Source organism: Kitasatospora sp. A2-31, assembly GCF_022288725.1.
In the GTDB taxonomy this organism is placed as follows: Bacteria; Actinomycetota; Actinomycetes; order Streptomycetales; family Streptomycetaceae; genus Kitasatospora.
On record NZ_JAKNTA010000001.1, the window covers coordinates 1,012,221 to 1,069,891 of the forward strand.

Below are 57,671 nucleotides of genomic sequence, written 5' to 3' on the forward strand. Positions count from 1 at the left end.
TCTGCAGGTACCGTCACTTGCGCTTCTTCCCTGCTGAAAGAGGTTTACAACCCGAAGGCCGTCATCCCTCACGCGGCGTCGCTGCATCAGGCTTTCGCCCATTGTGCAATATTCCCCACTGCTGCCTCCCGTAGGAGTCTGGGCCGTGTCTCAGTCCCAGTGTGGCCGGTCGCCCTCTCAGGCCGGCTACCCGTCGTCGCCTTGGTAGGCCATTACCCCACCAACAAGCTGATAGGCCGCGGGCTCATCCTGCACCGCCGGAGCTTTCCACCAACCCCCATGCGGAGGAAGGTCATATCCGGTATTAGACCCCGTTTCCAGGGCTTGTCCCAGAGTGCAGGGCAGATTGCCCACGTGTTACTCACCCGTTCGCCACTGATCCACCCCGAAGGGCTTCACCGTTCGACTTGCATGTGTTAAGCACGCCGCCAGCGTTCGTCCTGAGCCAGGATCAAACTCTCCGTGAATGCTTGCCCGACTGTGCTCGATGAAGAGCTGCAGGCGACACACTCGCGTTGAGCGGCACGGCAACCACCGGAATAGGGCGGCCCCGCGCACTGCGTCCTCGCTGTGTTATTTCAAAAGGAATCTCCAACCCCAGAGAATCTGAGGCCGGGGATGTCAACATATCTGGCGTTGACTTTTGGCACGCTGTTGAGTTCTCAAGGAACGGACGCTTCCTTCAGGCGGCTTTCACACCGGCCCTCCGGGCGCTTCGTTCTTTCGTGTTTCCAGCTTATCAGATGATTTCCGCTCCGTTTTCCGGAGTTTCATTCATCCGATTCGCTTCGGCCTTTCGGCGCTCCCGAACTCTAGCAGAGTTTCTCGGGCCGTTTTCCCGCTCACCACTCGAAATTCGATTCGAGGGCTTCCGCAGGGGCCGTCCCGTGGGGCAACCCGGAGAACATTACGCACCGGGTTGCCCCACGTCAAATCACACCTCGACGACGACCGGCACGATCATCGGGCGGCGGCGGTAGTTGTCCGCCACCCACTTGCCGATGGTGCGGCGGACCAGCTGCTGCACCTGGCGGACCTCCAGGACGCCGTCGCTCGCGGAGCGGTCCAGCGCCTCCTGGAGCTTGGCCGCCACCGGGACGAACGCGTTGTCGTCGATGCCGGATCCGCGGGCCTGGATGGTCGGGCCGCCCACGATCTTGCCGTTGGTCGAGTCGACCGCCACGAAGACCGAGATGAAGCCCTCCTCGCCGAGGATCCTGCGGTCCTTGAGCGAGGCCTCGGTGATGTCGCCGACCGAGGAGCCGTCGACGTAGACGTAGCCGGCCTGCACCTTGCCGACGATGCGGGCGACGCCGCCCTCCAGGTCGACGCAGACGCCGTCCTCGGCGATGACCACGCGGTTGCGCGGCACGCCGGTGAGGATGCCCAGATCGGCGGCGGCCCGCAGGTGACGCCACTCGCCGTGCACCGGCATCAGGTTGCGCGGCTTGCAGATGTTGAAGAAGTACAGGAGCTCGCCGGCCGAGGCGTGGCCGGAGACGTGCACCTTGGCGTTGCCCTTGTGCACGACCTTGGCACCCCAGCGGGTCAGGCCGTTGATCACCCGGTAGACGGCGTTCTCGTTGCCGGGGATCAGCGAGGAGGCCAGGACGACGGTGTCGCCCTCGACGATGCGGATCTGGTGGTCGCGGTTGGCCATCCGGGACAGCGCGGCCATCGGCTCGCCCTGCGAGCCGGTGCAGATCAGCACGACCTCCTTGTCCGGGAGGTCGTCCAGCTGCTTGACGTCGACGATCAGGTTGCCGGGCACCTTCAGGTAGCCGAGATCGCGGGCGATGCCCATGTTGCGCACCATCGAGCGGCCGACGAAGGCGACCTTGCGCTTGTACTCGTGCGCGGCGTCCAGCACCTGCTGGATGCGGTGCACGTGGCTGGCGAAGGAGGCCACGATGATGCGCCGGTCGGCGTTGGCGAAGACGTTCCGCAGCGCGGCGGAGATGTCCCGCTCGTGCGGGATGAAGCCGGGGACCTCGGCGTTGGTCGAGTCCACCAGCAGCAGGTCCATGCCCTCCTCAGCCAGCTTGGCGAAGGTGGGGAGGTCGGTCAGACGGCCGTCGAGCGGCAGCTGGTCCATCTTGAAGTCGCCGGTGGCGACGACCATGCCGGCGGGAGTGCGCACGGCCACGGCCAGGGCGTCCGGGATGGAGTGGTTGACCGCGATGAACTCGCAGTCGAAGGGGCCGATCCGCTCGCGGTCGCCCTCGGCGACCTCCAGGACGTAGGGGCGGATGCGGTGCTCGGCGAGCTTGGCCTCGATCAGGGCGAGGGTGAGCTTCGAGCCGATCAGCGGGATGTCCGGGTTCTCCCGGAGCAGGTACGGGACGGCGCCGATGTGGTCCTCGTGGCCGTGGGTCAGGACGATGCCGTCGACCTTGTCGAGGCGGTCCCGGATGTAGGTGAAGTCCGGGAGGATCAGGTCGACGCCGGGCTGCTCGTCCTCGGGGAAGAGGACGCCGCAGTCCACGATGAGGATGCGGTCCCCGTACTCGAAGACCGTCATGTTGCGGCCGATCTCGCCGAGGCCGCCGAGCGGAGTGATACGGAGGGCGCCCTCCTTCAGGGCCGGAGGCGCGCCGAGTTCGGGATGCGGGTGGCTCAAAAGACTCTCCTCACGACGCACGCCATATGCCCGGGGTCCTCCCCCGCGAGACATATGGCGTGCGTACTCAGTGTCGGTTTCCTACTGGGTCGGTGCTCTCGCGCCTTCGTCCGGTTCAGCGGCAGACCTCCGGGAGGTCCGGCGAGCCGGGGCGCGCACGTCTGTGTCTGCTACAGGTTTACCCCGCCTGCGGCGAGATCCTTCTTCAATTGCGCGATCTCCTCGGGCGTCGCGCCGACCAGCGGAAGCCGCAGCGGTCCGGCGGGCAGGCCCTGGAGCTCCAGCGCGGCCTTGGTGAGGATCACGCCCTGGGTGCGGAAGATACCGGTGAAGACCGGGAGCAGGCTCTGGTGGATCGCCGTGGCCTTGGACACATCGCCGGCGAGGTAGGCCTCGATCATGGTGCGCAGTTCGCCGGCCACCACGTGCCCGACCACGCTGACCACACCGACGGCTCCGACGGACAGCAGCGGCAGGTTGAGGATGTCGTCGCCGGAGTACCAGGCCAGGTCGGAGCGGGCGATCGCCCAGGCGGCGGCGCCGAGGTCGCCCTTGGCGTCCTTGTTGGCGACGATCCGCGGGTGCTCGCCGAGCCGGACCAGCGTCTCGTGGCTCAGTGCCACGCCGCTGCGACCGGGGATGTCGTAGAGCATGACCGGCAGTTCGGTGGCGTCGGCGATGTGCGTGGTGTGCCGGTACAGGCCCTCCTGCGGGGGCTTGCTGTAGTAGGGGGTGACGACGAGCAGGCCGTGGGCTCCGGCGGCCTCGGCCTGGCGGGCCAGCTCGGTGCTGTGGTGCGTGTCGTTGGTGCCGACGCCGGCCACCACGTGGGCGCGGTCCCCCACCGCCTCCACCACGGCACGGACGAGGTCGGCCTTCTCGGCGTCGCTGGTGGTCGGGGACTCGCCGGTGGTGCCGTTGACGACGAGGCCGTCGTTGCCGGAGTCGACGAGATGTGCGGCGAGGCGCTGGGCGCCGTCGAGGTCGAGCCCGCCGTCAGCGGTGAACGGCGTCACCATCGCGGTCAGGACCCGGCCGAAGGGCGTCTGGGGGGTGGAGGTCGGAGCCATGCGTCCAAAGCTACTCGTAGGCGGTGGGGCGGTACCCAGGCCGGTCCAGGGTTCGGACAGGTGTAGCGCACGGGCGGCGGAAACGTGGGATTCCGGTGCTGCATGCTCGGGGGTTCATGCAGCACCGGAATCCGTGTCACGAGCGTAGGGAGCGGCCAGAAAAGCCGCAATCCAGACATGCCAGGCAAGCCGCCCATATGCCTGTCGGCCCAGGTCAGGGCGCGACTCGGCCGTGCTTCTCGAAGGCCGCATGGGTGAGCGGCATGAGCCGGGCCCACTGCTCCTCCATCTGCTCGGCGACCATCTCGATCTCGCGCTGGGGGAAGGAAGGCACGGCGGCGTTCTCCTTCTTGGTCCGCAGCGACAGGAAGTGCATCAGGGAGCGGGCGTTGCAGGTCGCGTACATGGAGGAGAAGAGGCCGACCGGCAGCACTGCGCGGGCCACCTCGCGGGCGACGCCGGCGTCCAGCATCTCCCGGTAGCGCCCGTACGCCTCGCGGTAGGCCGTCTCCATGGCCCCGGTGACGGTCTCGTGCTGCTCGGGGGTGCCCTCGACGAACTCGTAGCGGCCCGGGCGGCCCTCCTGGACCAGCTTGCGGTCCTCTCCGGGCACGTAGAACACCGGCTGCAGCTCGCGGTAGCGACCGGACTCCTCGTTGTAGGAGTTGTGGACGACGATGCCGTCGGCGAGGAAGTTGTGCCAGGGCCCCTCGACGGCGAGGTCGTACGTCATCTCTTCGCCGTCCTCGGCGATCCCGGTCACCAGGTCGGCCTTGGCCAGGGCCACCTTGCCGCCGCGCTTCGCCAGGGCCTGTTCGTCGGCGCTCTTCGCCGCGTGGCAGTCCTGGCAGGCGGGCGCGAGGTTCTTCTCGTCGAGCGCCTTGCCCAGGTCGAGCGCGACCGGGACGACGTGGTCGAGCTCCAGTGCCTCGCGGGGGAAGCTGCGGGAGCACAGGTAGCAGACGTCCAGCTCGTCGATGAGCCGATTCCGCTGCATCGAGGTCCAGACCCCGATGCCCCGTCGCAGGCTCGGCGGCACCAGGGCCTCGGAGGGGCGGGCCGCGGTACCGCCGGTCATCACCGCGTCCCCGACGGCCAGCTCCCCCGCCTTGCGCCAGCCGTCCGGGGTGAGGATCGCGTGGTCCCTGCTGCAGCGCAGTTGCTTTCCGCCGGCTGTGGTGAGCTTGATGAGCTTCTTGACGCCGGACTCCATGACGTCGACGATCTTCGCCCGCCCGGCGAGGAGGGTGCGCTCGTCGAAGCACCGCACGTGGTTGCGCCGGACCGACTCCAGCTTGCGCGTGCGCTTTCCGGGGTTCTGCTCCCGGAACTCCGCGACGGCCGCCTCGGCCGCCTCACGGGAGTCGTGCAGGCCCAGGTGGTGGGTCTCACCCTTGAACTTGACTTGCGCCCGCCATTTCTCGGACTTCTTGTGCCAGGTCACCCCGCCTTTCGGGGCCGCTACCCGGTCCTCGATGCCGACGTGCCACTGCTGGTGCAGCTCCGCGATGGTCCGACGCTTGAGGGAGCCGTCCTTGCCCTGCAGCGTGATCTCGGTGTCCCCGGCGAGGCACCAGCCGCTGCGGTGGCGGTGGAACTCGCGGAAGACGAAGATCGGCGCACTGATGAAGAAGGTCATCGAGTTGTGCTCGAACGGCGTGCCGTGGCGGTCCCGCATCAGGTAGTTGATCAGGCCCTTGGACTTCTCCGGGTCCTGCTGGAGCGCCTCCAGGGACTGTTCCCCCGCCGTGGAGACCCGGGCCGCCCAGATCACGTCCGAGTCGGCCGCAGCGCTGCGGACGAGCTCCACGGTGACGTCGCTTCGGAACTGGGGGGCCGTCGGTTCGTCGCTCACGCGCTGCTCCTCGCAGGGTTGTCGATGGTGGTGCGGGTGGTGCCGGTGGTACCGGTCGTGCGGTGCAGCCGGATCGCGTGCTGCATGGTCTTGCGGGCCCGGGGGGTGTCGCCGGCGTCCGCGTAGGCGACCGCGAGGCGGAAGAAGGCCCGCCAGTCGCCGGGGGCCGCCTCGGCCTCGGCCTTGCGGCGGGCGAACACGGCGTCGGCGGAGTCCCGGTCGATCCGCCCGCCGGCGGTGCGCTTCAGCTCGTCCACCGGCAGGCCGCCCTCGGCCTCCAGCTCACGGGCCAGCCGCTCGCTGTCGCGCCCGAAGCGGACGGTCTGGCGCAGGAACCAGACGCCGATCACCGGGATGACGAAGGCGCAGAGCCCCATGCCGATGCCGAGCGGCTTGCCGGTGGCGATGAGCTGGACGCCCTCGCCCACGCAGATCAGCGCCACCAGCAGCAGCACGCCGGCGAGGACGAAGAAGCCGGTTCGGGAGGTCACGTCGTACTCCAGGGGGCCGGCACGGTCACAGGTCCAGGAAGTTCTCGAGGCCCAGGGTGAGCCCGGGGGTCTCCACGACCTTGCGCACGCCGAGCAGGATGCCCGGCATGAAGCTGCTGTGGTGCAGCGAGTCGTGCCGGATGGTGAGGGTCTCGCCGGTGTCGCCGAACATCACCTGCTGGTGCGCGAGCAGGCCGCGCAGCCGGACGGCGTGCACCGGCACCCCGTCCACGTCGGCGCCGCGGGCGCCGGGGAGGCTGTGCGTCGTCGGGTCCTGCTGGCGCGGGCGGCCGGCCTCGGCGCGGGCGGCGGCGATCAGCTGCGCGGTGCGGGTGGCGGTGCCGCTGGGCGCGTCGGCCTTGCGGTCGTGGTGCAGCTCGACCACCTCGACCGACTCGAAGTACCTGGCGGCGGTCTGCGCGAACTTCATGCCGAGCACGGCGCCGATGGAGAAGTTCGGGGCGATCAGCAGGCCCAGCCCGGGCGCCTCGTCCAGCCAGCCGCGGACGGTGGCGAACCGCTCCTCGGTCCAGCCGGTGGTGCCGGTGACCACGTGGATGCCGTGGTGCAGGCAGTAGTCGAGGTTGGGCATCACCGAGTCGGGGTGGGTCAGCTCGACGGCGACCTGCACCCCGGCCTCGGTGAGCTCCTCCGGCTTCGACTCCCGGCCCAGGGTGGCGACCAGCTCCAGGTCGGGCGCGGCCTCGACGGCCTTGACCGCCTCGGAGCCGATCCGGCCCTTGGCGCCGATCACGGCGACACGCAGCGTCATGGTGAGTGTTCCCTTCAGGCCAGCAGGTCGGCGAGCCTGGCGGCCCGCTTGTCGGTGATCGGGCCGATCAGCGCCAGCGACGGCCGGTGGGCGCCCAGCACGTCGCGGGCCACTTCGTGGACGTCCTCCAGGGTGACGGCCGCTATCTTCGCGAGCATGTCGTCGACCGAGAGGTGGTGGCCGTAGCTCAGCTCGGCCTTTCCGATGCGGTTCATCAGCGAGCCGGTGTCCTCCATGCCGAGCACGGTGGAGCCGGAGATCTGGCCGATCGCCCGCTGGAGCTCCTCCTCGGTGATGCCGTCTGCGACCACCTTGGCGAGCTCCTCGCGGCAGATCCGCAGGACCTCCTCGACGCGCTTGGGCTGGCAGCCCGCGTAGATGCCGAAGAGGCCGCTGTCCGCGTAGGAGGAGGAGTAGGAGTACACCGAGTAGGCCAGGCCGCGCTTCTCCCGGACCTCCTGGAAGAGCCGCGAGCTCATGCCGCCGCCGAGGGCCGCGTTGAGCACGCCCATCGCCCAGCGGCGCTCGTCGTGCCGGGGCACGCCGGGCACGCCGAGGACTAGGTGGGCCTGCTCGGTGCCGCGGTTGAGCACCTCGACCTTGCCGGACGTGCGCAGCGCCTTGATGCCGCGCCGGGCCTCGGCGGGGCCGGCGTCCGACCTGGCCAGCAGCGGGGCGAAGGCCCGCTCGACCTGCCGGACGACCTTGCGGTGGTCCAGGTTGCCGGCCGCGGCGACGACCAGGTGCTCGGGGCGGTAGCGGCGGTGGAAGAACCCGGCGATCTGGTCCCGGGTGAGCGCCTTGATGGTCTCCTGGGTGCCGAGGATCGGGCGGCCCAGCGGGCCGCTGCCGAAGATCACCTTGGCGAAGAGGTCGTGCACCACGTCGCCCGGGTCGTCCTCGGCCATCGCCATCTCCTCGAGGATGACGCCGCGCTCGGCCTCCACGTCCTCGGGTCGGATCAGCGAACCGGTGAGCATGTCGCAGACCACGTCGATGGCGAGCGGCAGGTCGGTGTCGAGCACCCGCGCGTAGTAGCAGGTGTTCTCCTTCGCGGTGAAGGCGTTCATCTCGCCGCCGACCGCGTCCAGGGCGGCCGAGATGTCCAGCGCGCTGCGCCGCTCGGTGCCCTTGAAGAGCAGGTGCTCCAGGTAGTGGGTGGCCCCGTTCAGCTGCGGGGTCTCGTCCCGCGAGCCGACGCCGACCCAGATGCCGAAGGTCGCGGAGCGCACCGTCGGAAGGGTCTCGGTCACGACCCGCAGGCCGCCGGGGAGGACGGTGCGGCGCACCGTGCCGGCGCCGTCCGCGCCCTTGAGCAGGGTCCGGGTGGTGCCGGGGCGCTGCTTCGCCGCCGAGGCCTGGGCCACGGGGGTACCTCCGTAGAAAGCATGGGTGAACAACCGGGTGCGGCCCGCACGCCGACGGGGGCGTGCGGGCCGCGACCGGGCTCTAGGAATGGGGGCTAGCGGCGCTTCACTCGGAAGCGGCCTCGCCGCCCTCCTCGCCCTCGATGACGGGGATCAGGGAGAGCTTGCCGCGCGGGTCGATCTCGGCGATCTCGACCTGGACCTTGGCGCCGACGCCGAGCACGTCCTCGACGTTCTCGACGCGCTTGCCACCGGCCAGCTTGCGGATCTGCGAGATGTGCAGCAGGCCGTCCTTGCCCGGCATGAGCGAGACGAACGCGCCGAACGTCGTGGTCTTGACCACGGTGCCCAGGTAGCGCTCGCCGACCTCCGGCATGGTCGGGTTGGCGATCTGGTTGATCGTCGTACGGGCAGCCTCCGCCGAGGGGCCGTCGACCGCACCGATGTAGATGGTGCCGTCGTCCTCGATGGTGATGTCCGCGCCGGTGTCCTCCTGGATCTGGTTGATCATCTTGCCCTTGGGGCCGATGACCTCACCGATCTTGTCCACCGGGATCTTGATGGTGATGATGCGCGGCGCGTTCGGCGACATCTCGTCGGGCGCGTCGATGGCCTCGTTCATCACGTCGAGGATGTGCAGGCGGGCGTCGCGGGCCTGCTTCAGCGCGGCGGCCAGCACCGACGCCGGGATGCCGTTGAGCTTGGTGTCCAGCTGCAGCGCGGTGATGAAGTTGCGGGTACCGGCGACCTTGAAGTCCATGTCGCCGTACGCGTCCTCGGCGCCCAGGATGTCGGTCAGCGCGACGTAGTGGGTCTCGCCGTCGATCTCCTGCGAGATCAGGCCCATGGCGATGCCGGCGACGGCGGCCTTCAGCGGCACACCGGCGTTCAGCAGCGACATGGTGGAGGCGCAGACCGACCCCATCGAGGTGGAGCCGTTGGAGCCGAGCGCCTCGGAGACCTGGCGGATCGCGTAGGGGAACTCCTCGCGGGTCGGCAGCACGGGCAGGATGGCCCGCTCGGCCAGCGCGCCGTGGCCGATCTCGCGGCGCTTGGGCGAGCCCACGCGGCCGGTCTCGCCGACCGAGTACGGCGGGAAGTTGTAGTTGTGCATGTAGCGGCGACGCGTCTCCGGGGAGAGCGTGTCGAGCTGCTGCTCCATGCGCAGCATGTTCAGCGTGGTGACGCCCAGGATCTGGGTCTCGCCGCGCTCGAACAGGGCGGAGCCGTGGACGCGCGGGATGGCCTCGACCTCGGCGGCCAGGGTGCGGATGTCGGTGACGCCGCGGCCGTCGATGCGGACCTTGTCCTTGATGACGCGCTCGCGGACGATCTTCTTGGTCAGCGCGTTGTAGGCGGCGCTGATCTCCTTCTCGCGGCCCTCGAACTCCGGCAGCAGCTTCTCGGCGGCCAGCGCCTTGACGCGGTCGAGCTCGTTGTTGCGCTCCTGCTTGCCCGCGATGGTGAGGGCCTGGGAGAGCTCGTCCTTGACGGCGGCGGTCAGCGCGGCCAGCACGTCGTCCTGGTAGTCCAGGAAGACCGGGAACTCGCCGGTCGGCTTGGCGGCCTGGGCGGCCAGCTGGGCCTGGGCGGCGCAGAGCACCTTGATGAACGGCTTGGCGGCCTCCAGACCGGCGGCGACGACCTCCTCGGTCGGGGCCTCGGCGCCGTCGGCGACCAGCTTGATCGTCTTGTCGGTGGCCTCGGCCTCGACCATCATGATCGCGACGTCGCCGTCCGGCAGGACGCGACCGGCGACGACCATGTCGAAGACGGCCGACTCCAGCTCGCTGTGGGTCGGGAAGGCGACCCACTGGCCCTTGATGAGGGCGACGCGGACGCCACCGATGGGGCCGGAGAACGGCAGGCCGGCCAGCTGGGTGGAGGCGGAGGCGGCGTTGATGGCCACCACGTCGTACAGGTGGTCCGGGTTGAGGGCCATCACGGTGACGACGACCTGGACCTCGTTGCGCAGGCCCTTGACGAAGGACGGGCGCAGCGGGCGGTCGATCAGGCGGCAGGTGAGGATGGCGTCCTCGGAGGGCCGGCCCTCACGACGGAAGAACGAGCCGGGGATGCGGCCCGCGGCGTACATCCGCTCCTCGACGTCGACGGTCAGCGGGAAGAAGTCGAAGTGCTCCTTCGGCTGCTTGGACGCGCTGGTGGCCGACAGGACCATGGTGTCGTCGTCCAGGTAGGCGACGGCGGAGCCGCCGGCCTGGCGGGCCAGACGGCCGGTCTCGAAGCGGATGGTACGGGTGCCGAAGGAACCGTTGTCGATCACGGCCTCGGCGTAGAACACGTTCTCTTCCACCTGGAAGATCTCCTCTTTCGTACGTCTCCGGGAGAGCGCCCCCGCGCACAGCCGGTCGGTGGCCCTGGACCCTCTTGCGCAGAGGGAGGCAGTCGGGCCGGTCTTCGATCGAAGCCTCCGGCGGGCCCCGCTCGTCTGCGGGGCTTCCGGCGGCCACTACCGAGGACCGGCGCCTCTCGGCTGCCGGGCCTGGACGGGCGGTCCGCGTCTGGGCGCTCTCTCGGATGCGGGCGGCTTCCGTTTGAAGCCTTCGTCCCGCGGGGGGTCTGGGTCTTTCGCCTGGGTGGCGCGGTGTCGCGCCATCACCCGGCATGCCCACAACCCTACGGTGCAATCCTCGGCCACCTGGGGAGGTGCGCGCGAGTTGTTATGCGCGGTCGTCTGTCCGGTGCTCCGCGGGCACCGGCCGCGGCATACGCGCGAGGGGCGGCCCCCCGGTGTGGGGAGCCGCCCCGAGCGGCGGTCTTAGCGGGCGCCACCGGCGGCACCGCGGCGGATGCCCAGGCGGTCGACGAGCGTACGGAAGCGCTCGATGTCCTTCTTGGCCAGGTACTGCAGCAGGCGGCGACGCTGGCCGACCAGGATCAGCAGGCCACGGCGCGAGTGGTGGTCGTGCTTGTGGGCCTTCAGGTGCTCGGTCAGGTCCGAGATGCGACGGGAGAGCATGGCCACCTGGACCTCGGGGGAGCCGGTGTCGCCCTCCTTGGTGCCGAACTCGGCGATGATCTGCTTCTTGACGTCAGAGGCGAGTGCCACTGCAACTCCTTCGGGGTGATACCGAGCGGTCCTGGTCTACGGCACAGGACTCTGCGAGAACTCGGTGTCGCGGCTGAGTGCGGCCTGCGGTCTGCGACCCACGGGGGCGGACACACGGCTGCACTCGAAGAGCAAGCGTACCAGTGCCGCCCCGCGGCCCGTCGGCGGCCCGGTCAGCCGGTGGCGCCGCGGACCAGGGTGTAGACGTCGAGCACGGCGAGCGCCAGCGGGACGAGGGCGATCAGGGTGAGGCTGTCGACCAGGTCCAGGATGCGCCCCCAGAAGGGGGAGACGCCCAGCCGGGGCACCACCAGGGCGATCGCGGTGAGCACCGCGGCGCCGAAGGCGATCGAGGTGCCCAGCCAGATGGTCCGCAGGTCGACCTCGGTGGCGCTGGCGGCCTTGAGGATGAACAGCGGGGTGTGCAGGGAGAGGCCGACGATCAGCAGCGACAGGCCGATCAGGCCGGCGATGGTGAGGCTGAAGACCTGCGCGGTGTAGCGGAACAGCCGGGCGCGCAGCATGGTGGCGATGCCCAGGGTGAGCGCGAGCAGCTCCGGGAAGAGCGCGTCGGTGAAGCCGAGCACGGCGCAGGCGCCGACGATCACCGCGGCGCAGCCGCCGACCAGGCCGACGAGGACCTCGTGGCCGCGGCGGGCCTGGTGGGCGATCCGCTCGTACTGGACGGCCTCGGCGCGGCCGGCCTCCTCGTCGTAGTCACGGCTGCGGGTGCGGGTCTGGCCGGGGGCGCTGAAGCCGACGGGCAGCCGGGCGAAGCGGGCGGAGAGACCGGGCAGGAAGCCGATCACGGCGACGGCGGCGACGCCGGTGACGGCGGCGATGTGGCCGACCGGGGTGCCGGGCAGCAGGACGGCGGCGAAGCTGGCGAGGGCGCCGGCGGCGGCGACGAAGGCGGCGGCGACGAACAGCGAGTCCCGTTCGGGCAGCAGGCCGACCAGCAGCACGGCGACGACGAGGACGGCGACGCAGCCGGTGAGGAACTGCAGCCGGCCCGGGCCGTCCCAGGCGTGGGCGGGCGCGATGACGCCGCTGCCGCCGATCATGGCGTGCGGGAGGGCGCCGAGGCCGAGGGCGAGTGCGGCCCAGGCGTCCTGGTAGACCCGGGCGCGGACGCCGGCCAGGGCGGTGAGCACCACGGCGGTGACGCCGGAGAGCACGCCGGGCAGGCCGTGCATGTCGTGGCGCAGGTCGGAGAACCAGAGCGCGAAGCCGAGCAGGGTGAGCAGCACGCCGGCACCGATGAGGCCGAAGGCCCGCATCAGCTCGGGGCTCCAGAACCGGCGGTCGGCCTCGACGGCGGTGGCGATGGCGTCGGCGACGTCGTCGTAGACGGCCGGCGGGAGCGACTCGGCGAACGGGCGCAGGCTGAGCAGGTCACCGTCGCGGACCTGCTGGGCGGCGAGCGGCAGGCCGCTGTCGAGCACGGTGCCGTCGCGCCGGACGAGGTGGAAGCCGGTCGGCGCGCCGTCGGGCTGGGTCTGGCCGGACAGGCGCAGCACCTCGGGGTAGACGTCCGCGAGCGGGACGTCCTCGGGCAGGGCGACGTCGATCCGGCTGTCCGGTGCGACGACGGTGACCCGGCAGAAGCCGGTGGTGGCGGACGTGGTCATGCTGACACCTCGCCGGCGTTCATCGCGCACCCCTCGATCGCTCGACGCACTGGGCGCTCCCCCTTGTTGACGGTGCCGCCCTGCGGGCGGCGGTCGGTCTCCTGCTGCACTGCGCGGGCGCCGGGCCGGGGAACTCGTCCGATCCGGCCTTGAGTTGGCGCGGCGTTACCCTACCCGCTCCGTTCCCGGGTCCGGTCGAGCAGGGGCCGGTGGGGTGCCGCCGGTGGGTCGCCGGGGGCGACCAGTAGGATCGGCCCCTGCGCAAGGCGACGGGGGCAAGGAGCCGCGCTCCTCCCCGGGGCGCCTGCGGTCGGCGGAGCGGGGGCGGCGTCACACGGGGCGCCCTCACCCGTACGTATCCAGTTGCGTGAGGGCTGATGCCGAAGTGAACGAGCTGTCCGTTCGAGGCTGCGGGGTGGGAGCATGAGCGTGATCACGGTCAAGCGCCCGGCGCGGGCCTATCCCCCGGCCGTGCCGGACGAGCCGGTGGAGTTGGTCAGTCCGCCCGAGTTGCCCCGATCGGGCGGCGAGGACTGGCTGATGAGCATCCTTCCGATGCTCGGCATGGGCGGCTCGGCGGTGTTCTTCTTCTCGCCCGGCGCCGCGGCCCCGATGAAGATCATGGGCGGTCTGATGATCGTCTCCACGGTCGGCATGGCGCTGGCGCAGATCGTGCGGGCGCGCAAGGGCGGCTCGACCGCCACCGCCGACGAGCGCCGCGACTACCTGAAGTACCTGCAGCAGATGCGCCGCCAGGTGCGCCGCACGGCCGAGCGCCAGCGCGGCGCCCAGCTGTTCCTGAACCCGGAGCCGGACCAGCTCTGGTCGATCGTCGCGGACGGCCGGCGGATCTGGGAACGCCGCAGCGGGGACGCGGACTTCGCGCAGATCCGGGTGGGCCGCGGGCCGGTGCAGCTGTCGACGCCGCTGGTGGCGCCGCAGACCGCGCCGATGGACGAGCTGGAGCCGCTCTCCGCGGCCGCGATGCACACCTTCCTCAAGGCCCACGGCACGCTGCAGGACCTGCCGCTGGCGGTGTCGCTGCGCGCCTTCTACCACATCACGGTGTGCGGGGACCCGGACACCGTGTACGGCAACGTGCGGGCGATGATCGCCCAGCTGACGACGCTGCACTCGCCGGACGACCTGCTGGTGACGGTGGCCGCGGCGCCCGGCGCGGTGGAGGAGTGGGAGTGGACCAAGTGGCTCCCGCACAACCAGCACCGCAAGGAGAACGACGGCGCGGGCTCGCGCCGGCTGATCGCGACCGGCCTCGGTGAGCTGGAGTACCTGCTCCAGGACGAACTGGCGGGCCGCCAGCGCTTCGTGCGGGACGCCGCGCCGACGACGGAGCAGCCGCACATCGTGGTGGTCATGGACGGCGCCTCGGTGCCGCACGACTCGCTGCTGGCGGGGCCCGAGGGCGTGCACGGGGTGACCATCATCGAGGTGGTCCCGGGCGACCTGGACGAGCCGACCGGCCACCTCATCGTCACGGTGAGCCCCGAGGAGCTGGTGCTCCGCTCGGCCTCGGGCGCCACCTACTCCGGCAAGCCGGACACCCTGTCGGCCTGGCAGTCCGAGGCGCTGGCACGGCAGTTGGCGCCGTACCGGATCTCGGCCGGCGGCGACGACGAGCCGCTGCTGTCCAACCTCGACTTCACCGACCTGATGAACTCGGGCGACCCGGGCTCCTTCGACGTGTCGCGCAGCTGGCGGCCGCGGGCGCAGCACGAGAAGCTGCGGGTGCCGATCGGGGTCGGGGCCGGCGGCGAGCACGTCTACCTGGACATCAAGGAGGCGGCGCTGGAGGGCATGGGCCCGCACGGCCTGTGCGTCGGCGCGACCGGCTCCGGCAAGTCCGAGCTGCTGCGGACCCTGGTGCTGGCGCTGGCGATGACGCACTCCTCGGAGATCCTGAACTTCGTCCTCGCCGACTTCAAGGGCGGCGCGACCTTCGCCGGCATGGCGGACATGCCGCACACCTCCGCGGTGATCACCAACCTGGAGGGTGAGCTCACCCTGGTCGACCGCATGCGGGACGCGATCGAGGGCGAGCTGAACCGCCGCCAGGAGCTGCTGCGCTCGGCGGGCAACTACGCCAACCTGCACGAGTACGAGCGGGCCCGCGCGGCGGGTGCGGCGCTCGACCCGCTGCCCTCGCTGGTGCTGATCATCGACGAGTTCTCCGAGCTGCTGACCGCGAAGCCGGACTTCATCGAGATGTTCATCCAGATCGGCCGGATCGGCCGTTCGCTGGGCGTGCACCTGCTGCTGGCCTCGCAGCGCCTGGAGGAGGGGAAGCTGCGCGGCCTGGACACCTACCTCTCGTACCGGATCGGTCTGCGCACCTTCTCGGCGGCGGAGTCGCGGGCGGCGCTGGGGGTGCCGGACGCGTACCACCTGCCGCCGGTGCCGGGTGTCGGCTACCTGAAGTTCGGCACCGACGTGATGGACCGGTTCAAGGCCGCGTACGTCTCCGGCCCGTACCGGGCGCCGGGCCAGCAGCGCGCCACCGGCGGGCGGCTGGTGACGGCGCAGCCGGTGCTGTTCACCGCGGCCGAGGTGCCGGTGCTGGAGCCGCCGGTGCAGGAGGTCGAGCCGGTGGCGGAGGAGCCGGACGACGCGCTGGTGGACACCGTGCTGGACGTGTTCGTGCAGCGGATGGCGGGGCAGGGCCCGGCCGCGCACCAGGTGTGGCTGCCGCCGCTGGACGAGGCGCCGAGCGTGGACCAGCTGTTGCCGCCGCTGCAGGCGACCGCCGAGCGCGGGCTGACCTCGCCGGGCTTCGGTGCGCTGGGCCGGCTGGAGGTGCCGGTCGGCATCGTGGACCGGCCGCGCGACCAGCGGCGCGACGTGCTGCACCAGAACTACTCGGGCGCGGCCGGCCACGGCCTGATCGTGGGCGGTCCGCGCTCCGGCAAGTCGACGCTGGTGCGCACCACGGTGGCGGCGTTCGCGCTGACCCACACCCCGCTGGAGGCGCAGTTCTACCTGCTGGACTTCGGCGGCGGCGGCTTCCAGTCGCTGCAGGACCTGCCGCACGTCGGCGGGGTCGCGGGCCGGCTGGACGTCGAGAAGGTGCGCCGCATGATCAGCGAGGTGCACGGGGTGCTGAACCGGCGCGAGGAGCTGTTCCGGGCGACCGGGATCGACTCGATCGCGACCTACCGGGCCCGCCGGGCGGCGGGGCAGCTGCCGGACGAGCAGTTCGGCGACGTGTTCCTCGCGATCGACGGCTGGAACACCTTCAAGCAGGAGTTCGAGATGCTGGAGGGGGTGATCGGCGACATCGCGCAGCGCGGTCTCGGCTACGGCGTCCACGTGATCATCACGGCGGCCCGCTACGCGGAGGTCCGCCCGGCGCTGAAGGACCTGCTGCAGAACCGGACCGAGCTGAAGCTCGGTGACGCGATGGAGTCCGAGGTGGACCGGAAGGTGGCGCAGAGCGTGCCGTCCATGCCGGGCCGCGGTGTCACGCCGGACCGGCTGCACTTCCTCTCCGGTCTGCCGCGGCTGGACGGCTCGCACTCGGTGGACGACCTGCAGGACGGCGTGGCCGGGCTGGTCGCCGCGGTCAACGCGGCGTGGACGGGCCCGCGCGCGCCGCAGGTCCGGATGCTGCCGGCGGTACTGGACGGGTACTCGCTGCCGAAGGGCTTCGAGCACCCCGAGCGCGGGGTCGCGTTCGGCGTGGACGAGGTCGAGCTGGCGCCGGCGTTCGTCAACTTCGAGACCGACCCGCTGTTCATCGTCTTCGGCGACACCGAGTCCGGGAAGTCCGCGCTGCTGCGGATGCTGATCAAGCAGATCACCGAGCGGTACACGCCGGACCAGGCGGGCATCGTCGTCGGCGACTACCGGCGCGCGCTGCTCGGTGTGGTGCCGCAGGAGTACCTGGTGGAGTACGCGGCCGCGCAGCCGGCGATGTCCAGCATCGTGGAGATGCTGCGCGGGGCCTGCTCGCGCCGCCTGCCGGGCCCGGACGTGACCGCCGAGCAGCTGCGCAACCGCAGCTGGTACAGCGGCAAGGACATGTTCGTGATCGTGGACGACTACGAGCTGGTGGCGACGAGCTCGGGCAACCCGCTGGGGCCGCTGGCCGAGTTCCTGCCGTTCGCGCGGGACATCGGCCTGCGCGTGATCATCGCGCGCAGCGCCGGCGGTGCCGGGCGCTCGCTGTACGAGCCGGTGATGCAGCGGATGCGGGAGCTGGGCGGGCAGGGCGTGATCCTGTCCGGGAACAAGGACGAGGGCGCGCTGCTGGGCACGGTGAAGCCCCAGCCGCTGCCGCCGGGCCGCGGCGTGTTCGTCTCGCGCCGGGCGACCAACGGCCAGATGGTCCAGACGGGCTGGCTGCCGTCGGCCTAGTCCGGTCCGGGCACGGCCCGGTATGCACGGCTGCCTCCGGGCGGCGGTCACGGACGGTGATCGAAGGGCCGGGCTCCTCGGGAGCCCGGCCCTTCGGCGTCCCACGTGCCGAAACGTTATCTAGATCTTTCGGGCCCGGGGCTGCGGTTCCCGTACCCGGCCCGGCGGCTTCCGGGCCGCTAAACGGTGCCTGGGCGTGCTGGCCCCTCGCCGGGGCACCACCTTCGAAACACGGGCCGCAATCCCATGTTCACCTTGGATTCAAGCGTCAGACAAGGGAGGTAACAAGTCGGACATACATCGCAATGACCGTGGGTGATCACCGATTCGCATGTTTATGCCCTTGTCCGCAACGGATTCCGAAGCATTTCCGCCATTGACGCACTCTTTACGGCCAAGGTTCCATGGCGACCCGGGAGCGACAGGACCGAGACCGACAGCACCAGCCAGCGGAGGCGATACCGCTCCCTCTCCAGGACCCGCCCAGAGCCGATCGGATGCCAGATGACCGACACGCTTCGCCCGCCACGCGCCGTAGCCCCCGCCACGGCCGCCGAGGGCGCGAACGCCTCCCCCCAGACGCTCAAGCGCTCGATCGGCGTCGTCGGCGGCACCCTCCTGACGCTCTCCTGCGTGACCCCGGCGTCCACGCTCTTCGTGATCGTCCCGGAGCTGTTCTCCAGCATCGGCAGCGCCACCGCGCTGGCCATCGCGATCGGCTCGGTGCTCTGCATCGCGGTCGCCTTCTGTTACTCGGAGCTCGGCACCCTCATCCCCAGCGCCGGCGGCGAGTACGCGATGGTCGGCACGCTGGCCGGCCGGCTGGCCGGCTGGCTGGTGTTCGTGCTCTCGCTGATCGTGGTGCTGATCGTCCCCTCGGTGATCGCCCTCGGCACCGCCGACTACCTCGCCCCGGTGCTGCACGTCGACAAGGCGATCGCCGGCGCCGCGGTGATGCTCGCCGCCACCCTGGCCGGCCTGCTGGACCTGCGCGCCAACGCCTGGATCACCGGCATCTTCCTGGTCCTGGAGGTCGTCGCGGCCGGCGTCGTCTCGGTGCTCGGCTTCGCCCACGCCAACAGCGGCGCCCCGAGCATGCTGCACGGCGTGGTCGCCGGTGAGGACGGCGCCGCCACCACGGTGAGCATCGGCGCCATCGTCGGCGCGCTCGGCATCGCCCTCTTCATCACCCAGGGCTTCTCCACCGCGGTCTACCTCTCCGAGGAACTGGAGAACCCCCGCCGCAACGTCTCGCGCACCGTGCTCTGGACGCTGGCCATCTCCGCCGCCGTCATCCTCGTCCCGGTCGCCGCCATCACCATGGGCGCCCCCGACCTGGCGACCCTGAGCTCCGGCGACATCTCCGGCCTGGTCACCGCCTGGAGCAACTCCGCCGTCGGCACCTTCATCAGCCTCTGCGTGGCGCTGGCCATCATCAACGCCGGCATCGTCATGGTCATCCAGAACTCCCGGGTGCTGTTCGCGTCGGCCCGCGACAAGGCCTGGCCCGAGCCGGTCAACAAGGCCTTCTCCACCCTCGGCCGGTTCGGCTCCCCGTGGGTCGCCACCCTGGCCGTCGGCCTGCCGGGCGCCGCGCTCTGCTTCGTCGAGGGCGACCTGCTCAGCGAGATCACCGGCGTCGCCGTGACCGGGATGTACCTGCTGGTCGCCGTCGCCGCGCTGCTGTCGCGCCGCAACCACCACAAGCACGCCGCCGCCTGGCGGATGCCGCTGTGGCCGGCCGTCCCGGTGCTGCTGATCGTGGTGCTCGTCTACATCATCACCCAGCTGGACACCGTGCCGCTGCTGTGGACCGGCGGCATCACCGCCGCCGCCACCCTCTACTGGCTCTTCTACCTGCGTCCCCGCCAGGCCACCCACTGGGTGATCACCCTCCCCGAGGACCAGCAGCAGGCCTGAGGCCCGTCGACCACCACCCCACCCCCACACGGAAGTGCCCCGGGCTCCCCCTCGCCCGGGGCACTTCCGTCGTCCGTGCGCGCCACGACGGGCCGGTTGTGGGCCGGTGCGGCTCGCCACGAGTTCCACGAACTGCGCGTCCCCGGTCTCGCGCGTGGCACCGATCCGCCCGCCCCCGTCCCACTGCGTCCCCTGCCCGGCGTCGTCACACCGGTGGGATGCGGCGGGCGCGGCGGGAGGGGACAGCCGGGGAGGCAGGACCCTGCGGGTCAGTCCGCGAGGGTCGCGCGGCGGCGGTCGCGCAGCACGACGCCGCCGCCGATGAGCAGGGCGACGAGCAGGGCGCCGATGCCCAGCACGTACGTCGCGGTGCGGCGGTCGCGGTCGGCCTGGGTCTCACCGAGGCCGACCGGCTGCGGCACGATCGGGGCGGCGGCCAGCTCGACCGGCTTGTCCTCGGTGGCGGTCTCCGGGGCCACGTCGGGCGCCTTGGTGACGGCCTTCACCGGGTCGACCACGCCCCAGCCGACGTACTCGTTGGCCTTGTGGTCGGTGCGCTGCGCGGTCTGCTCGATCCAGGCCCGGACCTGCCTCGGCTTCCAGTTGGGGTGCGCGCCGACCAGCAGCGCGGCCAGGCCCGCGACGTAGGGTGCGGCGAAGCTGGTGCCGTTGTCCACGCACTGGCCGCCGTGCGGGACGGTGGAGAGCATGTCGACGCCGGGGGCGGCGACGTCCACGAAGTCGCCGTACTGGGAGAACGGGGCGCGCTCGTTGTTGCGGTCCGAGGCGCCGACGGCGAGCACGGTGGGGAAGGCCGCGGGGTAGGTGTCGCCCTTCTTCCCGTCGTTGCCGGTGGAGGCGACCACCACGACGTTGCTGGCCTCGGCGGCCTCGACGGCGGCCTTCAGCTCGGCGTAGCCGGCGAACTTGGTGTCGCCCGCGCCGCGCACGTCCTGGGAGATGTTGATGACCTTGGCGCCCTTCTGGACCGCCTGGTTGATCGCGTCCACCAGGGTGTGGACGTCGCCGCTGCCCTCCGCGTCGTTCTGGCGCAGCGACAGGATGGTGGCGTCCGGGGCGAGTCCGACGAACCCGGTCTGGTCGTTGCGCGCGGCGGCGACGATGCCGGCCACCTTGGTGCCGTGGCCGACCGGGTCGACCGTGCCACCGCCCTCGGGCTTGCGCCCGTCCTTCTCCTTGAGCAGCGAGCCGCCGTCGGTGACCTTCTTGGCCAGCTGCGGGTTCTGGTCGTCCACGCCGGTGTCGATGACCGCGACCATGACGCCGGCGCCGGTGGTCCGGCCGCCCTGCCAGAGCTCGTCGAGCACCATGCGCTGCAGCGACCACGGCACGGCCTGCACGTTCTGGGCGCTCTTGGAGCAGTCGCCGGCCGCGGCGATGCCGGGCCCGTCCGCGTACGCCGGGGCGGCCAGCGGACCGCCGAGCACCGCGAGCGCGGCCACCGCCGCGGCCGTCTTCCGGTACCTGACCACGGACACCCTGCCACCCCTCATGTCGTCCAGCCGTGTTGCACGCCAGGGGCGGGTGCCCGGGGTCCGGGCACCCGCCCCTCAGCGGAGTCCTACGCGCCCCTGACGGGGCGGCGGCTCCGTCAGGTCCAGAGGTTCTTGTTGTTGTTCTCGGTGTTGTTGTAGCTGTCGGCCGCGTTGTCCAGGGCGGTGGCGATCTTCGCCAGGGTCTCCTGGAGGTGGGCGGCGCGCTGGTCCCACTGCGCCTGGTGGGCACGGTAGCCCTCCTGCGCGACACCCTCCCAGCTCAGGGCGATCTTGGTGACGCCCGACTTCAGCTCCTCGAGCTGCTGCTTGATCTGGTTCGCGGTGTTGCGGACCTGGGTACCGGCGCTACGGACGTGCTCGAAATTGACGAGGATGTTGCCCTCGGACACGATGTCTGTCTCCTGGTCTGGATGGCGACGCCGCCCTCGACGGCGGGCGTCGATGACTACCTGGCAGAGGCGGATCAGGCCTTGAACGCGGCCTGCTGGTCCGCGTCGGTGGCCGAGTACTGCTTGGTCGTGATCTCGATCGCGTCCTTGATCGCCTTCAGCGACTGGTTCAGCTTGACCGCGTCCTCGTTGAACTCGCGCTGCAGGTTGGTGTAGGCCTGGGCAGCCTGACCCTGCCAGCCGCCCTTGACCGAGTCGACCAGGGTGTTGAGGCCCTTGATCTCACCGTCGATCGTGTTGATGACCTCGTCCATGTGCTTGGCGAAGGCCATCATTTCCTGAGCGGTCGTCTTGAACTGACCCATGCTCTACCGTCCCCCATGAGACAGACATTGTGTCCGGAGGGCCGTTTCCGGCCACCCCGTCGCATCACGGCGTGATGTCCTGCAGCACTGTAGTCGGCACACGCAGCTCGCCCAACACCGGGAGACGGCTAGTTACCAGACCATGACACAGCGGCCAATTCCTTTACGAGGCCCGCCCGTCAGGCGTTCTGCTGCTGCGTCGCGCTCTTCGAGTTCAGCGCCGGACCGGCCGGGACGAGGTTCGACCACTGCACCGGCACCGGCGCCGGCTGCAGACCCTGGTAGCCGAGCCTGGCCTGGTTGCCGCCGACCTCCTCCGGCTGCTGCGGCGCGGCCGGATCGGTGGGCTGGGCCGACGGGGTCTTCGCCACCGCGCTCGGGCTCGGCCGGCCCGGGGCGGCGGTCGGGGCGCCGCCCTTGCCGCCGGTGCTGTTGGCCGGGACGGCGTAGCGCAGGCCAGTCTCGGTGATCAGGTAGTCACTGCCGGAGCCGTCCGCGCCGTTGTCCAGCGCGCGGTAGTAGAGCCCGTGACCCGGCGTCACATGTGCGGAGACGGCGCCGCTGCTGTACTTCACCGGGTAGTCCGGTCCGGCCCAGACGCTGCGGCGCGGCGTCCGGCCGTCCTCCGCCACCCCGTCGAAGGTGCTGCAGACCACCGTCCTGGCGTCCTTCGGGGCCTGCCAGTTGTTGGCCGGCGCGCCGGGCCTGGTCGGCCAGTCCCCGGCGCCCTCGCCCATCAGCAGGGCGTCGCTCTTGAAGGCGGCGTGGTCGGCCGGCGTCATCTCGGTGACCCGCGGGGTCTTGTCCGCGTCCTGGTTGTAGAGCGGCTGCAACAGCGGGTTCTGCCGGATCAGTTCGGCCTGGAAGGGGGTGATCTGGAGCAGCCTGTCCTTGCCCACCACGTAGTAGCGCTCGCCGAACTTCACCAGTCGGCCGACCTTGCGGTCCTCCGGCTTCTGCAGCGTCACCGACGAGTTGGCGCCCAGCCCGTCGATCTTCGGGAAGACGATGTCGCTGCCGGGCACCAGGGTGTCCAGCCAGTCCTTCTTCACCCGCTGCGGGGCGGCCATCGACCCGAAGATCGCGCCCATCAGCTGCGTCCGGGTGCTGTCCGGGTCGTTCTCGGCACCGATGGCGTGCTTGCGGCCCTTGGCGTCGACCAGGAAGAGCTTCAACTTGGCCTGGGGGGCCGGCGCCTGGCCCGCGCCCGGCTGGACGGACACCTGCTGCTCGTCCACCTGCTGCACCAGCAGCGCCTGGTCGACGTCGAGCACCCGGTCCTTGGCCTCCAGCGCCTTGGCGTCGGCGCCTCCGGCCACGAACACGGCCTGGTTGACGGTCTCCTGGCGGTCGTCCGAGCCCGGGCGGTCGCAGACCGACCACTTCATCGGCTTGCTGACGTTCTCCTTGGTCGGCAGCTTGTCCGGCGCGTACGGGATGCCGATCGTCGGACCGTGGTTGGGGTAGCGGTCGAGCACGTCGTCCGCGACCACCACCACCTTGGCGTCCGCCGGCAGCACCAGCCGCGCCGAGGCCATGTTGAGCACCTGGTGCAGCCGCTTGGTCTTGCCGTCCGGATCCGGCAGCACCACGTACCGGGTGGTGCTCTGCTTGCCCTGGATGATGTTCTTGCCGTTGTCCCAGCCCACCGGGGCGCTCGGCTTGAACACCCCCCAGACCCCGAACCCGCCGACCACCAGCGCCCCCGCGACGACACTCGGCAGGACCGCCTTGAGCGGCCGCGGCGCGTCCTCGTCGCTCCCCCCGCCACCGGGCAGCAGGAAGGCCCCGACCGTGCGCTTGCGGGCGAAGGTGTAGGCGTTCAGCTCGTCGCGGCGCGATGCCATGCTTGTCGTCTCCCCTGTCTGACCGACACTCCCCGTGGTCCGCACCCGCCCGGCGAGCGTGAGCTCGAACCCTCTACGATGCGGCAGCAGACGGTGAGTACGGTACGGGTACGGTTCGCGGACCGGCCAACCGGGCCGCGACAACTGATCAGGAAGGGCCACTCGGGGGATGCCAAGCCAGACCGCTCCAGGGCGCCGCAGCACGGCACAGGGCAGGGGATCGCGCCGCTCCGGCCGAGGGGCGCAGCCCGACCCGGCCGCCGCCGCGACCCGGCCGGCACCCTCCGGCGGGCCCGGGGCCCCCGTGCAGGTCCGCGTCCACCCCCGCCCGGGGCTGCTCGGCGGGCGGCTGAGGCTCCAGCAACTCGTGCTGGTCGAGGTCGCGGTGGCGCTCGTGGCCGTCGGCTGGACCATCAGCAAGCCGGTGGCCGGCGCCTTCGGTGCGGTCGGGCTGGCCCTGGTCGTCCTCGCGGCGATCCCGGTGCGCGGCCGCACCATCCCGGAGCTGCTGCGGGTGCGCGGCGCCCTGAAGGCCCGTCGGAAGCAGGCCCGGACCAACGTCCCGCCGGTCGGCACCGACCCGGCGATCGCCCCCGCGCTGGAGCTGGAGCCGGCCCTGCGCACCTGCACCCACGCCACCGAGACCGACTTCGGCGGCCGCCCGATCCGCCGCGAGACCGGCATGGTCGGCGACGGCACCTTCCTCACCTCGGTGCTGCTCGTCCAGGCCAAGGACCAGCCGCTGCGCCCGGTGCGCACCGCGCTGCCGCTGCCGATGGACCTGGTCTGCTCGGCGCTGCGGGTGGACGACATCACCCTGGAGTCGGTCCAGGTGGTCCAGCACACCCAGCCGGCCCCGGCCCCGCACCTGCCCGAGCAGTCGCTGGCCTCCCGCGCCTACCGGGAGCTGCCGGACGGCACCGCGACGCCCGGACTGCGGCTGACCTGGGTGGCGCTCAAGCTCGACCCGGAGCGGGCCGCCACCGCCGTCCGCGCCCGCGGCGGCGGCGAGGAGGGCGCCCGCAAGGCCCTGCAGCGGGTCACCGACCAGCTCGCCGGGCGGCTCAACAGCGCCGGCTTCAACGCCACCGTGCTGGACGAGCGCGAGCTGATCGCCACGCTCGCCATCTCCACCTGCGCCAACCCGCTCGCCGTGGCCGGCCGCCAGGGCACCGGCAGCGGCGGCGGCAGCGGCCGGCGCACCCAGGAGAGCAACCGCTTCTGGCGGATCGACGACCGCTGGCACAGCACCTACTGGGTCTCCCGGTGGCCGCAGCTCGGCCGCCCCGGCGGCTCCCCCGGCCGGATCTCCGCGCCCGACCTGGTCAACCTGGTCACCGGCTCGCCCGCGCTCGCCAGCACCTTCAGCCTGACCGCCGGTCACGGCACCGGCGGGTCGGTCGCGATCAGCGGCCACGTCCGGGTGACCGGGCGCAGCGAGAGCGAGGTCGTCCAGATCGGCCGGCTCGTGGAGGCCCGGGCGCAGAGCGCCGGCATCGGCCTCGCCCGGCTCGACCTGGAGCAGGCCCCCGGCGTGCTCGCCACCCTGCCCCTGGGAGGTGCTTCCTGATGGCGTACCAGACCTATCCCACGCCCGGTCCGCAGCCCGGCTCCGCCGAGCAGTCCCGCGTCCGGCCCCGCATCCTGCCCGGTTTCGGGCTGCGCGGCCCCCGGCGGGAGAAGCACGTGCTGACCGTCGAGGAGCTCGGCGCGCTCGCCCTCCCGGTCGGCGACGACGGGGTGCTGATCGGCGAGGACGTGCAGCAGCAGCCGGCCGTGCTCGGCCTGTTCCGGCCCAGCGCCTACGACCTGGTGCTGGTTGGCGGGGTCTGGACGGCCCAGGTGATCGCCCTGCGGGCGGCCGCCACCGGAGCCCGGATCGCGGTCGAGACCGCCCGCGGCCAGCTCTGGGGCCCGATGGCGCAGGCGGCGGGCGGCGGGCAGCCGTGCGTGACCGTCCACCAGGTCGGCCGGCTCGGCCCGCAGGGCGCCTCGGTGAACTCGCCGGTGCTGGTGGTCCGCGACCTCGGTGCGCGCCCGCCGCGCAGCCGGCTCTCGGCCGCGCCCTGGCAGACCACCCTGACCCTGCTGCCCTACCTGGGTCCGAACGCGTCCCGGGTGCTGAACGCCGCCGACCTGGTCGGGTTGCAGCGCATCTCTCCGCAGGAGGCCGAGCTGGTCGGCCGGGTGCTCTCGCTCGGCCCGCAGGACGTCGCCGCGCTGCCCACCCTCGGCGACGACATGACGCTGTGGACCACCCGGATGCGCCGCCAGTACGTGCGGACCATTCCCGGACAGGCCGAGCAGCAGGTCCTGGGCGGTCCGCGCCGGATGGACTGACCCCGTGCGCCCCCGGCGCCTCCCGGCCGTTCCGCGGGTGAGATGCGACTCCGCCTTCATCGAGGGGTGGCGCACGGCCTAGTCTTTGATGCGGCAACGGCACCGCTACCAAGCGGCGGCGAACACGAGGGAGCCCTAGGTGAGCAGCGATCGGGACGGCGTCTACGTCGGCGACAACGCGGCGGAGGACGACGACGACTGGTCCGACGCGCCCGACTACACTCCCCCGTCCTGGTACGTGCAGTCGGAGCCCGCGGGCGGGCCGGCGGCTGCGCCCGCGGCCCCCGGGCCGGGGCAGGGGCCGGCGGCGCCGACAGCGGCTCCGGGCGCGGGGGCGCCGGGTGCTCCCGGTGTTCCGGGTGCGGGTGTGCCGGGGGTTCCGGGCGCGGGGGCGCCTGCGGCCGTTCCGGCGCCCGCGCCGGTGCCGACGCCTGCGCCCGCGCCCGTTCAGGCGGCTCAGGCGGCCCAGGCGGCCGGGGCCGCATCCGTACCTGCACCTGCGCCCGCGCCCGCGCCCGCGCCGACCGTCGTGGGCGGGCCGCCGGTCGCCCAGCCGGTCCCGGCTCCGGCTCCGGCGCCGGCGCCTGCCGGCGGGCCGGCCCAGCCGCCCGTACCGACGCCCGATCAGGCCGCCGCCGCAACCGCCCCGGCAGCGCCCGAGCCGGCGGCGACCGGCGTGCCCGCGGGAGCCGTCCCCGTCCCGGCCGCCCCCGTCGAGCCGCAGGCCGGCGCGTACACCGCGCCCGCCGAGGCGGTCGCCCCCGCCCCGGTGCCCGTGGTGGAGCAGCAGCCCGCCGCCGTCGCCCAGCCCTGGCCGGCGACCGACCCGGCGCAGCAGCAGCCCGTCCCGCAGGCGGCACAGCCGCACCCGTACGCGGACCCGCAGCAGGTCGTCCCGGCCCAGCCGCAGCCGTACGCCGAGCCCCACCCGTACGCCCAGCCGGTCCCGCCCGGGCAGCCGGTGCAGCCGCAGGACCCGCAGGCGGCCGCCGGCTGGCCCGTCGCCCAGCCGGCGCCGGGCCAGCCGGTCCCCGCCCCGCAGCCGGTGCCCCAGCCGGCCGCACCGGTCGACCCGCGCCAGGCCGGCTGGCCGCAGCCCGCCGCCCACCAGCAGCAGCCCGCCCAGCAGGCTCCGCAGGCGTGGCCGCAGCAGACCGGCGCGCCGCAGGCCCCCGCGGCCTTCCAGCAGGCCGCCTCCCCGCAGCCGACCGCGCACGGCGCACCGCTCGGCTACACGGCGGCCGTCGAGCTGTCCTCGGACCGCCTGCTGCGCAGCCAGCCGAAGCAGCAGCGCCAGCAGCCCCGGTTCCAGTTCGGCGGCAAGGCCGCGGCGGCCGAGAAGTCCCGCAAGCTGGAGATCATCCGCACCCCGGTGCTGAGCTGCTACCGGATCGCGGTGATCAGCCTCAAGGGCGGCGTCGGCAAGACCACGACCACCACCGCGCTCGGCGCGACCCTGGCCAGCGAGCGCCAGGACAAGGTGATCGCGATCGACGCCAACCCGGACGCAGGCACCCTGGGCCGCCGGGTCAAGCGCCAGACCGGCGCGACCATCCGCGACCTGGTGACGGCCATCCCGCACCTGCGCAGCTACATGGACATCCGTCAGTTCACCTCGCAGGACCTGCACTCCGGCCTGGAGATCCTGGCCAACGACGTCGACCCGGCCGTCTCGACCACCTTCAACGACTCGGACTACCGCCAGGTCATCGACGTGCTGGGCCGCCAGTATCCGATCATCCTGACCGACTCCGGCACCGGCCTGCTGTACAGCGCGATGCGCGGGGTGCTCGACCTCGCCGACCAGCTGATCATCGTCTCCACGCCGAGCGTGGACGGCGCCTCCTCCGCCTCCACCACGCTGGACTGGCTCTCCGCGCACGGCTACGCGGACCTGGTGCAGCGCAGCATCACGGTGGTCTCGGGGGTCCGCGAGACCAGCAAGATGATCAAGGTCGAGGACATCGTCGCGCACTTCCAGACCCGCTGCCGCGGCGTCGTCGTGGTGCCGTTCGACGAGTCCCTGGCGGCCGGCGCCGAGGTCAACCTCGACATGATGCGGCCCAAGGTCCGCGAGGCGTACTTCGACCTCGCCACCCTGGTCGGCGAGGACATCGTCCGCGCCCAGCAGGCGGCCCAGCAGACCGGCTGGCAGCAGCAGGCGCAGCAGCCGCCGCAGGCGGCCGCGCCGTACCCGTACGCCGAGCAGCAGCAGGCCGTCCCGGGCCAGCCGCAGCCCTACGCCGACCCGCAGCAGCCGGGCCACCCCCAGCAGCCGGGGCAGCCGCAGCCCTACCCGCAGCCCGGCCAGGGCGGCTACCCGGCCGGCCAGCCCGCGCCCGGCGCGCCGTGGGCCCCGCAGCCGGGGCAGACGCCGCCGCCCCCGCCCGGGTACGGCTATCCGCAGCCCGGCGCCCAGCCCGGACAGCCGGACTGGCAGCAGCCCCCGGCCCCGGCGGGGTACGGCTACCCGCAGCCGGGTCAGCCGCAGCCCGGCGCGCAGCCGCCCGCGGGGTACGGGTACCCGCACCCGCCCCAGCAGCCGCAGCAGCCCCAGCAGTAGGAGCGGCGGCGGGCCCGGACACCGGGCCCGGCACGCACGGGGGCCCGCCGGCCGTCTCGGTTCCGAGAACGGCCGGCGGGCCCTCGTGGTGCGCGCGTCAGGCGGCGTCGGTCAGCTCACGGGCCTGCTTGACGTCGTCGGCCATCCGGTCCAGCAGCGCCTCGACGGAGTCGAACTTCTCCATCCCGCGCAGGTAGGCCAGGAAGTCGACGGCGACGTGCAGCCCGTAGAGGTCCAGGCCGACCCGGTCGATGGCGTAGGCCTCGACGGTCCGGGCGGTGCCGTCGAAGGTCGGGTTGGTGCCGACCGAGATCGCCGCCGGCATGCGCTCGCCGTTCGCGGTGAGCCAGCCCGCGTAGACGCCGTCGGCCGGGATCGCGCTGTGCGGCACGGTCTCCACGTTGGCGGTCGGGTAGCCGAGTTCGCGGCCGCGCTGCGCCCCGCGCACCACGATGCCCTCCACCCGGTGCGGGCGGCCGAGCACCTCGCCGGCCCCGGCCACGTCGCCGGCCGCGACCAGCCGACGGGTCAGGGTGGAGGAGAACGGCTCGCCGTCGCCGGCCGCCCCGCGGACCTGCAGGTCGACCACCTCGACGCCGCAGTCGGCGGCCCGGCCCAGCTCGGTGAGCAGCGCGACGTCGCCGGCGGCCCGGTGCCCGAAGCGGAAGTTCGGGCCCTCGATGACCAGGCAAGCGTGCAGCGCGTCCACCAGGACCTGCCGGAAGAAGGTCTCCGGGGACTCCTGCGAGAACTCCGCGGTGAACGGCAGCACCAGCACGGCGTCCACCCCGAGCGCCGCGATCAGCTCGGCGCGGCGCGGCTGCGGGGCGAGCAGCGGCGGGTGGCTGCCCGGGCGGACGACCTCGCTCGGGTGCGGGTCGAAGGTCACGACGACCGAGCGGACACCGAGTTCCCGGGCGCGCTCGACCACCCGGTTGATGATCAGCTGGTGTCCGCGGTGCACACCGTCGAACGAGCCGATGGTGACGACGCTGCGTCCCCAGTCACCGGGGATCTCCTCCAGGCCACGCCAGCGCTGCACCCTGACCGCTCCTTGTTCCGTACGGCGCGTACCTTCTGTACGCTCAAACGCTCAAAACCCGAACCCCTATAGCGTGCCATGCGCCTGCCCCTGGTTCGGCACCGGAAGGCGGGTTGCGCGCACCGCCGGGTGCCGGGCCCCGGACGCGAGCGGGCCGAGGGCCTCCACGGCGTCCTCGCGCCCGGCCCCGGCGCCCCGCTCCGCAGCCTCGGCGCCCCGCTCCGCCCCGCCCGCGCGACCGGCCTGCGCGGCCGCGTCCCGGGGATCCCAGCCGGCCGCGACCAGCTCCCGCATCCGCTCCAGCCGCGGTCCGTCGGGGCGGACCGGCCAGCCGTCCGGCCAGTCGGCCAGTAGCAGGGCGAACGCCGCCGAGCGGCCCGCGCAGCGCACCAGCAACCGGTCCGCGTCCGGCAGCCCGGCCGCCGCCCGGGCCAGCACCGTCCGGGCCCGGGCCGGCCGCTCGGCGGCGCAGTGCTCGGCCGAGCGCTCCACCAGGGCGGCCAGCACCTCCGGGTCGCCCTCGGTGGCGAGCACGGTGTCCAGCAGCTCGGCACGCAGGGCGTTGCCGTGGGCGTCGGCCACCGGCACCGCCAACACCTCGGCGAACGTCCGGCGGACGGCCGCCGCGCGGGCCGCCAGGGCGCTGCCGAGCAGCAGTCGCAGCTCGAGCCGGGCCGCCGGCCCCAGCGCGGCCCCGCCGGCCAGACGGCGGCCCAGGTAGTCGACGGCGACCGAGCCGGCCGCGGCCGGCCGTACCCGCAGCAGCCGGGCCGCCAGCTCCGCACCGCACCGGCCGCCCAGCGGCGAGCGGACGTCGGCCAGCACCCGCAGGGTCTCGGCGACCGGCGCCCCCGGCCGCCCCAGCCGGTCCGCGAGGGCTGCCAGCACCGGCTCCGGGTCGGTCTCCAGCGCCGGGGCCAGCGTCCGCGCGGTGAGGAAGGCGTCCGCGCCCCGCCGGTACGCGGCCAGCGCCGCGGGCAGGTGGGCCGCCCTGGTCTCCCGGTCGGCGACCAGCAGCGCCAGCGCGGCTCCGTGCAGGCCCGGCTCCTCGTCCCGGGCGAGCAGGGTGCGCGCGGTGTGGCGCAGCAGCTCCGCAGCCGCGCCGCGGGCGTAGGGGGCGGCGCGCAGCGCGTGGACGGCGGCGGCGACGTGGCGCTCGGGGCGCCGGTCGTGGCTCCAGCGGTCGACGGCCCGGCAGAGCGCGGACGGCTCCGCGGCGGCGAGGACGGTGAGCAGGGCGTCCGCCCGGGGGTGCGCCGCGTCGGCCAGCGCCTCGGTCAACTCGTCCAGGGCCAGGGCCCGGTGGGCGTAGAGCAGGTCGTGGGCGAGGTCGGCGACGGTGGTGCCGGGGCGGCCGGGCAGACCGCGCGGGTCCTCGAACCAGCCGCAGAGCAGCGGGACGGCGCCGGCCGGATCGGCCCGCAGCCGCGCGGCGACGGCGGCGAGGAAGGGCCGCCCCGGCCCGTCGGCGGTCACCAGGCGGCGCAGCAGCTCCAGTTCGCGCGCGGCGGGCAGCCCGAGGCCGGTCCAGAAGGCGGCGTCGAACCGGCCGAGGCCGTCCGCCGGGAGTCGCTCGAACCCGCCCGCGGCCGGGGCGACTTCGGCGATACGGGCGGCCAACTGGTCCAGCAGCGCGCGGTGTTCGGTGAGGTCCGGGGTGACTTTCAGCCCGGCGGCCAGCAACCGGCCCGCCCACCAGGCGGGTTCGCTGCCGGGCGGGCGCAGGTCCAGGGCGCGCCAGAGCCGGTGCAGCCACGGATCCAGCGCGGCGGCGCCCCAGGCCCCGGCCAGCTGCCCCAGGGCGGCGGCCACCGGGCCGACCCGGTACCGCGGGACGGCCCGGGCCCGCCGCCCCCGGCCCCCGCCCGGACCGTCCTCCCCCGCGCGGTCCGCCCCGGCCGGGCGGGTGTCCTCGGCCTCGCCGAGCAGCAGCCGCAGTGCGCCGTCGAGGTCCAGGTGGAGGCCCTGCAGCCAGTCCGCGAACTCTCCGTGCGCCAGCCGGTAGCCGGGCCCGGCCGGGGTGAACAGACCCTCCGCCAGCACGGCGGCCGCCCAGCCCCCGGCCACCGGGAACAACTCCTCGAAGGCCGCCCGGCTCAGCCCGCCCTCCTCCGCACCGAGCATCCGCCTGGCCGCCTCGTGCACCCGGCCGGCCACGGCCGCGGCCAGCCGCCGCACCCGACCGTGGGTGGGCCCGGCGGGGCGGCCCACGCCCCGCCGGTGGGCGCCCCGCCGGGGCCGGCCGTCGGCGGCGAGGCGCTGCGCCACCCGCAGGCAGCGCAGGTCCAGGTGGGCGGCGAACAGCTCGCTCCGGGACGGCGGCTCGCCGTGCAGCCCCTCCGCCCACAGCTCCCCGGCCAGCCGGACGGCCAGCGGGTGCCGGGCGTCCGGCGCCGCCGGCCACCCGGGCGGCAGCCCGTACCGGCGGCGGACCCGGTCCGCCGCATCGGCCGGCAGCGGACCGAGGCGGTGCACGGCGAGCGCCGGACGGCGCGCGGCTGCGGCCGCGCCGGCGGCGGTCGGCGCAGCGAGGTCGACGGCAGCGGTCCGGGCAGCGAGGTGGACGGCGGACTGCGGGGCCGCGTCGTCCCCGTCCGGCGCCAGGGCCGCCCAGGCCTCCTCCCCGCAGGCCGTGACCAACCTCCCGCCGGCGGCCGCCAGCCACTCCCCCGCGGCCCGCAGCCAGGCCGCGTCCAGCGGAACAGGCGCCTCCTCGGGCCCGTCGAGCAGGACCAGCAGCGGCCGCCCCGCCGCCGCGCAGAGGGCGGCCACCGCCTCCGGCCCGGGCGGCGGCTGGGTGGCCAGGTCCGCTGCGGCCGACTCCAGCGCGCGCCGCACCGCGCCGGCGAGCGAGACGTCCCCGGCGTCCAGGTCCGCGCCGCGCAGCCAGAGCGTGGGCAGCGGACGGTCGCCGCCGGCCCGGCGGGCGGCCAGGGCGGCCAGTTCGGTGCTCCGGCCCGAGCCCGGCGCGCCGACCAGCACGGTGACCACCGCCGACGGCTCGTCGCCGACCAGCCCGTCGGGGCGGTCGATCCGGTCCGCGGCCAGCGCTGCCACCCGCCCCGGTCCCGCGCTCGCCGCGGCCGAGCGGGCGGCCGCCAGCCGGAGCACGCCCGCCAGGTTGAGCGCCGGACCGTACGCGGGCACGCCGGCCGCGTTGCGGGCCAGCGCCGCCGCCAGTTCCGGACCGTCCTGCGCCGGTCCGCCGCCGGTCGCCGGCGCGACGGTCAGCGTGCCCGCCTGCTCCGGGGCCCGCAGCGCCGGCGCGGCGACCCCGACCACCGCGCCGCCGCGCGCGTCCAGCACCGGGGCCCCGGCCGGCACCGCGGCCGCGCCGCCCGCGCCGCCCGGGACGCCGAGCAGCAGCACACCGCCCAGCAGGTGGAACGGCCCCGGCCCCGGGCACCCGTCGGCGGCCGGCGGTCCGGCCGTGTAGACCGCACCGGTGGCGCCCAGGACGCCGCAGCGCACCGCGACCAGCCGCCCGTCCTCCCCGGCCGGCACCGGCAGCACGACCTCCCGGCCCGGGCCCGTCACCCCCTCGGGCGCGATCGGCAGCGGCGGCACGGGCAGCCCGCCGACGGCGTCGGTGCGCAGGAGGGCGAGCCCGTGAGCGGGCAGCGGCAGCACGCTGTCCGGGCCCAGGACGCGGGTCTGCCCGCCGGGGGTGTGCAGGACGATCCGATCGAGCCCCGCCACGCACTCGTGCGCGGTCAGGACGGTGCCCTGCGGGTCGGCGACGAACCCCAGCCCGCGCAGCCGTCCGTCCAGGGCGCGGATCCGCAGCAGGTAGCGCCCCGGATCGCCCGCCACCTCGTCGCCGTCCAGGAATCCCGGCATTCGCGCAGCCCTCCCCGCAGGGCCGGCCGGCCCGGGAGCGGACTCGTCGCGGCGACCTGCTCGCCGACCGGGAGCCTGCCCGCGGCCGGCCGGACCCGACCGCGCCCGCGCCGCTCACCACCGGCGTTCACCTCGCGCGCTCCCCCGCGCGGGTGAAGGCCGGCCATCGAACGGGCCCCCCGGGCAGCGGCCGGCGCACGCGGGCAGCACGGAGCCCCTGCCGCCCACCGGGCCGCAGGGGCTCGTCCGTTCCCGGACCACCGGTCCGCCGCGGGCTCCGGGACGGCCCCGCGCCTCATCCGTACGGGGGCATCACCCCCACGGGGGCATCAGCCTTCCGAGGGGTCGCCGGGCCGCCGCCGAGGCCGCACCGGGCAGCGGTCGGCAGTACGCGGCAGCACGGAGCCCCTGCCGCCCACCGGGCCGCAGGGGCTCGTCCGTTCCCGGACCACCGGTCCGCCGCGGGCTCCGGGACGGCCCCGCGCCTCATCCGTACGGGGGCATCACCCCCACGGGGGCATCAGCCCTCCGAGGGGTCGCCGGGCCGCCGCCGGGGCCGCACCGGGCAGCCGTCCGGTGCGGCCGCCGAGCGCCCGGTCAGCCGACGAACACCGCGACCGGCTTCGCCTGGCCGCCCTTCTCCTCCACCAGTGCGAGGAACCGGTCGTCCGGCCCGAACACCGCGATCGGCCCGTCCACGCCCAGCCCCGGCGCCTTCAGCCGGGCCCCGTGCGAGAGCAGCTTGGCCTGCTCGGCGTCGAGGTCCCAGCGGGGGAAGGCCGCCGCCGCGGCCGCGCCGATCGGCAGCACGTCCAGGCCGGTCGCGGCCTCGCCGTGCACCGACTCCTCCAGCTGCTCCAGCGTCCGCGCCGACTCCACGCCGTACGGGCCGACCCGGGTGCGCCGCAGCGCGGTCAGGTGGCCGCCGACGCCGAGGCCGGCGCCGAGGTCGCGGGCGAGCGCCCGGATGTAGGTGCCGGAGGAGCACTCCACCGTCACGTCGAGGTCGAGCACCGGGGTGCCGTCCTCGGCGACGGCGGTGCGGTACTCGTGCACGGTGAAGGAGTGCACGGTGGTCGGCCGCGCCGCGAGCTCGAAGTCCTCCCCCTCGCGGACCCGCGCGTAGGAGCGCTTGCCGTCGATCTTGATCGCGCTGACCTTGGACGGCACCTGCATGATCTCGCCGGTGAGCAGGGCGATCCCGGCCTCGACGGCCTCCCGGGTGACGCCGTCCGCCGCCGTCGAGGAGGTGACCTCGCCCTCCCGGTCGTCGGTGACGGTGGTCTGGCCCAGCCGGACGGTCGCCTCGTACGTCTTGGCGGTGAGCATCAGGTGGCCGAGCAGCCGGGTGGCCCGCTCGACGCCGATCACCAGGACGCCGGTGGCCATCGGGTCGAGCGTGCCGGCGTGGCCGACCTTCCGCGTCCCGGCCAGCCAGCGCAGCTTGGCCACCACCCCGTGCGAGGTGATGCCCTCCGGCTTGTCCACGATGACCAGGCCGTCCGGACCGGTTCCTTTGCGCTTCATCTGTTCATTTCTGTGGGAGTGGTCTTCTGGGGTCGACCGGCCGGGTTCGACGGCTGGTTCGACGGCTGGTTCGACGGTCGGGTCCGGTGGCCGGGTTCGACGGCCGGCCGGTCAACCGGTCGGCCGCAGCGCGGCCCGGAACCGTGCCACCACGGCCTCGACGCCGTCACGGGCGGAGAACCCCGCCGCGTAGGTGTGCCCGCCGCCGCCGAGCTCCGCGCAGGCGGCCGCGACGTCGACCGCGCCCTTGGAGCGCGAGGAGCCGCGCAGCGTGCCGTCCGGGTCCTGCTTGAGCACCAGCGCGACCTCCGCCTCGGCCGGGCGGCGGACGATGTCGATCAGGCCCTCGATCTCCTCGACGGTGACGCTGAACAGCGCCAGGTCCTGGTAGGGCACCCAGGTCCACACCAGGCCCAGGCCGTCGGCCGCGTCCGGCTCGTAGACGGCCCGGTCGAGCGCGGCCGCGAGCACCTTGAGGTAGCCGAAGGACGAGGTGTCCCACAGCTGCCGGGAGATCAGGTCGTGCCGGATGCCGGTGGCCAGCAGCCGCCCGGCGAGTTCGTGGGTCTCGGGCGTGGTGGCCCGGTACTTGAAGGAGCCGGTGTCGGTGGCGACCCCGGTGTAGAGGCAGGTGGCCAGCTCCTGGTCCAGCTCGACGCCGAGCCGGCGCAGCAGCTCGTCCACCAGGACGGCGGTGGCCGGCGCGCTCGGGTCAATCAGCTGGTGGGTGCCGAAGCCGGGGTTGGAGGCGTGGTGGTCGAAGACCGCCAGCACGGGCGCGGCGAAGGCCTTGTCGTGCAGCAGCCCGAGCCGGCTCTCCGCGGCGACGTCGAAGCAGAGCACCAGCTCCGGGGTGTCGGGCACCTCGGAGGCCGGCACGATCAGCTCCTGGCCGGGCAGGAAGGACAGCGACTCGGGGACGATCTGCGGGTCGTCGCCGAAGGAGACCCGGACCTCGTACCCGAGCCCGCGCAGCGCCAGCCCGGCCGCCAGGGCCGAGCCGAGCGCGTCGCCGTCCGGGCAGATGTGGCAGATCAGGTCGATCGAACGGGCCCGCCCGATCTCCGCGACCACCTGCTGCCAGACCAGCTCGAAGCCGCTCTCCTCGGCGCGCGGCCCCGGAAGCACCGCGAGGGCACCCTCCACCGTGGTGGTGGAGGACGCCCCCGTGGTTGCTCCGGCCGTCGAACCGGCCGGCGCCGGCTCACCCGCCATGACTACTCGTCCTCGTCGTCACGCTCGGACGCCGGGACCTTGTACGGGTCGGCGTCGCCTGCGTAGGTCGCGCCCGCGGCCGTGGTGCGCACGGCCGCGTCGATCGCCCGGGCCCGGTCGAGCAGGTCGTCGATGTTCCGGGCGTTCTCCGGCAGGGCGTCCGCGACGAAGGTCAGCGACGGGGTGAAGCGCACCCCGGTCTGCTTGCCGACCTCGGAGCGGAGCACGCCCTTGGCGCTCTCCAGTGCGGCGGCCGTGGCCTCGCGCTCGGTCTCGTCACCGAAGACGGTGTAGAAGACGGTGGCCTCGCGAAGGTCGCCGGTCACCCGGGTGTCGGTGATGGTCACGAACCCCAGCCGGGGGTCCTTGATCCGCCGTTCCAGGGTCTGGGCGACGACCACCTGGATGCGGTCGGCGAGCTTGCGCGCCCTTGCGGTGTCGGTCACGTTGCCTCCTCGTGCAGTGGGCCGGTAACCCGGGCGTGCTGCCTGCCCGTCGGGGCCCACGCCCCAAAGTACCGGCCCGCGCCCGGCCTTGCGGGCGCTCTCGGTCCTGATCTGTGTGAGAACGGCGACTTGCGCCGGTCCGTCCCCCAGACCTCATTCATCGTCGTCGTTGTGGTAGCGCCTCCTGGTGGAGAGCAGCTGCACCTCAGGGCGGCCGGCGACCAACCGCTCACAGCTGTCCAGGACCTCGGTCACGTACCCGGCCTCGCCGGACACCACCGCGAGGCCGATCTCGGCCCGGCGGTGCAGATCCTGGTTCCCGGTCTCGGCAGCGCACACGCTGTACTTGCGCTGCAGTTCGGCCACGATGGGCCGCACGATCGAACGCTTCTCCTTGAGCGAGTGGACGTCGCCCAGCAGCAGGTCGAAGGTGAGTGTTCCCACGAACATGTATGACAGGTCTCGCCGACCTGGAGGCCTCGGGGACAGCCCGGAACCGGGCTGGTGCCGCGTCATCCGGCTACCCGAGGACCCTACACAGCGAGACCGGGGCCGGTCGACGGGAATTCCACCCGCCGACCGGCCCCGGACACCACCCGCTTACGCGCGCGGCTTCTCGCGCATCTCGTAGGTCTCGATGACGTCGTCGACCTTGATGTCGTTGAACGACCCCAGGGTCACACCGGCCTCGAAGCCCTCGCGGACCTCGGTCGCGTCGTCCTTGAAGCGGCGCAGCCCCTCGATCGAGAGGTTCTCCGCCACGACCTTGCCGTCGCGCAGCAGGCGGGCCTTGGCGTTGCGGCGGATGACGCCGTCGCGGACCAGGACACCGGCGATGTTGCCGAACTTGGAGGAGCGGAAGACCTCGCGGATCTCCGCGGCGCCGAGGCGCACCTCCTCGTACTCCGGCTTGAGCATGCCCTTGAGGGCGTTCTCGATCTCCTCGATCGCCTGGTAGATGACCGAGTAGTACCGGACGTCCACGCCTTCCTTCTCGGCCGCGGCGCGCGCACGACCCTCCGCGCGCACGTTGAAGCCGATGATGATGGCGTCCGAGCCCATCGCCAGGTCCACGTCGGACTCGGTGATGGCACCCACACCGCGGTGCAGGACCCGGAGCTCGACCTCCTCGCCCACGTCCAGCTTGACGAGGGCGTCCTCGAGGGCCTCGACCGAACCGGAGACGTCACCCTTGATGATGAGGTTGAGCTGCTCGATGGAGCCGGCGGCGATGGCCTTGTCCAGGTCCTCCAGGGACACCCGGACCCGACGCTGCGCGAAGGCGGCGTTGCGGTCGCGGGCCGAGCGCTTCTCGGCGATCTGGCGGGCGGTGCGGTCCTCGTCGACGACGATGAAGCTGTCGCCGGCGCGGGGCACCGAGGTCAGACCGAGCAGCAGCACCGGGCGGGACGGGCCGGCCTCGGTGAGGCTGTTGCCGTTCTCGTCCAGCATCGCGCGGACGCGGCCGTAGGCGTCGCCGACCACGATCGAGTCGCCGACGCGGAGGGTACCGCGCTGCACGAGCACGGTCGCCATGGCGCCGCGGCCCTTGTCGAGGTGGGCCTCGATGGCGATGCCCTGCGCGTCCTGGTCGGGGTTGGCCCGCAGGTCGAGCGAGGCGTCCGCGGTGAGGACCACGGCCTCCAGCAGCTGGTCGATGTGCAGACCCTGGCGCGCGGAGATGTCGACGAACATGGTGTCGCCGCCGTACTCCTCGGCCACCAGACCGAACTCGGTCAGCTGACCGCGGACCTTGGTCGGGTCGGCGCCCTCGACGTCGATCTTGTTGACGGCGACCACGATCGGCACACCCGCGGCCTTGGCGTGGTTCAGCGCCTCGACCGTCTGCGGCATGACACCGTCGTTGGCCGCGACCACCAGGATCGCGATGTCGGTGGACTTGGCACCACGGGCACGCATGGCGGAGAACGCCTCGTGACCCGGGGTGTCGAGGAAGGTGATCGGACGCGGCTCGCCGTTCACCTCGGTGACGACCTGGTAGGCACCGATGTGCTGGGTGATGCCACCGGCCTCGCCGGCCACCACGTTGGACTTGCGGATCGCGTCCAGCAGGCGGGTCTTACCGTGGTCGACGTGACCCATGACGGTGACGACCGGCGGGCGCGGGGCCAGCTGGTCCTCGTCGCCCTCGTCGGCACCGAAGTCGATGTCGAACGACTCCAGCAGCTCGCGGTCCTCGTCGTCCCGGCTGACGATCTCCAGGACGAAGCCCATCTCGCCGGCCAGCAGCTCGAGGGTCGCGTCGGAGACCGACTGGGTCGCGGTGACCATCTCACCGAGGTTGAACATGACCGAGACGAGCGCCGCCGGGTTGGCATTGATCTTCTCGGCGAAGTCCGTCAGGGAAGCACCACGCGACAGGCGGACCGTCTGGCCGTTGCCGCGGGGCAGCATCACACCGCCGACGGACGGGGCCTGCATGGCCTCGTACTCCTGGCGCTTCGCCCGCTTCGACTTGCGACCACGGGCCGGACGGCCACCGGGGCCACGGCCGAAGGCGCCCTGCGTGCCACCACGGCCGGCCGGGCCGCCGGGACGGCCGCCGAAGCCACCGGGACGCGGACCGAAGCCGCCGCCGCCACCGGGGGCGCCGCCACCCGGACGCGGGCCGCCGAAGCCGCCGCCCGCCGGGCGCGAGCCCGGACCGGCCGGACGGCCCTGGAAGCCGGGACGCGCGCCGCCCGGAGCACCGGGACGGCCGCCGGGGCCACCCGGGCCACGGCCGCCGGGGCCCGGACGCGGGCCCGGAGCCGGACGCTGCGGCATCATGCCGGGGTTCGGACGCGGCATGCCGGACGGGGTCGGGCCGCCGGGACGCGGACCGGCCGGACGCGGCATGCCGTCGGGACGCGGGGCACCACCCGGACGGGGGGCACCGGCACCCGGGGCGCCGGGCGCACCCGGACGCGGACGGTCGCCGCCGGGGCGCGGGGCACCGGCACCGGGCGCACCGGCACCCGGACGGGGACGGTCGCCACCCGGACGGGGGGCACCGGCACCGGGCGCACCGGCACCCGGACGGGGACGGTCGCCACCCGGACGGGGGGCACCCGCACCCTGGCCGCCCGCAGCGGCCGGACGCGCACCGGGCGCGGCCGGACGGCGGTCGCCGGGGCGGGCCATGCCGGTGGCGCTGCCCGAGGTGAACGGGTTGTTGCCCGGACGCGGACCGGCCGGACGCGGGCCCGGACGGGCACCACCGGCGGCGGGGCCGGCGGCGGCCGGACGCGGGGCGGCCGGACGCGAGGCCTGGTTCTCACCGGCCGGGGCCGGCGAGGAGAACTCGGCCGCGGGAGCGGCCGGAGCCGCCGGGGCGGCGGGGCGGGTCGCCGGGCGCGGGCCCGGAGTCGGCGCGCCCGGACGCGGGGCGGCGGGCGCCGCGGGAGCGGCGGGGGCCGACGCGGCGGGGGCCGCGGCCGGCGTGGGACGGGGACCGGGGGTCGCGCTGGGGCGCGGACCCGGGGTCGGGGCACCCGGCTTGGGTGCGGCCGCACCGGCGGAACCGCCGGCGGGCTGGGGCGCCGCGGGCTTCCGCGGGCCAGGCTTGGCAGCGCCACCGGTGGGGGCGACTCCCAGAGCGTCAGTCAACTTGCGCACGACCGGCGCCTCGATCGTCGAGGACGCCGAACGGACGAACTCACCGAGCTCGGTGAGCTTGGCCATGACGGCCTTGCTCTCCAAGCCAAGCTCCTTGGCGAGTTCGTAAACCCGGACCTTAGCCACTTCACTCCTGTCTATGAGTCCGGGGTGTCTCGTCCGCCGGACCGTCGCTACTTCATGGGCGTACCCATCGCGTACTCATCGCGTACTCATCGAGTGCTCATCGCAATCTCGACCTACTTCCACATCGCGAGGTACCTGACTGGTGGCACGGCGCGCGGCTGCCCGCCCGCCGTGCTTGTTGCGGTGGTTCTCCGCCGCGGCTAGCGGCGGCCGTCGCGGGAGGTGCCCCACCGGACGGGCCTGAGGGAATCAGGCCTCCGGGGTGTCGCCTTCCCGCTCCTCGATGAACCCGCGGAGCCGCTCCGTGTCGAGCGCGCCCTGGAGCCGGAAGGCCCGGGGGAACGCCCGTCGGCGGACCGCGAGGTCGAGGCAGGCCGGATCGGGATGCAGGTGAGCACCCCGGCCCGGCAGTGCGCCACGGGGATCGGGGACGCAGACGCCCTCGACCGCCGTGACACGCAACAGCTGGTGCTTGGCCGCGCGCTTGCGGCAGCCCACGCAGGTGCGTTCCGGGCGTGCTCGGACATGCGTCCGGCCAGACGAAGGCAAGTCTACCCCTCCGAAGGGACATGGCGCCGCCCCGCCGAACCGGGAGGGAACGGCGGGGAGCCTACGACAACGCCGATTGCTCGGCCGGAATTCCCTCGACGGTCAGTCACCCGCGGGGCGGCCGGCGTCCTCGGACTGCCCCTCGGTGTCGGGCCGGATGTCGATCCGCCAGCCGGTGAGGCGGGCGGCGAGGCGGGCGTTCTGGCCCTCCTTGCCGATCGCCAGCGACAGCTGGTAGTCCGGCACGATCACCCGTGCGGAGCGCTGGACCGCGTCGACGATCTCCACGCTCGTCACCCGCGCGGGGGACAGCGCGGCGGCGACCATCTCGCGGGGGTCCTCCGACCAGTCCACGATGTCGATCTTCTCGCCGTGCAGCTCGCCCATCACCGCGCGCACCCGGCTGCCCATCGGGCCGATGCAGGCGCCCTTGGCGTTCAGGCCGGCCCGGCGCGACCAGACCGCGATCTTGGTGCGGTGGCCGGCCTCACGGGCGATCGCGGCGATCTCCACGCTGCCGTCCGCGATCTCCGGGACTTCCAGTGCGAAGAGCTTCTTCACCAGGTTGGGGTGGGTGCGCGAGAGCGTCACGGACGCGCCGCGGACGCCCCGGCGGACCGCCACGACGTAGCACTTGAGGCGGGTGCCGTGCCGGTAGTCCTCGCCCGGGACCTGCTCCTGCGGGGGGAGGATGGCCTCCAGCTTGCCGATGTCGACGAGCACGTTCTTCGGGTCGTTGCCCTGCTGGACGACACCGGTGACGATGTCGCCCTCCTTGCCCGCGTACTCGCCGAAGGTCTGGTCGTCGGCGGCGTCGCGCAGGCGCTGCATCATCACCTGGATGCCGATGCTGGAGGCGATCCGGCCGAAGCCGCTCGGCGTGTCGTCGAACTCCTTCGGCTCGACGCCCTCGTCCAGCTCGGACGGGTCCTCGGTGGCCCAGACCGTGACGTGGCCGGACTTGCGGTCCAGCTCGACGCGGGCGCGCCGGCGCGAGCCCTCGGTGCGGTGGTACGCGGTGAGGAGGGCCGACTCGATGGACTCGACCAGCAGGTCGAAGGGGATGTTCTTCTCGTTGACCAGCGTGCGCAGGGCACTCATGTCGATGTCCACGGCTACGCCTCCTCGTCTTTCGTCACGTTCGTCATGGTGCGGTCGGTCCGCAGTCCGTCACTGCGCACCGTCGTCCCCCTCCTCGGCGCCGTCGTCCGCCGAGGCGTCGTCCACGAAGTCCGGGGCGTCGTCGTCCGCGAAGTCCGCGGCCTCGTCGAGGAGCTTCTCGTCCTTGCGGTTGAACTCCACCTGGACGCGCGCCCGGTCCACCTCGGTGTACGCCAGACGGCGCTCCTTGGGCCGCCCGCGCCCCTTCACCGGCTGCACCTCGACCAGCGCGCCGTCCTCGTCCGCCTCCAGCACCCGGGCGACGATCTCCCCGCCGTCGACCAGGTGGATCCTGGCCAGCCGGCCCTCGGCGCGGCGCCAGTGGCGGGGCTCGACCAGCGGACGCTCCGCGCCCGGCGAACCGACCTCCAGCACGTAGGCACCGGCGCCCATCACGTCGGACTCGTCCAGGGCCTCACCGACCACACGGCTGAACTCGGCGATGGTGTCGAGGTCCACGCCGCCGTCGGCGTCCACGTCGATCTGCACCTGGCGGCGGCTGCCGGCCTGGGTGACCTTCACGTCCTCCAGGTCCAGGCCCGCCTGGGCGGCCAGCGGCTCCAGCAACGCGCGCAGCCGGTCGGTGTGGGTGGTGCTCATCCGGGTGGACTCCTCGGCCGCGTCTGCTGTTGTCAGAAGGGTGTGCCGCGTCCCCAGGCGCCGGTCCGGCGCCGGCCGGGTCGCGGCAGCTCGGCCCAAAGCCTATCCGGTGAAGCCGCCAACCACCGATTCCGGCCTGCGCACCCCGGCCGGGCCGCCACCCACTGCGAGCAAGGTCACACCGGCCCGGGAGGCCTCCGCCCGCTGGAATCCGGGCTCGGGGCGTGAGGATTCTGTAATCATTCACGCCAACGAGGGCAGGCGGGCAGGCCGTCCTCCCGTACACGCCCCGGAGTGACACCGATGAAGCCGCCCCGTAGACGGACCTTCCTGGCCCTCGGACTGCTCCTCGCCGGCGGCGGCACGCTGTCCGCGTGCACCGGCTCCCACGGCGGCGACGACGGCGGCGGCCGGGGCGAGCCGCGCCGGCCCGACCCGGACGAGCCGGTCCGGCTGCGGGCCGTCGCCGCCACCGACACGCTGCTCGCCGGGTACGACGCGCTGCTCGCCGGGCCGGGCGCCGGGCAGGCGGCGCTGCTGCAGCCGCTGCGGGCGGAGGTGGTACGGCACCGGGAGGCACTGGCCGGGGGTTCGGGCGGCGCCCCGGGCTCCACCCCGCCCTCGCCGTCCGCGGCCGCGTCGTCCGCCTCGCCGTCGTCCTCGGCGTCCGCGTCGTCGGCCTCGTCCGCGGTCACCACCCCGGCCGGGCTCGCCTCGCTGGAGCGGCAGACCGCGCAGTCCCGGCTCGCCGACCTCGGCGCCGCCTCGCCGCAGCTGGCCCGGCTGCTCGCCTCGGTGTCCGCGGCCGGGGTGCTGCACGCCGTCGCCCTGGGCGATCCGGTCCCGGCGTCCGCCCCGGCACCGGCCGCCTCGCCCGGCGTGCCGCCGGCCACCGCCGTGGCCGACGCCTCCGCGTCGCCGTCGAGCCCGCCCCCGGGCGGTACGGCGCCGGCCACGGCTCCGCCGGCCGGGACCGGCAGCGCCCCGGCCGCGGGCCCGGAAGCCGTCACGGCGCTCCAGGGCGCGCTGGGCGCCGAGCACGCCGCGGTCTACGGCTACGGCGTCGTGGGCGCCCGGCTCCCGGACGACCAGCAGCGGACCGACGCACGCACCGCGCTCGCCGCCCACCAGGCCCGCCGGGACTCCTGGCAGCGGCTGCTGGGGACGGTCGGCGCCACGCCGAGCGCGGCCGCGGCCGGCTACCAGCTCCCCTTCGCCGTGACCGACGGGGCCGGCGCCGTCCGCCTCGCGGCCCACCTCGAGACCCGGCTCACCGCGGTCTACGCCGACCTGGTCGCGGCCGTAGCCGGAGCCCAGCGCACGGCTGCTGCCGACGCGCTGCGCGAGTGCGCCCTGCGCGCCCACCGCTGGGGCGCCACGCCCACCCCGTTCCCGGGCCTCGCCGACACCGCGACCGCCACCGCCACCCCGACGGCCGCCGCCACCCCCTGACCTGCGGCGCTCCGCGGGAAGTCGCCCCCACGCCCCGCCCGCGCCCGGGTCCGGGCCGCGGACACCCTCCCGCCGGCTCCCTCTCGCGTCGCTGACCTGCGGTTTCAGGCCCATGGTCGACAATGGACGGGTAACACCACGGGGGAACAGCTACCGGAAGGCCGGCGTGTCGGGAGCACCAGCAGAGATCACCGTCCCCGAGTGGCTGGCGCGCAGCGTCGGCGCCGACGAGGAGGGGCGGCGCTGGCTGGCGGAGCTGCCGGCCCGGGTCGCCGCACACCTGGCCCGCTGGGACCTCACCCTGGAGCGGGTGCTCGATCCGGGCGGCAGCCTGAGCCTGGTCGGATACGTCCGCCGGGACGACCTCAGCCCCGCCGTCCTCAAGTCCGGGCGGACCACCCCCGAGACGGCCGCCGAGCACACCGCGCTCGCCCACTGGGCCGGCCGCGGGGCCGTGCTCCTGCTGGACGCGGACCCCGCCCAGGGCGTGCTGCTGCTGGAGCGGCTGCACGGCGACATCCCGCTGCGCTCGCTCGCCGAGGCGAAGGCCATGCTAGAGGCCACCAGCCTGCTGCACCGGCTCTGGGTGGAGCCGGGCACGGGCCACCGGTTCCCCTCGCTGGCCGACCGGGCCGGGTACCTCGCCGACGGCCTGCGCCGGCACCGCGGCCTGCCCGGCGCCGTCGAGGCCGACGCCCTGGTGGCCGAGGCGCTGGAGACCGCCGACGGGCTCGTCGACTCCGCCACCGAGGCGTTCCTGCTGCACGGGGACTTCCACCACGGCAACGTGCTCGCCGCCGACCGCGCGCCCTGGCTGGCGATCGACCCGCGGCCGCTGGTCGGCGAGCGCGCCTTCGACCTGGCCCGGCTCGCCCTGGACCGGGCCGACACCCTGGTCGGCTCCCCCGGCGTCCCGGCCGCCGTCCGCCGCCGGCTGCACCAGCTCTCCGACGCGCTGGAGGTGGACCGGGAGCGGCTGCGCGGCTGGACGCTGTTCCGCGCCACCGACCTCGGCCTGCGCGCGCTCGCGGCCGGCCGCGGGGAGGACGCCGAGCTCTACCTGGAGTTCGCCGGGGCGCTCTGACCGCCCCGCCCGGCCGGCAGCGGCAGCGGGGCGCCCATCACGGCGTAGAGGCGCTCGGTGTTCGGGAAGTGCACCGCCCGGGCGAGGTCCCGGTAGCCGAGCGAGCGGTAGAGACGGCGGGCGGGCGTCTCGGCGTCGATCGCGGAGAGGATGCTGCGGTGGAGGCCGGACCGCTCGCAGAGGGTCCGGATCAGCGTGGAGCCGATCCCGCGCCCCTGGAACCCGGGCAGCACGTGCAGCTCGGTGATCGCGAAGACGCCGTCGAGCCAGTCGCCGTGGCCGCCGGCCTCCAGGTAGGGCTGGATCACGGTGCTCCACCAGTGCTCGCGCCGGTTGGGCATGCCGTAGCCGAAGCCGACCAGCCGCCCGCCGTCGAACGCGCCGAGCGCGATCACCCCGGGCTGCTGCGCGTGCCGGCCCACGATGTGCAGCCGGACCATGACCTCCTCGGGCGACAGCCCGAACGCCACCGCCTGGACATCGAGCGCCTGCGGAGCCCATGCCGCAAGGTCGATGGCCTCGATCGTCACCCCGGTCAGCTGATCCATGCCCCGGACGTTACTACCGGCGCCCGCCCGGTGCGGCCCCGAGCCGACAACCTGCCCGCGGAACGGGGCAGGGCACGGCGCGGGGCCGGAGAACAGCCGCTGCAGAACGGAACGCCGGAGGGCGGCGGGGTGCGGAACGGGACGGTTCAGAACAGCACGCTCATGAACGCGCCGACCTCGCGGAAGCCCACCCGCCGGTACGCGGCACGGGCGCGCAGGTTGTAGTCGTTGACGTAGAGCGAGACCACCGGGGCCACCTCGCGCAGCGCGATGTCCAGGACGGCGGCCATGCCGGTCTCGGAGAGGCCCCGGCCGCGGTGGGCCGGGTCGACCCAGACGCCCTGGACCTGGCAGGCACCCTCGGTGACGGCGCCGATCTCGGCCTTGAAGACCACCTGGCCGTCCTCGGTGAACCGGGCGAACGAGCGCCCGGTGGAGACCAGTTCGGCGACCCGGGCCTGGTAGAGCAGGCCGCCGTCGCCGGCCAGCGGGGAGACTCCGACCTCTTCGGTGAACATCGCCACGCAGGCCGGCATCAGCGCCTCGACCTCGTCCCGCCGCACCCGCCGCACCAGCGGGTCGGGCGCGATCTCGGCGGACGGCACGGTGGTGGCGAGCAGTGGCTGGTGGGCGCGGACCTCGCGGGCCGGACCCCAGCTGCGCTCCAGCAGCGCCCAGAGGGCGGCGGTGGCCTCGGCCGGGCCGACGATCGAGGAGCAGCGGCGGCCCTGGCGTCGGGCCCGTTCGGCGAAGGCCTGGACGGCCGGCGGCCCGGCGTTGACCAGGACCAGGTTGGCACCGGCGTAGCAGAGCGCGTCGAGCTCGCCGTGCTCGTCGTACCAGCCCCACATCTCGCCGCCGAGGCGCCAGGGGTCGAGTCCGACGGCCTCCACCCGGGTGGCGACGAAGGCGTTGGCGACCGGGTCGCGGTGCAGCACCTCCAGGGTGTCCGCCAGGTCGGAGGCCTCCAGGACACGCGTGGTCGCCAGGGCGCGCGCGGCCTGGAACGAGCTGGGGAGCATCACACCTCGATCGAGCATCGAGACAGCACCTCACTGAGACGACTCTGGCCGCACCCTACTCCTGGCCCCACCCGGCTACGGCGGCGGGGCCGTCCGCACACGGACGGCCCCGCTTCCGGAATTCCGCAGTCCGCCCGTCACTCCGCGGCGGTCACGGTCGGGGCACCCGACTCGACGCCCTCCGCCTGCATCTGCTCGGCCAGCTTGAGGGCCTCCTCGATCAGGGTCTCGACGATCTTGGACTCGGGGACGGTCTTGATGACCTCGCCCTTGACGAAGATCTGGCCCTTGCCGTTGCCGGAGGCGACGCCGAGGTCGGCCTCGCGGGCCTCGCCCGGGCCGTTGACGACGCAGCCCATGACCGCGACGCGCAGCGGCACCTCCATGCCCTCCAGGCCGGCGGTGACCTCCTCGGCGAGCTTGTAGACGTCGACCTGGGCACGGCCGCAGGACGGGCAGGAGACGATCTCCAGGCCGCGCTCGCGCAGGCCGAGCGACTCCAGGATCTGGTTGCCGACCTTGATCTCCTCGGCCGGCGGGGCGGAGAGCGAGACCCGGATGGTGTCGCCGATGCCCTCGGCGAGCAGCGCGCCGAAGGCGACCGCGGACTTGATGGTGCCCTGGAACGCCGGGCCGGCCTCGGTGACGCCGAGGTGCAGCGGGTAGTCGCAGGCGGCGGCGAGCTGGCGGTAGGCGTTGATCATCACGACCGGGTCGTTGTGCTTGACCGAGATCTTGATGTCGCGGAAGTCGTGCTCCTCGAACAGCGAGCACTCCCAGAGCGCGGACTCGACCAGGGCCTCCGGGGTGGCGCGGCCGTACTTCTCCAGCAGGCGCTTGTCCAGCGAGCCGGCGTTGACGCCGATCCGGATCGGGATGCCGGCGTCCTTGGCCGCCTTGGCGATCTCGCCGACCTTGTCGTCGAAGGCTTTGATGTTGCCCGGGTTGACGCGGACCGCCGCGCAGCCGGCGTCGATCGCCGCGAAGACGTACTTGGGCTGGAAGTGGATGTCCGCGATCACCGGGATCTTCGACTTCTTCGCGATGATCGGCAGCGCGTCGGCGTCGTCCTGCGACGGGCAGGCCACCCGGACGATCTGGCAGCCGGACGCGGTCAGCTCCGCGATCTGCTGCAGCGTGGCGTTGACGTCCGCGGTCACCGTGGTGGTCATCGACTGCACCGAGACGGGCGCGTCGCCGCCGACCGGCACGTTGCCGACCATGATCTGCCGGGAGTAACGGCGCTTGGCGAGCGGCTTGAGCGGCAGAGACGGAATACCGAGCGAGATCGCGGTCATGTGCGCAGGGTTCCCCGGGGTTGAGGTGTGGTCGGTCCGGCCGTTCGGGAAGGCCGGGGCCGGGCGCGACGGTCGACGCGCACCCGGGCTCCAACGGTACGGCACGCCGACGGGCCCGAGCACACCCGCCGTACCCGGACGGTCAGCTGATCTTGACCGGGTTCACCAGGTCGGCGACCAGCACCAGCACGGTGAAGCCGACGAAGACGCTGGCCACCACGTAGGCGAGCGGCATCAGGCGGGCCACGTCGAAGGGCCCGGGGTCGGGCCGCCTGAACAGCTGAGCGAACCGGCGGCGCACCGACTCCCAGACCGCGCCGGCGATGTGACCGCCGTCCAGCGGGAGCAGCGGCAGCATGTTGAACAGGAAGAGCGACAGGTTGATGCCGGCCAGCAGGTTGACGAAGTAGGCGATCCGCTGGGTCCCCGGGATGTCCAGGGCGAAGACCTCGCCGCTGACCCGGGCCGCGCCGACCATGCCGATCGGCGAGTCCACCTCGCGGGGGGCGCCGTCCACCACCGAGTGCCACAGGCCCGGGATCTTGCCCGGCAGGGCGACCAGCGACTTCACGCCGTTCTCCGCCATGTCGTACATCCGGTCGAGCGACTGCCCGAAGCCCAGCCGGACGATGCCGGTGGTCGGCGTGAAGCCGAGGAAGCCGGCCTGCACCGTCTCGCCCTTGATCGGGACGCCGTTGCCGTCGTACTTCTGCACGTCGTTGACGGCGATCGTGGGCACCAGCGTGAGCTGCTGGCCGCCCCGCTCGACGACGATCGGCACCGTCTTCCCGGCCGACCTGCGGATGTCCGCCTGGAGCTGCTCGTAGTCGCGGATCCGGTCGCCGTCGAAGGAGACGACCCTGTCGCCCGGCTTCAGCTGCACCTGCGCGGCCGGGGTCGGCGGCGCGTCCTTGGGGCAGGTGTCGGTGGGCTGGCCGGCCTTGACGATGCACTGGGAGACGGTGCCGATGGTGGGCACGGTCATCGAGACGCCGAAACCCATCATCACGGTCAGGAAGAGCCCGAACGCGAGGACGAGGTTCATGAACGGACCGGCGAACATGACGATGACGCGCTTCCACGGTTTGCGCGTGTAGAAGAGCCGGTCCTCGTCGCCGTCCTGGAGCTCCTCGTAGGAGGCCTGCCGGGCGTCCTCGATCATGGTGCGCCAGGGCGAGCTGCTCCGCTTGGTGATCCGCCCGTCCGCGCCGGGCGGGAACATCCCGATCATGCGGATGTAGCCGCCCAGCGGGATCGCCTTGATGCCGTACTCGGTCTCGCCCTTCTTGCGAGACCAGACGGTCGGGCCGAAGCCGACCATGTACTGCGGCACCCGGATGCCGAACAGCTTGGCCGTGGAGAGGTGGCCGAGCTCGTGCCAAGCGATCGAGACCAGCAGCCCGACCGCGAAGACCAGGATGCCGACCACCGTCATCACCGTTGCCACCGCTGATCCTCCGTCATGCCGCTCCGCTCGTCGTCTTGTCTTACCGCAGTTTCGGTCGCCACCGGAACCGTCAGCCGGCCGCCAGTTCGCGCGCCCGGGCCCTGGCCCAGTCCTCCGCGTGCAGGACGTCCTCGACCGTGAGGGAGGTTCCCCCCGCGGGGGCCCCGTGCTCCGCCACGACCTTGGCAACAGTGTCCACGATTCCGGTGAAGGCGAGGCGGCCCTTCAGGAAGGCCTCCACGCACTCCTCGTTCGCCGCGTTGAAGACCGCCGGAACGGTGCCGCCGAGCGAGCCCGCCTCCCGGGCCAGGTCCACCGCCGGGAAGGCCTCGTTGTCCAGAGGGAAGAACTCCCAGCTGGCCGCCTTGGTCCAGTCGCAGGCGGGCGCCGCGTCCGGCACCCGGTCCGGCCACCCCATGCCGAGGGCGATCGGCATCCGCATGTCCGGCGGGCTGGCCTGCGCCAGCGTGGAACCGTCGGTGAACTCCACCATCGAGTGCACGACCGACTGCGGATGGACGACGACCTCGATCCGGTCGAACGGCACGTCGTAGAGCAGGTGCGCCTCGATCACCTCCAGGCCCTTGTTCACCAGGGTGGCCGAGTTGATCGTCACCACCGGACCCATCGCCCAGGTCGGGTGCGCCAGCGCGTCCTGCGGGGTGACGCCCGCCAGCTGCTCGCGGCTGCGGTTGCGGAACGGGCCGCCGCTGGCGGTGACCACCAGCTTGCGGACCTCGGCCCGGGTGCCGCCGGCCAGCGCCTGGAACAGCGCCGCGTGCTCGGAGTCCACCGGCACGATCTGCCCCGGCTGCGCCACCGCCTTCACCAGCGGACCGCCGACGATCAGCGACTCCTTGTTGGCCAGCACCAGCACCCGGCCGGCCGACAGCGCGGCCAGCGTCGGCCGCAGGCCGATCGAACCGGTGATGCCGTTCAGCACCGAGTGGCACTCCGTCGCGGCCAGCTCGGTCGCCGCGTCCGGGCCCGCCAGCACGGCCGGCAGGGGACGGCCCGCCGCCTTCGCCGCCAGCGCCTCGCGCAGCGCCGGCTCGGCCGCCGGGTCGGCCACCGCCACGGTGTGCACCCCGAGCTCCAGCGCCTGCTCGGCGAGCAGTTCCACCCGGCCGCCGGCCGCCGACAGGGCGACCACCCTGAACCGGTCCGGGTTGCGGCGCACCACGTCGATGGCCTGGGTGCCGATCGAACCGGTGGAGCCGAGGATCACCAGCTCCCGGGGGCCGGAGGGGTCCTTCACCACGGAGGTGAAACGCAGCTGCGGGTGGGCGAGCGAAGTCATGCGCCCATTGTGTCCTGCCCGACGCACTCCCCAGGACGCCGGGACGCCGCGCGGCTACCGTCGGAGCCATGCGTACCGTCATCGCCGGGGGCCACGGACAGATCGCGCTCAGGCTGGAACGGCTCCTCGCCGAGCGCGGCGACCGGCCCGCCGGAATCATCCGCAAGCCCGAACAGGCCACCGACCTGGCCGACGCCGGGGCCGAGCCGCTGCTGCTCGACCTGGAGTCCGCCACCGTCCCCGAACTCGCCGGACTGCTGGAGGGGGCCGACGCGGTGGTCTTCGCCGCCGGCGCCGGGCCGGGCAGCGGCGCCGCCCGCAAGAACACCGTCGACCGCGACGCGGCCGTCCTGCTCGCCGACGCCGCCGAACTCGCCGGTGTGCGGCGCTACGTGATCATCTCCTCGATGGGGGCCGACGCCGCGGCGCACGCGGCGGACCCGGTCTTCGAGACCTACCTGCGGGCCAAGGGCGCCGCCGACGACGCCATCCGGGCCCGCACCACGCTGGACTGGACCGTGCTGCGGCCCGGCCGGCTCACCGACGGCCCCGGCACCGGCCTGGTCCGGCTCGCCCCCTCCGTCCCGCACGGCGCGGTGGACCGGGCCGACGTGGCCGCCGTGCTGGCCGCGCTGCTGCACGAGCCGGGCACCGCCGGGCAGACGCTGGAACTGGTCGCCGGCAACGCGACGGTCGAGGAGGCCGTCGCCGCCGCGGCCGGGCACGACGGCTGATCGAGGGCGTCGGGTGATCGAGGGCGTCGGCTGACCGAGGGGTCGGGCGATCCAGGGCGTCGGGTGACCGACGGCGTCCGCGGGCGCGGACGCGTGCGGGGCCCGGTTCGACGAACCGGGCCCCGCACACGGGAACACGTCGACCGGTCGACCGACCGCTGCTCAGTTACCGATCAGCGGCCGATCAGCGGCCGATCAGCGGCCGATCAGCGGCCGGTCAAGGGTCGATCAGAGGTCCAGGCCGGTGAGGACCATGACCTTCTCGACGGTGTAGTCGTCCATCGCGTACTTGACGCCCTCGCGGCCGACGCCGGAGTCCTTGACGCCGCCGTACGGCATCTGGTCGGCGCGGTAGGACGGCGCGTCGCCGATGATCACACCGCCGACCTCCAGCTCCCGCTGGGCGCGGAAGGCGGTCTGCAGGTCGTGGGTGAAGACGCCGGCCTGCAGGCCGAAGTCCGAGTCGTTGACGGCGGCGAAGGCCTCGTCGGTGCCGTCGACCTTGTGCAGCGACAGGACCGGGCCGAACACCTCGGCCTTGGCCAGGATCGCGTCGGCCGGCAGGTCGGCCAGCACGGTCGGGGCGTAGGTCGCGCCCTCGCGGGTGCCGCCGGTGAGCACCTTGGCGCCCTTGGCGACGGCGTCGTCCACCCAGGACTCCACCCGCTTGGCGGCGTTCTCGTCGACCAGCGGGCCGACGTCGGTGGCGTCGTCGTTCGGGTCGCCGGTGACCTGGACCTGGACCTTGGCCACGACCTTCTCGACCAGGCGGTCGTAGACGGACACGTCGGCGATCACCCGCTGCACCGAGATGCAGGACTGGCCGCCCTGGTAGTTGGCGAACATCGCGATCCGGGTGGCGGCCCAGTCCAGGTCCGCCTCGGAGGACCAGTCGGCGAGCACCACGGCCGCGGCGTTGCCGCCGAGCTCCAGGGTGCAGTGCTTGCGCGGCACCGAGTCCATGATCTGGTAGCCGACCTTGTCCGAACCGGTGAAGGAGATCACCGGCAGGCGCTTGTCCTGCACCAGCGCCGGCATCCGGTCGTTGGGCACCGGCAGGACGCTCCAGGAGCCGGCCGGCAGGTCGGTCTCGGCCAGGATCTCGCCCAGCACCATCGCGGAGAGCGGGGTGGCCGGGGCCGGCTTGAGGATGATCGGCGCGCCGACCGCGATCGCCGGGGCGACCTTGTGGGCGACCAGGTTCAGCGGGAAGTTGAACGGGGCGATGCCCAGCACCACGCCGCGCGGGAACCGGCGCACCACCGCGAAGCGGCCCACGCCGCCCGGGTCGGTGTCCAGCCGCATGGTCTCGCCGTTGGTGCGGCGGGCCTCCTCGGCCGCCCAGCGGAACACGGAGACGGCACGCCCGACCTCGCCGCGGGCCCACTTGATCGGCTTGCCGTTCTCGGCGGTGATCAGCTGGGCGATCTCCTCGGTGCGCTCGGCCAGGCGCTTCGCCACGTGGTCCAGCGCGGTGGCCCGCACGTGCGCGGGGGTCGCCGCGAACACCGGCAGCGCGGCCACGGCGGCGTCCAGCGCCTCCTCGACCTGCGCCTCGGTCGGGACGCTGACCTTGCCGACCAGACGGCCGTCCCAGCTGTTGTGCACCTCGAAGTCGGCGTCGCCGCTCGCCCGGCGGCCGGCCAGCCAGAATTCGTACGTGGTGGTCACCGTGGTACCGGCCCTCTCCTCGTCGTCCTCACGGCTCCACGGACGTGGAACCAGGATCGAGGGTAGGGGCGTCGACGCGCCGACCGGATTGGCCGCGAAGTAGCGTTCGCCACGGACGCCACTCCAACACGTCCAGACGTTCGGTCGCCGAATGCGGTAGCGGGCCGCGGCGGGGAGCCGGTCCGCGCCGCCCCGCCCGCTCCGGAGGTCCGCTCCGCCCGCGTCCTCCGGCCGGCTCGTCCGGCTGCAGGAGCGGAGCGTCCACTCCTCGCCGGGGCGGAACGCCTACTCCTCGCCGGAGCGGAGGGCCAGCCAGAGCTCCATCCGGACGTCGGTGTCGTCCAGCGAGCGGCCGAGCAGCTCCTCGACCCGACGCATCCGGTAGCGCAGCGTGTGCCGGTGCACCCCGAGATCGGCGGCAGCCGCGTCCCACTGCCCGTGTCGGGACAGCCACGCCCGCAACGAGGCGACCAGGTCACCGCGCGCCGTCCGGTCGTGCTCGCGCAGCGGGCGCAGCAGCCCCTCCGCGAACGCCGTCACCGCGTCCTCGCCGAGCAGCGGCAGCAGCGACCCCGCGCCGACCTCCTCGTGGTCCACCGAACGCCGGCCGCCGCGCAGCGCCACCGCCAGCGCCCGCTCGGCCTGCGCGTGCGCCGTCCCGGCCTCCTCCAGCGCGGCCGGCGCCGAGACGCCCAGCGACATCCCCTCGTGCTCCTCCACCACCCCGAGGCAGGCCCGGTGCACCGCGCCGTTGTCCAGCGCCAGCACCATCAGCCGCGCGCCGTGCGTCCCGTCCTCACGCGCCACCAGCAGCTTCTCGCCGACCCGGGCCCCCGCCTGCTCGGCCCGGTCGCCCAGCTCGCCCAGCGCCTCCGAGGCGTCCACGCCCTGGCCGGCACCGGCCACCAGGACCCGGACCGTGCCCTCCGGCAGCCCGCCGAACAGCCCCGCGGCCACCTGCCGCGCCGTGGCCACCTCGCCCGCCAGCACCATCCGCAGCAGCGCCGCGCCCATCCGCTCCTCGGCCTGCCGCAGCTCGCGCGAGCGCTCCAGGGTGAGGGTCAGCAGCGCCACCGCCGCGTTCAGCACGTACCGCTCGGTCGGGGTGATCCGGTCCTCGGTCCCCACCGCAAGGAAGCCCCGCGCCCGCCGGTCGGCCCCCAGCGACTGGACCACCACGTAGTCCTCGTCCGCCGTGTCTATCCCCGGCGAGCGCCCCTGCAACGCGGCGCTCGACGGCGCCGGGCGCCGCCGCAGCCGGTCCACCTCGGCCGCCAGCCGCCCCGCCCGCCGCGCCGCCCAGTCCGGCGCCACCACCGACAGCGCCCCCGAGCCGTCGTACAGCGCCGCCCAGCCCCCCAGCCGCGCCGCCAGCCGTCGCACCACCGCGGTGGTGCCGTCCTTGCCCAGCGCCGCCCGGGTCAGCTCCTCCTGCGCTTCGAAGCTAGTGGTCACCGCCTCGTACTGCTCGGCCGCCAGCGCCGCCGAGACCACCTTGCTGATCGCGATGAACGGCGTCGGCTCCGGCACCCGCAGCAGCGGCAGCCCGCGCTGCGCCGCCGCCTCCACCAGCGGCTGCGGCACCTCGGTGTGCGACAGCCCTACGCCGAGCCCCAGCCCCACCACGCCCGCGTCGGCCAGCCGGTGCACGTACGCCTGCAGCTGGGCGGCGGTCCGGCCCAGCTTGATGCCGGTGGTGAGCAGCAGCTCACCGCCTTCGAGGAACGGCGTCGGGTCGTCCAGCTCGCTGGTGTGCACCCAGCGGACCGGCCGCTCCAGGTGGTCCGCACCGGCGAGGACCGTCAGATGGAGCGAGGTGTTGCGGACGACGGAGGCGAGTGTGGGAGGCATGGCACCTTCGGGGAAACGACCTGACCGCGCCGTTGCGGCCGGGCGAGGAGAGGCGGTGGGGGCTGGGTGGCCGTGCGGCCGGGATTGGGGTCAGGGAGGGGTCTCTCCTCTCATTATGGACGCTCCGGACAACCGGCACTGCCGAATCCACCTCGGAGGCAGGCTTCGCCCGGGCCCACACCGCCCGCGGGCCACCGGATCAGCTCCGCAGATCCACCAGCAGCGGCGGCACCTGCTCGCCCGACACCGCCGTCAGCGACACCACCGCGTGCCCCGCCGGCAGCGCGTGCGCCAGGTCGGAGGGCGACCACCGCAGCCGCTCGACGTCCCGCGTGGTCACCGACTCGGTCTGCGCCGTCGTCCCCGACAACGCCTTCCGCCCCAACCGCCCCGCCCGACGGATCACGCCGCCCGAGGTGTCCGGAGTGTGCGTCACCGCCGTCTCCCGGACCAGGTGCGTGCCCCAGGCCTCGGAGAACAGCTTCCCGTCCCACGGCGCGATCCCGGGGAACGCCATCCGGCAGCCGACCGCCCCGAAGAGCGGCGCCCGCAGCGCCTCGGGCAGATCGACCAGGGTCCGCAGCAACAGGACGGCACCCGCGTTCGTCGCGCGCAGCCGCTGCAGCCCCCGGACGGTGTTCGCGTCCAGCGCCGCCGTGGCGTCGTCCACCACGAGGCCCGCGAACAGCGAGCGGTCCTCGCGCGCCGCCGCGGCCTGCACGAACTGACCCACCACCAGTCGCGACAGCATCCGCGCCGCCTCCGGGTGGCTGCGCTCCGGCAGCTTCACCCGGACCCGCAGCGGGTGGTCCAGCACCCGCATCGCGAACGGCGGGCGCCCGGTTCCGTCGGTCGCGAAAGCCCCCCGGAAGGCCGGCCGGTCCAGCAGCGCCAGCCGGTCCGCCAGAAGAGACCCCGGATCGTCCGCCCGGCCGCGCTGGCGCTCGCGGTGCTCCAGGTCCCGCTCGTACGCCTCGAGCCGCCCCGCGACGCGAAGCGCCTTCACCAGCGCCTCCATCGCCTCCGGCTCACCGCCGAGCAGCGACCGCAGCTCGCGCACCCCCGGGTAGCGGCCATGGGCGGCGTGGAACGGGCCGACCACCTGCTGCAGCGTCGTCCGGGCCGTCTCCGCACGGGCGGTCAGTTCGTCGGGGAGCAGCGCCTCGGCCAGCCGGGCGGCCGCCTCGTCCGGGTCCTGCGCCGCGCCGTAGAGGTCCAGTCCGTAGGCCGACCCCTGGTCGCCGGGGGCGATCACCACGTCGTACCAGGTGTCCGGCCCCAGGTCCACGTCCGCCGCGCCGATCACCACCGCGCAGGCGGTCCCCGCGAGCGCCTGCACGCAGAGCGCCTCGGCGACCGGCCGGGCCAGCCGCGCCGTCTTCCCCGTCCCCGCCGGGCCGACCGCCAGCAGCGAGGTGCCGAGCACCGCCGGGTCCAGCGCGAAGCCCGCGGCGCGGTGCGTCAGCGGGTTCTTGGGCACGTCCTGGGTAGTACCCAGCCGCACCTGACGCAGCAGCAGGTCGTGGCGTTCGACCCGCCCCGGCAGTTCGCGCACCTCCGAGGGGTGGGCGAACGCCGCCGCGCCACGGGCCGTCACCTGCTCGACGAAGGCCGGGACGAACACCGGGTCCGCCTGCGCCGACTCCCAGGCCCGGTGGATCCGCACGTAGTCGACGTCGCCGACCGCCTCCCCGGCCAGCCGCCCCGCCGCCGCGGCCGCGCCGCCGTGTCTGAGCTCCGCCCACGGGTCGTCCGGCCGCTCCGCCGCCGTGTCCTCGCCCTCGGCGGGCTCAGCCTCGGTCACGGCGCGCGACAGCAGCGGCGCGGCATACCGCCGCCACACCTCCGTCCAACGACCCATCCGGCCGAAGACTTTGATCACGATGCCCGCCACGAGCACGTTCAGGGTCAGGATGACCGAGACCGCGACGAAGGCCGACTGGGTCGGCAGCACACCGATCAACGTGGTCCCGTACTTGGCAAACTCGACGCCGTACACATAGGCCAACCACCCCACCACCGCGTTCAGTCCGGCGCGGAGGAGCAGCGGCCAGGTCGGGACCTTGGCGTCTTCGGCGCGGTCGGGGTCGATCTGGGCGTAGCCCTGGCGGTAGATGCCCGGGGGGGCCGGGGGGCGGGGGGCGGCGACCCAGGTGGGGAGGTCGAAGGCCGGGGGCAGCGGGCGTTGGTGGGGCACCGGTGGGGTGGGTGTGGTGGTGGTCCGCTCGCCGTGGCCCCGTGCCCCGTCCAGTTCCATGTCCGGCCCCGCTCCCTCGCCCGCCCGGCCCGACCGTCGTCGGTCCCGCCATACCCATGCCACCGCACCGGCGACACGCCCGCGCTCAATGTAGTGGAGCGGAGCCTCCCGGTAGCCGTACCACCCGCCTGGCCGCCTCGGACAAGTCGGACGGCTCAGTGCTACCGAGTGGCGCATGCCCGGCCGGGGAGGGCGGCCGTAGCCTGCGAAGCATCGAGCCGAGAAGTCTGGAGAGAAAACTGATGAGCGCCGCAACGCCGCTCCCGCAGGAGCGCCGCCTGGTCACCGCGATCCCCGGTCCGAAGTCGCAGGAGCTGCAGGCCCGCAAGCTGGGTGCGGTGGCGGCCGGCGTCGGCACCACCCTGCCGGTGTACGTGTCCCGCGCCAACGGTGGCGTGCTGGAGGACGTGGACGGCAACTCGCTGATCGACTTCGGCTCCGGCATCGCCGTGACCAACGTCGGCAACAGCGCCGAGGCCGTCGTGGCCAAGGCGTCCGAGCAGCTGGCCGCCTTCACGCACACCTGTTTCATGGTGACCCCGTACGAGGGTTACGTGGCCGTGGCCGAGCAGCTGAACGAGCTGACCCCGGGCGACCACGAGAAGCGGACCGCGCTGTTCAACTCGGGCGCCGAGGCGGTCGAGAACGCGGTGAAGATCGCCCGTGCCTACACCAAGCGCACCGCCGTCGTGGTG

General features: G+C 73.6%; 40 protein-coding genes, 1 pseudogene and 2 other annotated features (3 of these 43 running past the window's edge). Of the genes and pseudogenes, 9 read left to right on the top strand and 32 right to left on the bottom strand.

Annotation, left to right across the window (positions count from 1 at the left end; all coding sequences use genetic code 11):
* Window positions 1–100, bottom strand: a sequence feature (most likely nonfunctional fraction of RNA operon); it reaches 3,203 nt to the left of the window's first position.
* Window positions 1–467, bottom strand: a sequence feature (mutual gap in cmsearch alignment for this rRNA model is longer than 100); it reaches 764 nt to the left of the window's first position. It overlaps the preceding feature by 864 nt.
* A gap of 467 nt (window positions 468–934) precedes the next feature.
* The 10 genes and pseudogenes from MCM47_RS04690 to eccD form a co-directional block, all read right to left on the bottom strand.
* On the bottom strand, window positions 935–2,620 hold the full coding sequence (locus tag MCM47_RS04690) for a ribonuclease J (RefSeq protein WP_238741283.1): 1,686 nt from the start codon (window positions 2,618–2,620) through the stop codon (window positions 935–937).
* Between the two features lie 170 nt (window positions 2,621–2,790).
* The gene (gene dapA, locus MCM47_RS04695; protein ID WP_238741285.1) at window positions 2,791–3,690 is read right to left on the bottom strand and encodes a 4-hydroxy-tetrahydrodipicolinate synthase; all 900 of its coding nucleotides are present in this window, start codon (window positions 3,688–3,690) and stop codon (window positions 2,791–2,793) included.
* A 214-nt stretch (window positions 3,691–3,904) separates the two neighbouring features.
* Entirely contained in the window at window positions 3,905–5,134 is a 1,230-nt protein-coding gene (gene thyX / locus MCM47_RS43965; RefSeq protein ID WP_374209077.1) for an FAD-dependent thymidylate synthase, read from the bottom strand.
* A 129-nt stretch (window positions 5,135–5,263) separates the two neighbouring features.
* Window positions 5,264–5,545 (bottom strand): annotated as a pseudogene (locus MCM47_RS04710) (FAD-dependent thymidylate synthase); the annotation flags it as partial.
* On the bottom strand, window positions 5,542–6,036 hold the full coding sequence (locus MCM47_RS04715) for a hypothetical protein (RefSeq protein WP_238741287.1): 495 nt from the start codon (window positions 6,034–6,036) through the stop codon (window positions 5,542–5,544). The gene MCM47_RS04715 and the pseudogene MCM47_RS04710, both read right to left, overlap by 4 nt.
* A gap of 25 nt (window positions 6,037–6,061) precedes the next feature.
* Window positions 6,062–6,808 carry a 4-hydroxy-tetrahydrodipicolinate reductase gene (gene dapB / locus MCM47_RS04720; protein WP_238741289.1) on the bottom strand — a complete coding sequence of 249 codons (747 nt, stop codon included), beginning with the start codon at window positions 6,806–6,808 and terminating at the stop codon, window positions 6,062–6,064.
* Between the two features lie 14 nt (window positions 6,809–6,822).
* Window positions 6,823–8,175 (bottom strand): pitrilysin family protein, encoded by a 1,353-nt coding sequence (locus MCM47_RS04725; RefSeq protein WP_238741290.1) that lies wholly within the window; start codon window positions 8,173–8,175, stop codon window positions 6,823–6,825.
* 106 nt (window positions 8,176–8,281) lie between these two features.
* The gene (locus tag MCM47_RS04730; RefSeq protein ID WP_238741292.1) at window positions 8,282–10,489 is read right to left on the bottom strand and encodes a polyribonucleotide nucleotidyltransferase; all 2,208 of its coding nucleotides are present in this window, start codon (window positions 10,487–10,489) and stop codon (window positions 8,282–8,284) included.
* 465 nt (window positions 10,490–10,954) lie between these two features.
* A complete protein-coding gene (rpsO, locus tag MCM47_RS04735) occupies window positions 10,955–11,245 on the bottom strand; it encodes a 30S ribosomal protein S15 (RefSeq protein WP_238741294.1) in 291 nt (96 codons plus the stop codon).
* Window positions 11,246–11,418: 173 nt separating this feature from the next.
* The gene (gene eccD, locus MCM47_RS04740; RefSeq protein ID WP_238741296.1) at window positions 11,419–12,876 is read right to left on the bottom strand and encodes a type VII secretion integral membrane protein EccD; all 1,458 of its coding nucleotides are present in this window, start codon (window positions 12,874–12,876) and stop codon (window positions 11,419–11,421) included.
* A gap of 423 nt (window positions 12,877–13,299) precedes the next feature.
* Between eccD and eccCa the strand changes: the two genes are divergently transcribed.
* Window positions 13,300–17,247 (top strand): type VII secretion protein EccCa, encoded by a 3,948-nt coding sequence (eccCa, locus tag MCM47_RS04745; RefSeq protein ID WP_238741298.1) that lies wholly within the window; start codon window positions 13,300–13,302, stop codon window positions 17,245–17,247.
* A 504-nt stretch (window positions 17,248–17,751) separates the two neighbouring features.
* Window positions 17,752–19,167: an APC family permease gene (locus tag MCM47_RS04750; protein ID WP_238741300.1), complete on the top strand. Its 1,416-nt coding sequence runs from the start codon at window positions 17,752–17,754 to the stop codon at window positions 19,165–19,167.
* A gap of 269 nt (window positions 19,168–19,436) precedes the next feature.
* Here MCM47_RS04750 and mycP read toward each other — a convergent pair whose 3' ends face one another.
* The 4 genes from mycP to eccB all read right to left on the bottom strand — a co-directional run bounded on the left by mycP (window position 19,437) and on the right by eccB (window position 23,285).
* Window positions 19,437–20,681 carry a type VII secretion-associated serine protease mycosin gene (gene mycP / locus MCM47_RS04755; protein WP_374209066.1) on the bottom strand — a complete coding sequence of 415 codons (1,245 nt, stop codon included), beginning with the start codon at window positions 20,679–20,681 and terminating at the stop codon, window positions 19,437–19,439.
* Between the two features lie 98 nt (window positions 20,682–20,779).
* Window positions 20,780–21,073, bottom strand: coding sequence for a WXG100 family type VII secretion target (locus tag MCM47_RS04760; RefSeq protein ID WP_238741304.1), 294 nt, complete (start codon window positions 21,071–21,073; stop codon window positions 20,780–20,782).
* 74 nt (window positions 21,074–21,147) lie between these two features.
* A complete protein-coding gene (locus MCM47_RS04765) occupies window positions 21,148–21,438 on the bottom strand; it encodes a WXG100 family type VII secretion target (RefSeq protein WP_238741306.1) in 291 nt (96 codons plus the stop codon).
* A 179-nt stretch (window positions 21,439–21,617) separates the two neighbouring features.
* Complete coding sequence (gene eccB / locus MCM47_RS04770) at window positions 21,618–23,285, bottom strand: type VII secretion protein EccB (RefSeq protein ID WP_238741308.1); 1,668 nt, start codon at window positions 23,283–23,285, stop codon at window positions 21,618–21,620.
* A 304-nt stretch (window positions 23,286–23,589) separates the two neighbouring features.
* Between eccB and eccE the strand changes: the two genes are divergently transcribed.
* The 3 genes from eccE to MCM47_RS04785 all read left to right on the top strand — a co-directional run bounded on the left by eccE (window position 23,590) and on the right by MCM47_RS04785 (window position 28,188).
* Window positions 23,590–24,855 carry a type VII secretion protein EccE gene (gene eccE / locus MCM47_RS04775; RefSeq protein ID WP_238741310.1) on the top strand — a complete coding sequence of 422 codons (1,266 nt, stop codon included), beginning with the start codon at window positions 23,590–23,592 and terminating at the stop codon, window positions 24,853–24,855.
* A complete protein-coding gene (locus MCM47_RS04780; protein WP_238741312.1) occupies window positions 24,855–25,625 on the top strand; it encodes a hypothetical protein in 771 nt (256 codons plus the stop codon). The genes eccE and MCM47_RS04780 overlap by 1 nt, the downstream gene beginning before the upstream one ends.
* A 139-nt stretch (window positions 25,626–25,764) precedes the next feature.
* Window positions 25,765–28,188 carry a MinD/ParA family protein gene (locus tag MCM47_RS04785; RefSeq protein WP_374209067.1) on the top strand — a complete coding sequence of 808 codons (2,424 nt, stop codon included), beginning with the start codon at window positions 25,765–25,767 and terminating at the stop codon, window positions 28,186–28,188.
* A 97-nt stretch (window positions 28,189–28,285) separates the two neighbouring features.
* Here MCM47_RS04785 and MCM47_RS04790 read toward each other — a convergent pair whose 3' ends face one another.
* The 10 genes from MCM47_RS04790 to rimP form a co-directional block, all read right to left on the bottom strand.
* Window positions 28,286–29,230 (bottom strand): bifunctional riboflavin kinase/FAD synthetase, encoded by a 945-nt coding sequence (locus MCM47_RS04790; RefSeq protein WP_238741315.1) that lies wholly within the window; start codon window positions 29,228–29,230, stop codon window positions 28,286–28,288.
* A gap of 66 nt (window positions 29,231–29,296) precedes the next feature.
* Window positions 29,297–33,070, bottom strand: a complete 3,774-nt coding sequence (locus tag MCM47_RS04795; protein ID WP_238741317.1) for a serine protease — start codon at window positions 33,068–33,070, stop codon at window positions 29,297–29,299.
* Window positions 33,071–33,667: 597 nt separating this feature from the next.
* Window positions 33,668–34,597, bottom strand: coding sequence for a tRNA pseudouridine(55) synthase TruB (truB, locus tag MCM47_RS04800; protein ID WP_238741319.1), 930 nt, complete (start codon window positions 34,595–34,597; stop codon window positions 33,668–33,670).
* Between the two features lie 111 nt (window positions 34,598–34,708).
* Window positions 34,709–35,812: a bifunctional oligoribonuclease/PAP phosphatase NrnA gene (locus MCM47_RS04805; protein ID WP_238741321.1), complete on the bottom strand. Its 1,104-nt coding sequence runs from the start codon at window positions 35,810–35,812 to the stop codon at window positions 34,709–34,711.
* 2 nt (window positions 35,813–35,814) lie between these two features.
* A complete protein-coding gene (gene rbfA / locus MCM47_RS04810; protein ID WP_238741323.1) occupies window positions 35,815–36,258 on the bottom strand; it encodes a 30S ribosome-binding factor RbfA in 444 nt (147 codons plus the stop codon).
* Between the two features lie 153 nt (window positions 36,259–36,411).
* A complete protein-coding gene (locus MCM47_RS04815) occupies window positions 36,412–36,708 on the bottom strand; it encodes a DUF503 domain-containing protein (RefSeq protein WP_238741325.1) in 297 nt (98 codons plus the stop codon).
* Between the two features lie 150 nt (window positions 36,709–36,858).
* On the bottom strand, window positions 36,859–40,002 hold the full coding sequence (gene infB, locus MCM47_RS04820) for a translation initiation factor IF-2 (RefSeq protein WP_238741327.1): 3,144 nt from the start codon (window positions 40,000–40,002) through the stop codon (window positions 36,859–36,861).
* A 249-nt stretch (window positions 40,003–40,251) separates the two neighbouring features.
* Window positions 40,252–40,500, bottom strand: a complete 249-nt coding sequence (locus tag MCM47_RS04825; RefSeq protein WP_238741328.1) for a YlxR family protein — start codon at window positions 40,498–40,500, stop codon at window positions 40,252–40,254.
* 153 nt (window positions 40,501–40,653) lie between these two features.
* Entirely contained in the window at window positions 40,654–41,664 is a 1,011-nt protein-coding gene (nusA, locus tag MCM47_RS04830; protein ID WP_238741330.1) for a transcription termination factor NusA, read from the bottom strand.
* A gap of 57 nt (window positions 41,665–41,721) precedes the next feature.
* The gene (gene rimP / locus MCM47_RS04835) at window positions 41,722–42,312 is read right to left on the bottom strand and encodes a ribosome maturation factor RimP (RefSeq protein WP_238741332.1); all 591 of its coding nucleotides are present in this window, start codon (window positions 42,310–42,312) and stop codon (window positions 41,722–41,724) included.
* 897 nt (window positions 42,313–43,209) lie between these two features.
* On the opposite strand from rimP, the gene MCM47_RS04840 reads away from it, so the two are divergent.
* Window positions 43,210–43,764 (top strand): ferritin-like domain-containing protein, encoded by a 555-nt coding sequence (locus MCM47_RS04840; RefSeq protein ID WP_374209078.1) that lies wholly within the window; start codon window positions 43,210–43,212, stop codon window positions 43,762–43,764.
* Window positions 43,765–43,930: 166 nt separating this feature from the next.
* The gene (locus tag MCM47_RS04845) at window positions 43,931–44,848 is read left to right on the top strand and encodes an aminoglycoside phosphotransferase family protein (RefSeq protein WP_238741334.1); all 918 of its coding nucleotides are present in this window, start codon (window positions 43,931–43,933) and stop codon (window positions 44,846–44,848) included.
* Here the strand turns inward: MCM47_RS04845 and MCM47_RS04850 are convergent.
* The 5 genes from MCM47_RS04850 to dxr all read right to left on the bottom strand — a co-directional run bounded on the left by MCM47_RS04850 (window position 44,821) and on the right by dxr (window position 50,463).
* Entirely contained in the window at window positions 44,821–45,396 is a 576-nt protein-coding gene (locus MCM47_RS04850; protein ID WP_238741336.1) for a GNAT family N-acetyltransferase, read from the bottom strand. The two genes, MCM47_RS04845 and MCM47_RS04850, sit on opposite strands and share 28 nt — an antisense overlap.
* A gap of 146 nt (window positions 45,397–45,542) precedes the next feature.
* Entirely contained in the window at window positions 45,543–46,418 is an 876-nt protein-coding gene (locus MCM47_RS04855) for a GNAT family N-acetyltransferase (protein ID WP_238741542.1), read from the bottom strand.
* 137 nt (window positions 46,419–46,555) lie between these two features.
* The gene (gene ispG, locus MCM47_RS04860) at window positions 46,556–47,716 is read right to left on the bottom strand and encodes a flavodoxin-dependent (E)-4-hydroxy-3-methylbut-2-enyl-diphosphate synthase (RefSeq protein ID WP_238741338.1); all 1,161 of its coding nucleotides are present in this window, start codon (window positions 47,714–47,716) and stop codon (window positions 46,556–46,558) included.
* A gap of 142 nt (window positions 47,717–47,858) precedes the next feature.
* Window positions 47,859–49,163, bottom strand: a complete 1,305-nt coding sequence (locus MCM47_RS04865; RefSeq protein ID WP_238741339.1) for an RIP metalloprotease — start codon at window positions 49,161–49,163, stop codon at window positions 47,859–47,861.
* A gap of 70 nt (window positions 49,164–49,233) precedes the next feature.
* Window positions 49,234–50,463, bottom strand: coding sequence for a 1-deoxy-D-xylulose-5-phosphate reductoisomerase (gene dxr / locus MCM47_RS04870; protein WP_238741342.1), 1,230 nt, complete (start codon window positions 50,461–50,463; stop codon window positions 49,234–49,236).
* A 68-nt stretch (window positions 50,464–50,531) separates the two neighbouring features.
* Here dxr and MCM47_RS04875 point away from each other — a divergent pair, with 68 nt between their 5' ends.
* Window positions 50,532–51,197: an NAD(P)-binding oxidoreductase gene (locus MCM47_RS04875; RefSeq protein WP_238741344.1), complete on the top strand. Its 666-nt coding sequence runs from the start codon at window positions 50,532–50,534 to the stop codon at window positions 51,195–51,197.
* Between the two features lie 228 nt (window positions 51,198–51,425).
* Here MCM47_RS04875 and MCM47_RS04880 read toward each other — a convergent pair whose 3' ends face one another.
* The 3 genes from MCM47_RS04880 to MCM47_RS04890 all read right to left on the bottom strand — a co-directional run bounded on the left by MCM47_RS04880 (window position 51,426) and on the right by MCM47_RS04890 (window position 56,976).
* The gene (locus MCM47_RS04880) at window positions 51,426–52,868 is read right to left on the bottom strand and encodes an aldehyde dehydrogenase family protein (protein ID WP_238741345.1); all 1,443 of its coding nucleotides are present in this window, start codon (window positions 52,866–52,868) and stop codon (window positions 51,426–51,428) included.
* A gap of 285 nt (window positions 52,869–53,153) precedes the next feature.
* Window positions 53,154–54,719 (bottom strand): PucR family transcriptional regulator, encoded by a 1,566-nt coding sequence (locus MCM47_RS04885; protein WP_238741347.1) that lies wholly within the window; start codon window positions 54,717–54,719, stop codon window positions 53,154–53,156.
* Between the two features lie 199 nt (window positions 54,720–54,918).
* Window positions 54,919–56,976: an ATP-binding protein gene (locus MCM47_RS04890; protein WP_238741349.1), complete on the bottom strand. Its 2,058-nt coding sequence runs from the start codon at window positions 56,974–56,976 to the stop codon at window positions 54,919–54,921.
* A gap of 242 nt (window positions 56,977–57,218) precedes the next feature.
* Between MCM47_RS04890 and gabT the strand changes: the two genes are divergently transcribed.
* Window positions 57,219–57,671: the 5' end (the start) of a 4-aminobutyrate--2-oxoglutarate transaminase gene (gene gabT, locus MCM47_RS04895; RefSeq protein WP_238741351.1), read on the top strand. Its footprint extends 903 nt past the window's final position; 453 of the gene's 1,356 nt are visible here — the first part of the coding sequence; it begins with the start codon at window positions 57,219–57,221; the stop codon falls past the right edge of the window.

Coding starts and splice junctions, on each gene's coding strand:
- dapA (WP_238741285.1), bottom strand. CDS start 3,690: ATGGCTCCGACCTCCACCCCCCAGACGCCCTTCGGCCGGGTCCTGACC.
- dapB (WP_238741289.1), bottom strand. CDS start 6,808: ATGACGCTGCGTGTCGCCGTGATCGGCGCCAAGGGCCGGATCGGCTCC.
- eccD (WP_238741296.1), bottom strand. CDS start 12,876: ATGACCACGTCCGCCACCACCGGCTTCTGCCGGGTCACCGTCGTCGCA.
- eccCa (WP_238741298.1), top strand. CDS start 13,300: ATGAGCGTGATCACGGTCAAGCGCCCGGCGCGGGCCTATCCCCCGGCC.
- MCM47_RS04750 (WP_238741300.1), top strand. CDS start 17,752: ATGACCGACACGCTTCGCCCGCCACGCGCCGTAGCCCCCGCCACGGCC.
- mycP (WP_374209066.1), bottom strand. CDS start 20,681: ATGAGGGGTGGCAGGGTGTCCGTGGTCAGGTACCGGAAGACGGCCGCG.
- MCM47_RS04765 (WP_238741306.1), bottom strand. CDS start 21,438: ATGGGTCAGTTCAAGACGACCGCTCAGGAAATGATGGCCTTCGCCAAG.
- eccB (WP_238741308.1), bottom strand. CDS start 23,285: ATGGCATCGCGCCGCGACGAGCTGAACGCCTACACCTTCGCCCGCAAG.
- MCM47_RS04780 (WP_238741312.1), top strand. CDS start 24,855: ATGGCGTACCAGACCTATCCCACGCCCGGTCCGCAGCCCGGCTCCGCC.
- MCM47_RS04795 (WP_238741317.1), bottom strand. CDS start 33,070: ATGCCGGGATTCCTGGACGGCGACGAGGTGGCGGGCGATCCGGGGCGC.
- truB (WP_238741319.1), bottom strand. CDS start 34,597: ATGAAGCGCAAAGGAACCGGTCCGGACGGCCTGGTCATCGTGGACAAG.
- MCM47_RS04805 (WP_238741321.1), bottom strand. CDS start 35,812: ATGGCGGGTGAGCCGGCGCCGGCCGGTTCGACGGCCGGAGCAACCACG.
- MCM47_RS04815 (WP_238741325.1), bottom strand. CDS start 36,708: ATGTTCGTGGGAACACTCACCTTCGACCTGCTGCTGGGCGACGTCCAC.
- rimP (WP_238741332.1), bottom strand. CDS start 42,312: ATGAGCACCACCCACACCGACCGGCTGCGCGCGTTGCTGGAGCCGCTG.
- MCM47_RS04850 (WP_238741336.1), bottom strand. CDS start 45,396: ATGGATCAGCTGACCGGGGTGACGATCGAGGCCATCGACCTTGCGGCA.
- MCM47_RS04855 (WP_238741542.1), bottom strand. CDS start 46,418: ATGCTCCCCAGCTCGTTCCAGGCCGCGCGCGCCCTGGCGACCACGCGT.
- ispG (WP_238741338.1), bottom strand. CDS start 47,716: ATGACCGCGATCTCGCTCGGTATTCCGTCTCTGCCGCTCAAGCCGCTC.
- dxr (WP_238741342.1), bottom strand. CDS start 50,463: ATGACTTCGCTCGCCCACCCGCAGCTGCGTTTCACCTCCGTGGTGAAG.
- MCM47_RS04875 (WP_238741344.1), top strand. CDS start 50,532: ATGCGTACCGTCATCGCCGGGGGCCACGGACAGATCGCGCTCAGGCTG.
- MCM47_RS04885 (WP_238741347.1), bottom strand. CDS start 54,719: ATGCCTCCCACACTCGCCTCCGTCGTCCGCAACACCTCGCTCCATCTG.
- MCM47_RS04890 (WP_238741349.1), bottom strand. CDS start 56,976: ATGGAACTGGACGGGGCACGGGGCCACGGCGAGCGGACCACCACCACA.